Source organism: uncultured Pontibacter sp., from assembly GCF_947495565.1.
GTDB lineage: Bacteria > Bacteroidota > Bacteroidia > Cytophagales > Hymenobacteraceae > Pontibacter.
Window position 1 is genome coordinate 56,414 of sequence record NZ_CANLZM010000007.1, and the last position, 57,671, is coordinate 114,084.

A 57,671-nucleotide genomic window follows, 5' to 3' on the forward strand; every position below is an offset into this window, starting at 1 on the left:
AAAAACCATCTCAGAACATTTTTAAGAGGCAGCCTGTGGGCTGTAGCTTTTGCCGCCGCGATGGCCATTACTTCCTGTAAACCGGGAGGCGCTTCAGCTGGTACGGCAACGCATGAAAACCCCAGCTGGCTCACAAAACTAATTGGGGAGCTAAAGCTAGAGGCACCAGCCAACCCACCTGCTAAAATTTACCGTTATACTTACTTAGGGCAGGAAGTATACTACCTCACCGGCCGCTGTTGCGATGTGCCCAGTCAGCTGTTCGACGCTGACGGAAACTTACTGTGTGAGCCCGACGGAGGCATAACTGGGAAGGGAGACGGCCGATGCACCGACTTTATGGAGCAGCGACAAAACGAAACAATAGTTTGGGAAGATAAAAGAGAAAGTTAATTACCATGACCGGAAACGACGTACTGAAAAACCTATCAGAATATAACATTTGGGCCAACAAAACCATGTTGGATGTATTCAGCAGCCTGCCTGAAGTGCCAGCTAACTCACTGCGCCTGCAGAGCCACGCTCTAAACGCACAGGCTATCTGGGTTGCCAGAATTACCGGCACCGAAAGCCCGGTAAAAGTTTGGCAGGAGCACACGCTGGAGGAGCTGAAAAATTTGCACGACTATGCTTCTTATAAGATAAAGGAGTTGGTAGACAATGCCGACGAAGCCGAATTCAACCGCCTCATCGACTATACCAACAGCCAGGGCCACAAGTATAGCACCCGTGTATTAGACATTCTGACGCATGCGTTTAACCACGCTACCTATCACCGCGCTCAGGTTGCCACCGACCTACGCAAAAATGGCCATACACCACCTAATACCGACTACGTAACTTACGTACGCGAGCTGATGGGGCAGGTGTACTAGAACTTTGACAAAGAATTTTTAGAGAAAAGTATAAACTTGCCACTCTTTTAAGTGGTTGATAGTATAAAAGAAAAGGAGCCTCCCGAATAGAGAAGCTCCTTTTCTTTTACCATTAAATCTTTTGCATCAAGCTTACTCCTGCGGCAGCTCTACCACGCCCAAATCCTTAATCTGGTTCTGAGATATGCTTACATTCTCGATGGTGGCATTGTGCTGACCATACTCCGTAATAAACTCTACCCTGTAAATACCTGACTGAACGCCTTTAATCAAGAAATCGCCGTTATCGTTGGCGTATCCGCCTATCGTATCGTTTGCTGCGGATATTACATAAATGGCCGGCTTATACTCAGCTGGTGTTACCGAACCTTTGATACCGCCGGCAATGGCCTGGGTAATTGTACGGATGACAGGTTTTAGGTTGAAGCCCCCGTTACCTTTGGCTACTACTGATTTGGCGGCATCAAAGTCAAGCAGCACCATGTAAGTCACGTCATCCTGCAGGTCAGCATTTAGCTGTAGTTTTACGCCAGATGTTTGGCCGCTTGGAGTCTTCAAATTAACAACGCTACCGTTTTTCAATTTCACGGTGTTATTATCCCCAAGTATAAGCCTGATCTGAGAGATCCTGCCAACAGGTAACTCTGCGCTAGCTAGAAGCGTGTCGCGGCCGTTTGCAAAATCCAGCAGGTTGTAAACCCCCGGATGAATCTCGTCTAGCGTAACCCAGCCTTCTTCTGCATCACTGTCTTCTCTGTGCACCTGCACCGACTCAATCTCAATATTAACCTCTTCATAATCGCCGGGTGCGTCGGTCATACGTACTTCCATACGGGCAGTGCCCGTGCCGTTATCGTCGTTGCTATCGCATGAGCTGAATCCAATAAGCCCGCTGAGCAGCAAAGGGAGAAATAATTTCTTTTTGATCATTAGAATTGCATTAGCATAGAACACTATGCTTTCAGAAAAGCTCCTTTCACACACCATAACGAATGAAAGTTGCAACCTTATATTCAGCTATAAAAAAATAAAACCAGCAGAAACCTCTTGCTCCGCTGGTTTTATCCTAAATCTCTACTGTTGCAAAGATTTATACTTTGAAGCTGTTATTGTTTTTTTGTAGTGTCGGGCTGTGTAGTCGGTTTAGTTAGTCCCTTCAAAAAGCCGCCCACTTTATCTGTCGCCTGCTTCTTAATCTGCTGCTCTGCTTCGAGGCGTTTTTTCTCTAACTCAGCTTGTGCCTTGCGTTCTACTTCCTGTCTTTTGCGGGCAAGTTCGGCATTTACACTGTCCTGAAGTTGCTGCTTACGCTGTTCTGCCTGCTGCTTGGCGTTATCCAGCTTATCCTGCACCACGCTTTTTACCACATCGGTTGCTTTCTCTTTTACAGAGCCGCCAGCCAGGGCCACACGAGGGTTATTATAAGTGCCGCCTATGTTCAGGTTCAGGGTAACACGCTCTGTATTAACCAGGTTTTGGTTACTGCCCAGCAGGCCGGCCAAGCTAGAGCTAAGTTGCTGCCCCACTTTGCCGGTCGGCACATTAAGAGCGGTTGTGTAATCGATATTGCCGTCTGCTCCTGTGCTGCCGCCTACCGACATATTGATATCGCCCAATTTTAAATCAAATGGCTGAACCACCAGTTTACCATCAACAATTTGAGCATTAATTTTCTTGTTTTCGATAACAAAGCTACGTAGCTCCTCAAAGCGGGTAAGGCTGCTGATTTTCTCCACAATAGGTACGTTACGGACTGCTGCACGAAGTACGTTGATTACGCCTGTGCCATCCAGCGTCTGGAAAATCGGAATCATATCCTGACCAAGCTCGCCGGCAAAGGCAAAGTTGGTAGAGAATTTTCCTTCCAGCAACTTTGCGATAGGAGCAAAGGTTTGCACCGTATTAAAAGCATTGAAAGCCTCTTTAAAACCAAGGTTCTGGATATCCAGTTTCATGTCGAAAAGGGGCTTCTGCAGGTTTTGGGTGTTGTAGCTACCGCTGGTTGCAAAAGTACCGCCCAACGTATTAAAAGTAACTTTATTCAGCCTAGCCACCTGGTCTTTCACCTGCACCTGGCCGCTTACGTTGTTTAACTTCAGGTTAGAGTAGAGCACCTGCTTTGCATCTATATTCAGGGCCAGGTCTAAATTAGCTGGCACTTCCACCACACCTTCTGCTGTTTCTTCGGTAGGGGCTCCGGCTTCGTCTACCATCCACTCGTTTACATCAAACACATTAGAGCTTAGGTTAAAATTGCCACGCAGCGACTGGTTATCGGCCAAAGCATAGCCGATATAGTTTGATACTGTTCCGCTTGCCTGAAAATCACTTTTACCTAACTGCCCGCTCATGTTCTGCAGGTTAACGCGCTCGTTGTTGAAGTTGGCGTTGGCTTTTGAGATTTTTATACCCTGCGGCATATCAGTGCTCACAAAGCTAAGGTTGCTGATAGCCATAGTGCCGTTAGCTGTTACGTTATTATACTTTTCAGCCTCAATATCACTGAGTTTACCTTTAGCCGCCACGTCAGCATTAATACGACCGGATACGGTCATGCCTTCCTGCGGGAAGATCTTGGTAAGCTTCGCCAAGTCAAGTATACCTTTGATGCGGCCGTCAAACGCTGGCTTGTCTATACCTGTAATCAGCATCTGGCCTTCCAGTGGTTCGCCATCTAGGCTCATGTTAAAGCGTTCTATGTTGATACGGGTATCGTCGGTGTTGCCGGTGGTGTTGCGCACATTCGTCACCATGTTCAGGTTCTGGATAGGCGCCGGAAAGTCTGCAGATTTGATATAGCCGTTGGTCAGGTTCAGGTCGGCATCAATCACCGGCATACTTGTTTCGGAGTAGGTGCCTTTTGCGTCGGCATCTACTTTCAGTAAGCCGCGCAGTGTCATACCTTCTACAGGGTATACTTTAGTAAGTTCGGCCAGATCTACGTTGGCCTTTACGTTGCCGTCCACCTTCATCGTCTCCAGGCCGTTTATCACCACACGGGCATCAATTGGGTTTTTACCTAAGTCCATATGGAACTGGCGGATGTTAATGTCAGTGTTCTGGGGCGTTCCGTCTTTGCTGGCCACGCTCATATCAACGTTTATGTTACGGGCGGCTTCCGGCAGGTCAGGGTATTTAAACATACCTTCTATTACTTTCAGATCCACGCCATAACCCGGCATCAGTGTGTCTATCATGCGGCCTTTAAAGTAGCCATCAAAGCTTAGCTTACCTTCTGTTTTGATGTTCTCAAACTGCTCAGAGTACATACCCGGCACCACCGACAGCACATTCCGGAAATCAGTTTCAGTAGCGTTGAAGGTCAGGTCGAAGTCTATGGCTTCCGCTGGCATCAGGATAGTACCATCAAACTTAAACGGCATTTCATTTACCCTGATGTTGTTATCCTTAAAAGTATAAAGCGACTGGTTCAGGTCCATTGCCATGGTTACGTCGGCGTTCAGGCGGGCATTTTCCAGGTAGTTCACGCCATCATAGGTCATCACCACGCGCTCAGCTGTTGTCTGCGACTCCATGTCAAATACATCCTTCTCAAAATCGCCACTGCCGCTGTGCTGCATATTGTAAGCCGCAAAGCCAAACGGAATACTCAGGTCGTCGTAGTAAATGGTGCCGTTGTTAACTTGCCAGCCTTTTATGGCCATATTGAAGTCTGAGGCTACGGTATCGGTTTCTGTGGTGGCTGCGGTATCTTCTATCATGATGTCCCAGTTGGCTTTGCCGCTCTTGAGCACCAGCAGGCGTATAACCGGTTCATCCAGGGTGATAGAGTTTACCTTCAGCTCATCACCAAAAACGCTGAACAGGTTAAGCCCCATCCGGAAGGAAGGAATACGGGCCAGGGTATCAGTAGCGAAAGAGTCTTTGCCTATAACAGAAAGGTTCTCCACGCCAAGCGACAGGTTTGGGAAATCACGCAACAGCGAAAGGCTCACGTCATCTGTTTCATATAGAACCTGTGCATTAATATTCTTGGCAATCTCCTGGTCCAGCGTCAGTTTTATTTTATCCTTGAAGATAACGGGCACTAAAACGGCTGCAACAAGCAGCAGGGCCAGAAAGATAGAAAAGCCAATGGCTACTTTTTTCATGAGTTATAGTAGTTTTGGTGTTTTACGGATGTAATAGCTAAGCTATAGAATTTATAGCTAAAACCGTGCTGTTTTTATACTTCGGTTCTATTTGTAGCTAATTAACAATAACAGTAACAGTTAAATTGCAAGGTATGGGTTCTGGGTTAAAAAAAACATTGCTGATGTGCATATCCATACTTTGGGTAAGCAGTGCCATGGCCCAGGATGTGCAGCACACGCAGCAATACGCAAACCGCCTGTACCTGAACCCCGCTTTTGCTGGCATCAACTATAGCTGGAGCGTAGGGCTTTCGCACCGCAAGCAGTGGCCCGCGCTTAACGGCTCCTTCGTTACCAACTCGTTTGCCGCTGACCTGCGCCTCCCTGATTCGAAAAGTGCAATTAGCCTGCTGCTGCAGCAAGACCGCGCCGGCGTAGGCGGCCTGAAGAAACGGCAAGGAAGTATAGGGTACGCTTACCATACCAACATCAGCAGCAATTGGGCCATGTCTGCCGGCCTGCAGGCAAGTATAGCTTCCCTGCGCCTGGACTTCGACAACCTGGTTTTTGGTGACCAGCTTTCCGACAACGGCATGGTGGCAGTACGATCGGCAGAGGTAAACCAATTTGACCCAAATACTTACATTGACTTTACTGTTGGCGGCCTTCTCTACTCTGATCAGGCTTGGGTTGGGCTTACAGCGGCACATCTTAACCAACCCACTTATGAGCTGGGCCAGGAAACAGAACTCCCGCTTCGGTTTACAGCTATAGCAGGCTATAAATTTTACGCGCGCTCTTACCAGGAGCAGGGGCAGCTATTTGAACTAAGCTTTACACCTACGGTTACTTTTATACATCAGCAAAGTTCTAAAAGACTAGATTTAGGTGTATATACTAAATATACTCCCCTGACGTTAGGATTTATATATAAAGGAGTACCTGTTACCGGTGGAACTAACCATGACCAATCCTTGTCAGTTATAGCAGGGCTGGAGTTAGGTTTGATTAAAGTCGGTTTTAGCCACGATGTTGGCCTAGCTGGGCTGAGCAGGGAAGTAGGTGGCACAAACGAAGTTTCGCTTGTTTTTGAACGTGCTGATATTAACAATTTGTTTAGGAGCCGCTTAAAGAATAAAATTAACAGAAGCATTGTTTGTCCGGCATTCTAATATTATTTATAATTGCACATTAATCTACGTTACAAGAACCTTTTCTTAATTAGGTACTATTTTATGAAGTTAATCAAGTATTTATCGGCTGCGGTTGTGGGAGGCATGTTGCTTACTGCCTGTGGTAAGGGCGGCCAGCCAACCAGCACAAACCCAGGCGGTTACAGCTCTGCTACGGGCGCCGAGTATGGCGAAGAAGAAGATGCTTTTGATGTGGCCGATTATGCGGAGTTCCCACAGGGGCCCGGCCTTATCTTTATTGAAGGCGGCCGTACCGTACTTGGCTCTATGGAAGAGGATATCGCTATGACGCGTGACAACGTGGAGCGCACAGTAACAGTAGCCTCTTTTTATATGGACGAAACGGAGGTAGCTAATATTCACTGGTTAGAGTACCTGCACGACCTGAAACGCGATTCTTTGCCGGAGGTATACCAAGCAGCTCTTCCAGACACAACTGTTTGGTCTCAGCAGCTTTCCTTCAACGACCCATACGTAACTTATTATCTGCGTTACCCAGGTTTCCGCTTCTTCCCGGTTGTGGGTGTAAGCTGGTTACAGGCTAACGACTTCTGCGTATGGCGCACAAATAAAGTTAACAACATTCTTGCCCAGCAGGCCAGTGGCGGCGGCGGCAGAAGAGGCTTGTTTGGCCGTGGTGGTAACGAGGAGGCTGTAGAAGGGGAGAGACCGTCTATTGAATCTGGCTATGTATTGCCAAACTACCGTCTCCCAACAGAGGCAGAGTGGGAATACGCTGCACAAGCTATGATCGGCACGCAGTACACTGAAGACGAAAACCAGAACAACCGCCGCTTGTATCCATGGGACGGCCACCAGGTGCGTAACCCGTATGGCAAAGAGATGGGCAAGTTTATGGCCAACTTCAAGCGTGGCCGCGGTGACTATGCTGGTATTGCTGGCTCACTAAATGATGGCGCCATGATCACTGACTACATCTATGCATATCCGCCAAACGATTTCGGCCTTTACAACATGGCTGGCAACGTAAACGAGTGGGTGCAGGATGTGTACCGTCCACTTTCTTTCCAGGATGTGGAAGACCTGAACCCTTTCCGTCGCGACGGTTTCCTGGATGAGTCTACCAACTATGACTCTAGCGAAGGTTACCACTCTCTTGTAAGCGACGAGGTTCGTGTTTACAAAGGAGGCTCTTGGAAAGACGTAGCTTACTGGCTGTCTCCGGGTACTCGCCGCTTTATGGCTCAGGATTCTTCAACAGCCACTATCGGTTTCCGTTGCGCCATGATTAATGCTGGCTCTAACAAGTAAGACTAATTAATACTTACATACTAAAAAGCCCGGGCTCACGCTTCGGGCTTTTTATTTTTATACTTTATAATGAGCAAGAATAACCAAACCTATAAGATCATTTTCCGCTTTTACAGTGATGTTTTTGAGCAGGAAATGGTAGAGACACTGTGGGCAAAGAAAATAGAAGAAGAACAGGACCTCTACAAAATCGATAGCATCCCTTCATTTGTGCCGCTTATCGCTACGGATGATATAGTGCGCGCCACCTATAATGCGATGGAGGAGGGCCTGGTTTACCAGGAGACAGTAACGCCATCCGGCAATTCTACCATTCAGGTTATACGCCAAAATGAGGAGACGCCACTGCTCACGATACGTAAAAAGTTTGCTGAACTGGGTTGTATATCAGAAGAGGTAAACGAGGATTTTTTTGTACTGGAAGTGCCTCTCACTATAAATTATGCTGTGGTTAAAGAGCTGCTTGATGACCTGGAGGCAGAGGAGGAGATAGAGTACGCAGAGCCTGCTTTATCTGACGTGCACCGGGAGCAGACAAGCAGTTGATTTATACTTAGTAATAAGTTAAAATGTCGGCAGGAAATCTCAAATAGAATTTCCTGCCGACATTTTAACTTATACTTTATACTATAGCTGCTATTTTTTCTCCACTGCGGGTACTAACCCCAGCACTTCACTGGTATAGCTTCTTACACGGTCAAGCAGGGCAGGGTCGTCGGCAAGGGATTGACCGTAAGACGGGATCATCTCTTTAAGCTTTTCCTGCCACTCCTCTGTGTTGATGCGATGCATAAAGCAGCGCTCCAGCAGCCCCAGCATAATAGATACAGCCGTAGAAGCACCTGGCGATGCACCAAGAAGCGCCGCCAAGGTACAGTTTGCCCCGCTCACTACTTCTGTTCCAAACTCCAGCACACCACCTTTATCCGGATCGTTTTTAATGATCTGCACCCGCTGGCCTGCCACCTCCAATTTCCAATCTTCCGGCTTAGCATCCGGAAAATAATCTTTCAGCGCTTCTACCCGCTCCAAAGGAGATTGCCGCACCTGATCGATCAGGTATTTGGTGAGCGCCATGTTTTTCATACCTGCCGATAGCATCGGGCGCAGGTTAGTGGGTTTTATAGACTTCGGCAAATCCATGAAAGAGCCTTTCTTCAGGAATTTTGTGGAGAAGCCTGCGTAGGGCCCAAACAGGAGTTCGCGCTTGCCATTGATGTAACGGGTATCGAGGTGCGGCACAGACATAGGCGGAGAGCCCACTGCAGCTTTACCGTATACTTTTGCCTCGTGCTGCTCTATAACTTCGCGGTTTACACACCTCAACCATTGGCCGCTTACTGGGAAGCCACCGTAGCCTTTCCCTTCCGGTATATCCGATTTCTCCAACAGCGGCAGGGCGCCTCCGCCGGCACCTATAAATACATAGCGGGCATAGATATCACGTTTGTCTCCGGTCTGTAAATCCTTCACTTTAATTCTCCAGCGCCCGTTCTCCATCTGCCGCAGCTTACGCACTTCGTGGCCAAAGTGCATTTTCACACCGCTCTCTTCTTGTAGGTGGCTAAACATGCTTTGTGTAAGGGCTCCAAAGTTAACATCCGTGCCTAAATCCATTCGGGTGGCGGCTACAGGCTCCTTGCTGTCTCTCCCTTTCATCACAAGCGGTATCCAATCCTGCAGCTCGTCATGGTTTTCAGAATATACCATATCATCAAACAGATGGCACTTCACCATAGCTTCATAGCGCTTGCGCAGGAAGTTCACATTATCATTGCCCCATACAAAGCTGATGTGCGGTAAATTTTTGATAAAAGAGGTTGGCAGCTCAATGATATTATTTTTAATAAGATAAGCCCAGAATTGCTTCGAAACCTCAAACGACTCCGCAATTTTGATTGCTTTAGAAATATCGATGGAGCCGTCAGGTTTTTCAGGCGTGTAATTAAGTTCACAGAAAGCCGAATGGCCTGTTCCTGCGTTGTTCCAGGCATCGGAGCTTTCGGCAGCTGCCACATCCAGCCGCTCTAATACTTCAATTTTCAGGTCGGGCTGCAGTTCTTTCAGCATCATACCCAGGGTGGCACTCATGATGCCTGCGCCAATTAATACAATATCCGGCCCTTGTTTATCTGTAGCGTCTTTGTTCATCATCATAGTCAATCATCTTTTCTTTTAGTTTGCTGCAACATTGGCAAAAACTTCAGTTAATCTGACTACGAAAAAAATCAGCAGATGGTAAAATCCCATTTGCCATCCGCTGCAATTGCCGCACTTTATGCGGCCGCAATGGTGGCTATACTTACCTCTGCGGCGCCAGCCGCTAATAAGGCGCGAGCGCAGGCTTCTAAAGTGGCTCCTGTTGTCAGCACATCGTCTACCAGCAGGATATGTTTTTTCTGCACCTGCTCCGGCTTAGCCACCTGAAACACCTCCTCTACGTTTTGCCAGCGGTCGAGACGGCTTTTGCTGGTTTGGGTACTGGTGTCAGTGGTGCGCAGCAGCGCTTTGCCGTGGTAAGGCAGGCTCATACTTTCAGCCAATCCTTTGGCAAAGCACTCGGCTTGGTTATAGCCTCTACGGCGCAATTTATACTTGTGCAGCGGCACAGGCACTATCAAATTAAACTGTTGGCTATACTGATGGTCGGAGAGGAGAGAGCCGTAGCGGTGCCCCAGATGCTCGCCCAGTTCCTGCGCCCCTTTATACTTTAGCCGGTGCAACAGCCGCTGCACCCGTCCCTTTGGCATAAAGTATAAATAGGAAAAAGCGAAGCGCACCGGCACTTTACCCCAAAACCTGCGTTGCAGCGGGTTTAACTCTGTTGCCCCATGTATATGAAAATCGGTGTAGGGTAGTTTTATGCTGCAGCCGGTGCAGATATACTGCTCGCCACGCGCCAAGGCGCCGTTGCAGGCATAACAGCTTTCCGGAAACAGCAGGCTCAGCAGGTCGTCGAACATTTACAGGCAAGTATGGTTTTAAGGTATTCTGATGATTTTGCAGTAACTTTATACTTAGACTAAATGAAAAGTCATCCTTAATTAAGAACACTTAACAATGAGCTTAGTAGAAGAATTCAATGACTACCGCACGCGCATGAATGAGCGCATCATGTCATACGACAACAAAGTGATCAAGCGTTTCTTTAACCTCGACACCAATACTTATATGGATGGTGCCCTGGATGTAAAAACCAAGGAAATGCTGGGGTTAGTGGCCTCTATGGTGCTGCGTTGCGATGATTGCATTAAATACCACGTGGGCAAGTGCTACGAAGAAGGCGTTACCGATGAGCAGTTTATGGAGGTATCCTCTATCGCTAATTTAGTGGGCGGCTCTATCGTTATCCCGCACTTCCGCCGAGCTGTGGAGTATTGGGAGGAACTGAAGGAGCGCGGTTCTGCCGAGTAAATAATTGCTGATTGTTGATTATACATTGTTTGTAAGAGAAGTAATTAGCAATCAGCAACTAACAACCAAACTATGTACGATTCCGAAAACCTAGAGCACAACTGGACGCAACTGCGGGCCGACCTGATGAAGCGTTTCGGTAAAAAGCCGGACATGAACGCTATTCTGTTTCTGATAGGCATTCAGGAACTGGGAATGGGCATTCGGGAGTTTACCAAGGAAGAGAAACAGGACCTGATGCACATCGCTACTTGCCGTGTCTTTGCCGAATCGGGCTACTATGAGTTTGCTGGCCGCGACGAGGAAGGCTGGCCGCATTTTAAGGCAGTAAAGGCCATACCTTTTGCAAACCTTAAAGAGCAGGAGAAAATGCTTAAATGGCATGTGATTGAATATTTCAATCGCGCCGATGATATCCGTAAACCTTAGCGCATAGCACGTACTTCGTACCACGTAGCACAACTTTTGTCATTTACCCGAGTCTTTTGTAAGAAGTAAGAGAGATGAGAGAAGTATAAATTTCAGAGTCTTATTTTTCATGTAGTATAACCGAAGCTCGTGATGCTTGATACGTGCTACATGATGCGGAGTACGTGATACGCTACCATATTCACCCATGAAAATTATTACCTACAACGTTAACGGCATTCGTGCCGCACTTACCAAGGGCTTCGGCGATTGGCTGCAAGCTGCTAACCCGGACGTACTTTGCCTACAGGAAATTAAAGCTGACGAATCTAAATTTGATAAAGCTTTGTTTGAGGATATGGGGTACCACGTGTACCTGCACCCGGCTATTAAAAAAGGCTACAGCGGCGTGGCCATACTTTCTAAAGACAAGCCAAAGTATGTAGAAGTAGGCTGCGGCATAGATTGCTATGATGCTGAAGGGCGCGTGTTGCGAGCTGATTACGGCGATGTATCGGTAATGAGTGTTTACATGCCATCAGGCTCAAGCGGGGAGGAGCGTCAGAAGTTTAAGTTTCAGTGGATGGATGATTTCTACGGTTATGTGGGCGATCTAAGGCAAACGTTGCCGGGGCTAGTGGTAAGTGGCGATTATAATATTTGCCACAAGCCAATTGATATCCACAACCCAAAGTCTAACGCTAAAAGCTCTGGTTTTTTGCCGGAGGAGCGGGAATGGATGAGCAATTTAGTGGAGAGCGGCTTTATTGATACGTTCCGCCACTTCAACCAAGAGCCTCACAACTATACTTGGTGGAGTTATCGTGCCGGCGCACGCAACAAAAATCTGGGCTGGCGTATTGATTATAACATGGCAACCGAAAATTTACGCGACCGTCTGAAGCGCTCTGCTATACTTACTGAGGCCAAGCACTCTGACCATTGCCCGGTCATGCTGGAGCTAGAGTAGGAAATGCATACTAAAACACGCTTTCGCGCTGTTATACTTTAAACATTTATACCCTGAAGTATAGAACGTTAGATTGATTTAGTTAACTTACAACTATAGCCGGCATGCCTTAACTTTGTAACAGCAAGACATGAAAAATACCGATGCACTCGATCAGTTGCTGCATCAATTGCAGGAGTTCAAACACAAATTCTACCTTAACATGCTATTGCGGGGCGGGATTTTTGCGGCTGGGCTCCTGCTTTCTGTTTTTATAGTATATAGCCTGCTGGAGTACATGTTCTATTTCCCGGAGTATGTACGAGCTTTCCTGCTGTTCTCCTTTGTGGCAGTTGTGCTGTATGTTTTTGTCCGATGGATTGTATTGCCTGCATCTGCGCTTGTGCGGCTGCGGCGCGTTCTTTCTGATGAACAGGCGGCACAGCAGGTAGGAGCTTATTTCCCCGAAATTCGTGACAAGCTGCTCAACGCCATTCAGCTGCAGCAGCAGGACCGGACAAACGATTTAATTAGAGCAAGTATAGCGCAGCGCAGCCAGCAGCTTCTTTCCTTTAAGTTTAAGGAGGCTGTCTCTTACCGCGAAAACAAGCCGCTGCTCAAGTATATTGCCCTGCCAGTATTAGTTGTACTGCTTATTATGCTGGTTTACCCCGCCATTCTGGTTCAAGGCACCGAGCGGATCATCAATTATAAAACACACTATACTCCGCAGGCGCCTTTCTCTTTTGTAGTCCAGCACCAGGGGCTGCAGACATACCGTGGAGAGGATTTCCAACTAAATGTAGGTATAGAAGGCAAAACAGTTCCTAGCGAAGTATACATTAACTATAACAGCCGCCGCCAAAAGCTAAGCCAAAACGCTGACGGCAGCTATACTTATACTTTCAAGCAGCTACAGCGGCCCGTGAATTTTCAGCTAGAAGGCTCCGGTTTTTTCTCCGACAACTATACATTAGACTTACTCTCACGGCCTAACCTGAAGGACTTCCGGATGCTGGTGCAGTACCCCGCTTACCTTAACCGCAAGCCTGAGGAGATACAGAATACCGGCAACGCAACCGTTCCTGAGGGCAGCACCATCACCTGGAACTTCTCTACATCTGAAACTGACAGTATAAACCTAATTTTTGAAGAACCTGCTGAAAGCATCAGCGCCAACAAAAACGGTAGCACCTTTGCCGCCAGCAAAGATTTTAACCAGAGCCAGAACTATAGTATAAATCTGCGCAACGAGCATAGTATAAACAAAGAGCAGATCAATTACCAAATCACCACCATCCCTGACCGTAACCCGCAGATTAGTTTGGAGCAATACCAGGATACAGCGCTGTATTCTTACCTGGTGCTTGGCGGCGATGTGTCTGATGATTATGGACTGACGCGACTGGCTCTGATTTACCGTATCAGCAGCAGCAATAGCCCGCAGGCAAAGTATAAAAGCCAGGCTTTGCCATTAAACAAGCAGCAGCTCAGCCAAACATACTTCTACCAATGGAACACTGCTGCTTTAAACCTGCAGCCAGGCGATAAGCTGGAGTACTTTGTGCAGGTTTGGGATAACGATGGCATACATGGGCCTAAAAGCGCCCGCACCCGCAATTTTGAACTGAAACTGCCAGATAAACGCGAACTGCAGAAAGAACTCGATAGTAACTCGCAATCTGTGGCCAGCCAGATGAGCAAAACCTTAGAGCGGGCAAACCAGTTGGAGCGGGAGCTATCTAAATCTGAAGAAAAGATGAAGACTAAGCGCGACCTGAACTGGCAGGATAAAAAGCAGCTTGAAGATTTGGCGGCAAAGAAAAAGCAACTGGAGCAGGACATCAATTCAATGAAAGAGCTTTTCGAAGAACTCAACAAGAAGCAGAACATGCTCCAGGAGCCGAGCGAGCAGCTTGCCGAGAAGGCGCAGGAGCTGCAAAAGCTCATGAACGATTTGCTTGACCCTGCAACAAAGAAGCTTTATGAGGAGCTGGAGAAGCTATTGCAACAGCAGCAGCCTAACGACCAGGAACTGCAGCAGCTCCTGAGCAAACTCGATAACCGCGAGAAGAACCTGGAGCGCGAGCTGGAACGGGCGCTGGAGCTGTTTAAGCAACTGCAGTTTGAGCAGAAACTCGACAACATTGCCAACAAGCTGGAGGAGATGGGAGAGAAGGAGCAGCAGCTTGCCCAGAAAACCGAACAAAAGCAACAGGACAACCAGCAACTGCAGGAGCAGCAAAAAGAGTTGCAGGAGGAGTTTGAGGATGTAAAGGAGCAGATGGAAGAGCTGAAGGAGCTGAATAAAAATCTAAACAACCCAAACCAGCTTAATGAGGAGCAACAGCAGCAGGAGCAGCAAAACATAGAGCAGCAGATGGAGCAGAGCCAGGAGCAGCTCCAGAAAAACCAAAACAAAAAGGCCAGCGAATCGCAGCAGAAAGCAGGGGAGCAAATGAAGAAGATGGCACAGCAGATGGAGGAGATGAAAAGCAGCATGAGTATGGCCGGCATGCAGCAAAACCTGGACAACCTGCGCGACATCCTCGAAAACCTTCTCACGCTTTCTTTCGACCAGGAGGGACTGATGAAGCAGTTCCGCAGCGTCAATCAAAGCGACCCGCGTTTTATTGAACTATCGCAGCAGCAGCTGAACCTGCGCGACAATGCTCAGGTTATAGAAGACAGCCTTTTCGCTTTGGCCAAAAAGGTTTTTCAGCTTGAGTCTTTTGTTACGCGTGAGGTTGCCGCCATGAACCAAAGTATGGATAACAGCATGCAGCAGCTCCGCGACCGTAATTTGGGCAAAGCAACTGGCCAGCAGCAACTCGCTATGACCAGCATGAACAATCTAGCCTTGATGCTGAATGATGCGCTGAAGCAAATGCAGCAGGCCATGCAGCAAATGCAAGGCAGTATGGCCGGAAAACAGAAGGGTAACAAGCCAATGCCCGGTAATATGGGAGAATTGCAGCAGCAATTGAACAAAAAAATCGAAGATCTTAAAAAAGGTGGCAAATCGGGTAAGGCACTTTCTGAAGAATTAGCTAAATTGGCTGCGGAGCAGGAGGCTCTCCGGAACGCGATCAAAGAACTTGAGAAACAGGGTGCAAATCCTAGCAAAAAAGGACTAAATGGCGATCTGGGAAATATTAGCAAGATGATGGAACAAAGCGAAACTGATCTCGTTAATAAACGTTTGACCGAGCAGACCATACAGCGGCAGCGCGAAATCCTTACGCGTTTGCTTGAGGCAGAGAAATCTGCCAAAGAGCGTGAGTTAGACAACAAACGTGAAGCAAAGACAGCTCAGGAAGTAGCGCGGAATATTCCTCCCTCATTCGAGAAATATTTAAAAGCAAAAGAAAAACAAACGGAGCTACTCAAGACTATACCACCCGCTTTGTCTCCGTACTATAAGCAGAAGGTAAACGAGTACTTCCAGAACATAAGCAAATAACAAGCACCCATTTTTATACTTAACGATTAATATGAATCAGGTTAAAATTCAGATTCCTTCCCTAATCGAAAACATCAGAGTAATAGAAAGCTTTATCGACAACTCTAAAGATGAGTTTGAGTTTGAAGATGACATTTATGGCAACATCATGGTAGCCGTAACGGAATCTGTAAACAATGCCATACGCCACGGCAACAAGTTTGATAAAGACAAAAATGTTTTCTTGACGTTGCAGGTAGAGGACAACAAATTACTTTTCGAAGTGGCCGATGAAGGCCCAGGTTTTGATTACGGAAATTTACCAGACCCAACCGCACCTGAAAACCTGGAGAACCCAGGTGGCAGAGGCATTTTCTTAATGCGGAACCTTTGCGACGAGGTGAATTTTTTAGACGAAGGAAAAAAAGTACAGTTAATATTTAATATCCCTATACCTCAGAATGGATCAACCAATTGAGTTCTTTAGCGAAGACATAGATTTCGAGCTAAACAACCCAGAGCAAGTGTCGGAGTGGATTGCCAATGTTATTGAGCACCACGATCAAGAATTAGGAAGTCTCACCTACATCTTCTGCTCCGACAATTACCTTCATCAGATTAATGTTGAGTATCTCGATCACGACACACTCACAGACATCATCACCTTCAATAATGCCGACGAAGAGGGCATCGTTGAAGGTGATATTTTTATAAGCGTAGACCGAGTGCGAGATAATGCGCAAGACCACGGTACTACTTTTGAGGATGAACTACATCGTGTAGTCATACATGGAGTGCTGCACTTGCTTGGCTTTAAAGATAAGTCTGTAGAGGAAGAGACACTTATGCGTAAAGAAGAAGATTCTTCACTATCTTTGAGAAATTTTTAATCTCAAAACGGAATTACCAGCCCTCTGCAGATGTTTCACGTGAAACATCTCTAAAATCAGAATACATGTTTCCAGAATACGATATAATAGTTGTTGGAGCCGGACACGCAGGATGTGAAGCCGCAGCTGCCGGAGCAAAGATGGGATCAAAGGTGCTACTGGCAACCATGAACATGAACACCATTGCACAAATGTCTTGCAACCCGGCTATGGGTGGCGTGGCAAAAGGCCAGATTGTTCGTGAGGTCGATGCCTTAGGTGGAATGAGCGGTATAATTACTGACCAGACTATGATTCAGTTCCGCATGTTGAACAAGTCTAAAGGCCCAGCCATGTGGAGCCCAAGAGCGCAAAGCGACCGTATGCGATTTGCCGAAGCTTGGCGCTTGACATTGGAGCAAACAGACAATGTTGACTTCTGGCAGGAGATGGTTACAGGTATAGAAGTAGAGGCAGGAAAAGCCGTCGGCATCAGAACTAGTCTGGGGATAACTATACGTGGAAAGTCAGTTATACTAACGAACGGCACGTTTTTGAATGGCATTATCCACATAGGAGAGAAGCAAATGGGTGGCGGCCGGTCAGCCGAAAAATCAGCGAAAGGCCTAACTGAACAATTGATAGAATTGGGCTTTGAAGCAGGCCGCATGAAAACCGGAACACCTCCAAGGGTAGATGGCCGCTCCCTGGACTATACTAAAATGGAGGAGCAGTTCGGAGATGAAAATCCAAGTAAATTCTCTTACACCGATACAGAACCTTTAGCAACACAACGCAGCTGCTATATCACCTACACAAATCCTGAAGTGCATGAGATTCTAAAAACGGGATTCGAAAAGTCTCCGATGTTTCAGGGACGCATTCAAGGATTAGGGCCACGTTATTGCCCAAGTATAGAAGACAAAATTAACAGGTTTGCTGACCGTACCCGCCACCAGATATTTGTGGAACCGGAAGGTTGGAACACGGTGGAAGTATACGTGAATGGATTTTCGAGTTCATTGCCAGAGCATGTACAGTTTGAGGCGCTGCGCAAAATTGAAGGTTTTGAAAATGCAAAGATGTTTAGGCCAGGTTATGCCATCGAGTATGACTTCTTCCCGCCAACGCAGCTTAACTTAACTCTTGAAACTAAACTGGTGGAGAACCTATACTTTGCTGGGCAAATAAACGGCACTACTGGTTATGAAGAAGCAGCCTGCCAAGGTTTAATGGCGGCTATAAACGCGCACAATAAGATCAACAGCAAAGAGCCGTTTATACTTAAAAGATCTGAAGCGTACATTGGTGTATTAATTGACGATTTGGTAAACAAAGGTACAGATGAGCCATATCGTATGTTTACATCTCGTGCTGAGCACCGTATTCTGCTGCGCCAGGACAATGCTGATATTCGCTTAACAAAACTCGGTTATGAACTAGGATTGGCTGATGAAAACCGTATGAAAGCTGTGGAAAAGAAGATAGCTGAAACAGCAGAAATCATCGCATACTTAAATAATAAGCCAATAGAGCCTGGAGATATCAACAATATGCTGGTTGAACTTTGCTCTGCGCCAATAGCAGAAAAACAACGAGCTGGGCAGCTTATAAAAAGACCAAACGTAGAAATTGAGGATATAGCGAAGGCAGTCCCGGCTATAGGTGAATACCTCAGCAAGTTTAAAAAAGATAGCGTAGAGCAAGCCGGCATACAGGTGAAGTATGAAACGTATATTGAAAAAGAATATGCTATGGCCGCCAAAATGAGTGAGCTGGAGAACTATACAATCAAAGGCAAAATAAACTACAGCGACATACCTGCGTTATCTAAAGAGGCGAAGGAAAAGCTACTAAAAGTAGAGCCGGAAACAATCGGCCAAGCCTCCAGAATAAGTGGCGTGTCGCCGGCAGACATATCGGTTTTAATGGTATACCTAGGAAAATAAATGAGCTACGAAAGACTGGAACAATGCCCGATCTGCGGCAAAGAAGCCTTCAAAAACTTTTTAGTAGTAAACGACAAAGCTGTATCGAAGGAGAGCTTCGTGATTGTGGAATGTGAGAACTGTTCATTCAAATTTACGAACCCTAGGCCCGATGTCAACAGCATAGGTCAGTATTATGAATCAGAAGATTACATTTCTCATTCAAATACAACATCCGGAATTATCAACAGAGCCTACCATGTGGTAAGATCAATTACCACCAAGCAAAAAGTAGAGCTTATCAACAAGTATGCTCCAATAAAAGGAAGCATACTTGATTACGGATGTGGCACCGGCACCTTTCTGTCTGCTTGTAAAAAAGATGACTGGGAAATAAGGGGGGTTGAGCCAAACACTAAAGCGCGTACTGTAGCTACACAGGAAACAGGCGAAATAATTGCTGAGAGCCTGGAAGACATAGAGGGTGAGAAATACGAGGTAATAACTTTGTGGCATGTGCTGGAGCATATTCATGCGCTGAACGAAACAATAGAGCAGCTGCTGGAGCACCTGCAGGATGACGGAACAATGGTCATCGCAGTTCCGAATGCTGACTCTCATGACGCGCAGGAATACAAAGAAAACTGGGCTGCTTACGATGTGCCACGCCACTTATACCATTTCACGCAACCGACTATGAAGCGCTTCCTGAAGAAGCATAAAATGGTACTGGAAGAGGTGCTGCCGATGAAATTTGATGCCTATTATGTAAGTATGTTAAGTGAAAAGCATAAGCAAGGCAAAACGAAAATGATCAGCAGCGTAATGAATGGATATCGCTCCAACAGCTACGCAGAGAAAAATGGCAATGATTACTCAAGCCTTATTTTTGTAGCTAAAAGAAAATAAAAGCACCAGACAAGCAAGAAGAATGAAATAGGCAGGCGAGAGTTTGCCTATTTTGATTTGAAGACCATAAAACACATGAAGCTATTAAAAGCACTCCTATACGCAGGTATTTTAACAACGCTGGCATCCTGCGCCTCACAAAGTCCGCCAGAAGGAGGACCAAGGGATCAGACGGCACCAAAGCTGCTGAACAGTACTCCAAAAGATCAGCAGTTAAATGTGGATACCCGCACTATCACGTTGGAGTTTGATGAAGAGGTTCAGCAGAATACACTTAATAAAGAACTGCTCATCACACCAAATATCAACAACCCTTACAAGGTCATTTCGAATAGAAACGTGATGACTCTGGAGTTCGAAAAGCCGCTGCAGGACAGCACAACATATACCTTCAACTTCAGGGAGGGAATTACAGATATCACTGAGAAGAACAAGGCCCAAGGGGTGAAACTGTCTTTCAGCACTGGCTCATTCATAGACTCAAGCCGAGTAAGTGGGCAGGTAGTAAACCTGATGAAACAGACTCCAGAGAAAGAGGCATTGGTGGTATTATATCAAGCAGATGATACATTGAGCGTCCGGAAAAACAGGCCTTACTATCTGACAGCTGCTGATGAACAAGGGAACTTCAGCTTGCAAAACGTGAAAGAAGGAAGCTACCGGATGTATGCGCTGGTAGATAAGAATAACAATAGTTACTACGACTCAGAAGAAGAAAGAATAGCTTATCTAGCAAATCCAATAAACATCACCCCTACCACAGATAGTGTAACGTTGCAGACTGTTCGGCTGGATACAAAGAAGCCGATCCTGATGAGCCGCACAAAAAACAACGATAGATTTGTAGCAACTTACAACGAAGGAATTGAGAAATATACAATAAAACCAGTTGCGGGTAAAGATAGCTTGATAAGCAAGATAACTACAGATGGGAAAGCAATTGAGCTATTTAAGACAGAGCAATTCGGTGGTGGAAAAGCCATACTAGCAGCAGTAGATTCATCAGGCAATATAGCCACTGACACGCTTGAAATAGCGTTTGATGGTAAACCATCCACACGTATACAAGGCGCAGGATTAAAAGTTATCAACAAAGGCCAAGCAGGAAGTTACAGGGTAGGCCAGGAAATTATGGTAGAGTTACAGACACCTGTAAGGATAGTAGGAAAATCGCCAATCCGGTTAATGTCAGACACTGTGGTGGTGCAAGAAATACAATATCCGGAACAGGTTAGCCTGGACAGAACGAATACAGAACTGCGCTTCAATCTCCCAAGCATCAGTAATAATATAAAGCAGCTTCTACTGGTACTAGACAGCACAGCAATACAGCCATTGCAAGGTCAGCCGCTATCTTTCCCGCAACTACAGTTGGCGGTAGCAGAAGGCAGAGGCACAGGAAGTATAAGCGGCAGCATTAAAACTGATTTTGAAGCTTATACTTTACAACTGCTGAACAGCGACTACTTAGTAATAGAAGAACGCAGCGCAGGCAAAAATTTCCGATTCAAAAATATTGCGCCTGGTAATTATTATTTAAGAGTACTGGTTGATGAAAACAAGAACGGCAAATGGGATCGGGCAGATCCGGAATTCAAGCGACCGCCAGAGCCAGTGATCCTGCACCCGAACATGATCGAAGTAAGGGCAAACTGGGAAGTTGAAAATTTGAATCTTGAATTCTAGTATCGTTTAGAAGAATTGAAAGGAGAAGCTTTGCTTCTCCTTTTTTTATGCCTGACAAAACCTAACAAGTAAATCAAAAGCTAACAGCCCTCAAGTCGGCCAGAAGGTAAATCTGAATCTTTGAGTCAAACTCAGAATGAAGATTGCGAATAGTAGCTCTAGCAGGAAAGTTGCAAAGCGGCATTCCAATGATTTCTTCATGCTGCTATAAAGTACACCTCCATCAATAAGCTTGGCGTACTTCGTTTGATCCCTCCTACTGCCAAAGAATCTCCTGATAAAATTTGCTTCTGAATTTCTCTTAAACTAAAGTGAATGAGAAACTGACGATTATTCATTACACTAAACACAAACATTGAATTCAATCTCAAAAGAGCTAAATGCGTAAAAGCAAAACTCATTGCGCATGTGTAAATGATGTCTTGATGAGTGACAAATAGAAAGCGAAATCTAGAGCAGCAGGCAAAAGGTTTGCAAAAAGCAAAAGCCAAAAAAGAGAGGTTGGGGGAAAAAGTTTACTAATCCACAAAGTTGTGGTAAACCTTGTGGAAAAGGATGGGTAAGCATCGGGATAACTTACATGGACATAAATTACACAGGTGTGAAACCGTTACACAGAGGGTAAAAAGTGGATAGCGGTGTATAAATATCCCCGCAAAAAGCCCTTTTCCACGTTTATGTTTCCAGTTGAAAAAGAAATACACATAAAAGGGCAAAAAGTGGAAAACCAACTTAACCGTCTGATCTAAAAGAAAATGATATTAACAAGAACCTAAGGAAAATGTGAAAAACTGAAGAGCTGTAGACAAATTATAAGCAATACACAATTTTGGGTAAAGTTGTCCACTTATGAACACCCCTAACAATGAAAGAAGATTCTTTTTAAAAAATCATTTTATAAAAATTATTAAGGATCGTAAAGTGTGGAAAGCTCAGGAAAAAGCCTGTGTAAGGCCCCCTAAAGCTTACACAAGAGAAGTACACATGCAGAAAATCTGTATATTTAAATCGCGGAAAGCAAAAAGCTACACACAACAAGAGAAAGTATGCTATTAAATATAGACCTCGCACTCCCCTTCCATGAGCCAGTACTGATATTTACGCTGGTGCTTCTGGTTATATTGGTAGTGCCATTTATACTGAGCAAGTTCAGAATACCAGGAATAGTAGGGCTGATATTAGCAGGTGTAGTACTGGGACCAAACGGAGTTCATATACTGGAGAGAGATGCAAGTATAGTATTGTTCGGGACGGTGGGTTTGCTATACATCATGTTCCAGGCCGGGCTTGAAATCGATATGATAGATTTTAAGCGGTACAAAGTACGCAGCTTGATATTCGGAACACTGACATTCATCATACCTATATCAGTGGGTACGTTTGTGTTTCTGTACCTGCACGACTACGAACTAAAGCCAGCTATACTTCTGGCAAGCATGTTTGCCCCTCATACATTGTTGGCTTATCCCATCATCAGTAGATTGGGCTTGAGTAAAAATGAGGCAGTAACCTTAACCATTGGTGGTACGCTGATCACGGATACAGCTGTACTTTTTGTATTAGCCATCATCATTAACTCAACGCAGGGAGAAACAGATGCCACCTTCTGGATATTCATGATCACGGGGATGATTCTTTTTGTAGGGCTGGTGCTATGGGTGTTTCCAAAGATAGCGTCTTACATGTTTAAGCAGTTAGAGGGCGAGAAGGGAGCACAGTACATTTTTGTGCTGACCATGGTCTTTGCGGCAGCCTTTCTTTCAGAGGTAGCAGGTATGGAGGCAATCATTGGAGCTTTCCTGGCAGGACTGGCACTCAACCCACTCATTCCGCATACATCAGCCCTGATGAACAGGATAGAATTTGTAGGCAACAACATCTTTATTCCCTTCTTCCTTATAAGCACAGGTATGCTGGTAGACCTGAAGGTACTGTTTACCGATACCAACGCCATGCTGATAGCGGGCACCATTATCATACTTGCGCCATTAACAAAGTATGCAGCGGCATACTTAACGCAAAAGATATTTAAGTTCAGTGTACTGCAACGGAACCTGATATTCGGGTTAAGCAGCGCGCATGCAGCGGCAACATTAGCAGTAGTATTAGCAGGCTTCGAGATTGGGCTAATAGGGGAGAGTGCACTGAACGGCGCAGTAGTACTCATATTGGTGTCCAGTATGGTAAGTTCATTCTCCACTGAAAAGGTAGGCAGAGCACTGGCAATATTAGAAAGCAGAAGAAAGCCGGATGTAAGCCAGAAGCCAGACAGAATTCTGGTGCCAATCGGTAACCCGAAGACAATAGAGAGGCTGATAGATCTATCGGTGATGCTGAAGAATCCAACGCACAATGAGCCTATTTATCCATTGGCTGTGGTGATAGACAACGAGCACGCGGAAGAAGAAATCTATAAGAAAAATAAAATGCTGCAGGAGGCAATCACACATGCCTCAGCCACAGACAACGATGTGCAGCTGGTTTCAAAAATAGATGTGAATGTGGCCAGTGGAATTCTGCGGGCGATAAAAGAATTGATGATAACCGAGGTGGTGCTAGGCTGGAATGCAAAGATAACCACCCGCGACAGGATCTTCGGGAGTGTATTGGATAGCCTGCTGGATAATACCGATGAGATGATTCTGGTGTGCAAGATCATTCAGCCGCTGAACACCACCGGCCGCATAGTAGTGATAGCCCCTACAAACGCAGAACTGGAAAGAGGCTTTATAAGATGGATCAGGAGCGTGAAACTGCTTTCGCAGCAACTGGGAGCACCGGTGGTATTCAGAGGCCGTAAGCGCACGCTAAATAAGGTTAGAGCAGCAGTAAAAGAAACAAAGCCAACCATAGAAGCAGAGTACAGCTCATACAAGAGCCTGAACGAGTTTGCCTCCATGAAATCAGAGCTGCAGAAAGATGATATGGTAATTGTGATTTCGGCGAGAAGAGGAACAGTGTCGTATAACAGCAACCTGGATTATGTGCCGCGCGTGCTTTCCAGGGACTATAAAGAAAACAGCTTTATCGTACTGTACCCGGAGCAATATCCGCTGCACCACACAGTGCCACTGAAAGGAGTACCCATAACGTATGGACAAGAAGGGGAAAACAACGAAATTTAATTACGATCTCGATTTTAAAAGTATAAATTTCAGAGAGCAACCTGAGCTATACCGCGTAGGCAAAGGGGAACAGGGCGTGCTGCTAGTGGAGCCGTACAAATCAGAAATACTGCCTCACTGGAGATTTAAGACACCGGAAATAGCCAAAGAGTCGTCGGAGAAGATACATGAACTGTTCCTAAATTACCTGGAGAAGGATGATTTTGTAGGGGCGGACATGGCGCGTAAATTTCTGCAGATGGGCTACACACGCAGCAGGCGTTACGCCAACCACCGTACCGGCCAAAAGTATAAAGGTCCTGTTCCGGATGATAAAAAAGGGCAGAGCGGCGCGCACGGCAGACCAGAGCTCCCTCGCGACCCTGATCCGGTAAAAGCAGAATCCGCAGCGATTTTTAAAGAAAAGTGGGATCAGGCAAAGCAAAACGAAAAGTATAAAAGTATGATGGCTGATTTCAAGGCTCAGTATGAAAAATGAAGAAGCCATACATAATAGCTACAGCATTGCTGGCACTCAGTACATTAGTGGTATGGAACCAAAACGTAAAGCGAAGGGGACAGCAAGAGTCAGAAAAATTTTATTCAGCTACGATAAATAGCAGGATCACATATTGATCAGCAAACGTAGGCGCGGTATACTTTAAAGTGGCAGACAGCGAAGTAAAGTATGGATTGATACCTACAGCTACTTCAGGAAAAGCAGAGGAAAGATTTTCGGCTTTCGCTGCAGTAGGAGATAGCATTAGTAAACCTGCAAATACGGCTATACTAAAGCTTTATAAGAATAAACGAGAGTACAAGTACAGGGCTAAAATTTTACACGAGCAGCCACAACAAAGTGAAAAGTAAAACCTAAGAAAAGGTAAAAAACGTATCTTTGCACATATAAAACCACTAAAAAACATGATCAATAAAGACATCAGGTTAGGCAAGGGGCTTGGCAAGATCAAGTTTGGCCTGTCAATGGAAGAAGTAGAGGAGTTGTTAGGTGAGCCTGAAGAAGTAGAGGAATCTGATGAAGAGGATGAGTTTGAGCATCAGGCCTGGAATTACTGGGAAGATGGCTACTCGTTGTACTTCGACAAAGAGGACGACTACCGCCTGAGCTGCATCGAAACGGCAAACCGTGAAGTACTGATATTCGGGGAGAGGGTGTTTGAAATGAGCAGAGAGCAGATCATGCAGCTGTTCACTGACAATGATATTACAAACCCGGAAGAGGAAGAAGCCGAAACCGGAGAAACACGCATCTCCTTCGAGAAAGAAATGATTGATTTATACTTTGATGAAGACCAGCTGATAGCTGTTAACTTCGGCGTATTTATCAACGATGATCTGGAAGTAGTTTGGCCAGAGAAATAAGCCACAAATAACCATAGGTTATGTAAACGCAGCCCCGACTAAAGTATAGCCGGGGCTGTGTTTTTATAGTTAAACCAAAGTATAAACTAGCAGCTGAGCTTGTGGATAAATATTAAGAAAAGCTTTGCCTCTTACTGTAAAGGCACATTTAGTAAGTTATCAAAAGGTCAGAATAGAAAACTGCAGTAATCAAAAAAGCCTGGCAATAATGCCAGGCTTTTTTGATCTGGAACTAATAACTTTTAGTTAAAGAAGAAGTTCATCAGCTCTTCCTGGATAACCGGATTGATGGCTACAGCAAGTATGACAGAAATAATCAAACCAATGGTAACAGAAACAATATCTTTACCGATCAAATTGAAAGTCTTGGCGAACTTAACCGGCGAGTCGTGGGCACGCAGGCGCATACCTAATTCACGACCGGCAAGCAAACCAACAAACACCCAAGTGGTACTCATCGGGATGTTGTTCACCTCCTTAAAGAAGTAAAGGATAATAGCATAAACAAGGTCAATGATCGTGGCGCTGCGCACATCGCGTACATCAGATTTCTCATTAATGATACCCTGAATCTTATCACCTTTATTATAAAATAGAAAACCGAGACCCAGGAAGATAAAACCGGCAAAGGCTGCAAACTCCCAAACACCTAGTGAGCGTGGCAGGTAAACCGCTACGTTAGCTAAATCCTGAGCCAACCAAGTATGCCATAAAAAGCCGCTGATCACCCACTGTGCTATAATCCAGGATCCATGCGCTTCGCCTTTAACCATTTTTTTGATCACCTTGCTAAGTATGAGGTAGATGACAAAGGCAGCCACAAAGGCAGCAGCATAACCCATCAAGCTTTTGCTAACCATGCTGATAATGGCCCCGGAGCTAACCGTGAACACGCTCAGAAGCATGAATGTAGTAGACACCGGAATACGGAGGCGTGTTAAAAGCAACAGGATAATTGGGGCAGCCAGCTGCAGGTACACAAAGTTATCGATGGTCTGGTCGAAGCCTTTAGACGAGAGGCGCTGATAAGTTACGTCGCCGTCAAAAACATACCAGCTGTAGAATACCGTTCCCAGGAAAATAGAACCCATGAACAGCCACTGCCAGTACCACTTCTTGTCCTCATTAGACACAATGAACGTACCGATGGTCTGAATGCTATCGTTAGCGATAGCGGAATAGCCGGCGAAGGCAAAGCCCACCCACATCGCTATAGAAGCGTAAGGGTAAACAACTCCGGCCAGAATAAGTGCGAAGGCAATAAAATAAAGGAATTTCTTCTCTTTACGGATTACAATGTCGAGGGTGCTGTAGCGTTTCCTGAACTTATAAGGGGCTACAGGAGCCACTACATGCTTTTTCCCTTTTTTGACTTTAGCCATTAGTTAAAATTGTAGAGAAAGTATAAAATCGGCGCAAAGTTACTTTAAATTAAAGTTAAGCTGGTGGGCCTAATGTTAAGAAATTGTTAACACACGGAGTGGGCAGCCGGCTATACCTTTGGGCTTAAATACATTGTAGGTTAGGCTAAGAGTTAAAATCAACCTAATGATGGTAAAACTATGCATTATGACATAGCAGAATCAAACACGAAAAACTTATCTTTGCGACATGGCGACACAAGAAAAAACACCTGTAGAAAACGCTCAGCTGAAAGATATCATCTCGCATGCGAAGGAGTATGGCTTCATATTCCCGTCCAGCGAGATTTACGACGGCCTGCAAGCCGTATACGATTACGGCCAGATGGGCGTGGAGCTGAAGAACAACATCAAAAACCTGTGGTGGAAAAGCATGACCCAGCTAAACCAAAATGTGGTTGGCCTGGATGCAGCTATCTTTATGCACCCGCAGGTTTGGAAGGCATCCGGACACGTGGATAGCTTTAACGATCCGATGATCGATAACAAAGACTCCAAAAAACGTTACCGTGCCGATGTACTGATAGAAGACAAAGCCGCGCAATACGAAAAGGATGGCCACTACGAGAAAGCCAGCGAGCTGCTCGTGGAAATGGGCAAGCTGCTCGGCGCCGAGGATCTGGACGGCGTGCGAGAGCTGATCATCCGTGAAGAGATTAAATGTCCTGTATCCGGCACCGCTAACTGGACAGAGGTTCGTCAGTTTAACCTGATGTTCTCGACGCAAGTGGGTTCAGTGGCTGAAGATTCGCAGACAATTTACCTGCGCCCGGAAACGGCCCAGGGTATATTCGTGAACTTCCTGAACGTGCAGAAAACCGGCCGCATGAAGATACCTTTCGGTATTGCACAGATTGGTAAGGCCTTCCGTAACGAGATTGTGGCGCGCCAGTTCATCTTCCGTATGCGTGAGTTCGAGCAGATGGAGATGCAGTTCTTCGTGCGCCCTGGCACCGAGATGGAGTGGTACGAGCAGTGGAGGGACAACCGCCGCAAGTGGCACGAGGCTATTGGCGTTCCTGCAGATAAGCTGCGCTTCCACAACCATGAGAAGCTGGCCCACTACGCAAACGCTGCCCTGGATATTGAGTTCGAGTTCCCGTTCGGCTTTAAGGAGGTAGAAGGTATCCACTCCCGCACCGACTTTGACCTGACGCAGCACCAGGAGCTGAGCCGCAAGAAAATGCAGTATTTTGACAATGATCTGAACGAGGAGGGCAAGCCATACGGAAACTACGTGCCATACGTGGTGGAGACATCCGTAGGTGCCGACCGCCTGTTCCTGATGGTGCTTTGTAGCGCCTTTACCGAAGAGGAAATCACCGAAGGAGACAGCACCAAGAGCCGCACCTTCCTGAAGCTGCACCCGGCACTGGCCCCGGTGAAAGCCGCCATACTTCCGCTGACCAAAAAAGATGGCCTGCCGGAGAAAGCGAACGAGATCTTCGAAGAGCTGAAGTATGACTTCAACATGATCTACGAAGAGCGTGACAGCATCGGCAAGCGCTACACCCGCCAGGACCTGATCGGAACGCCGTTCTGTATTGCTGTAGACCACCAGACGCTGGAGGACAACACCGTGACCGTTCGTGACCGCGACACGCGTGAGCAGGTGCGTATGCCGATCAGCGAGCTACACGGTTACATTAACAAAGCCGTTAGCTACAAGAGCATATTCGAGAAACTGGCTTAAGTATAAATTCATACTTATCAGGCAAAAGGCAGTGTGGTTAAACCGCGCTGCCTTTTGCTTTTTATGCCCTGTGGAAAGAGCAGCTGCCTGAGTGGTATGAGAGAACCATAACAGCTTCACCATCTATATTTTATACTTCCGGTTGCATCATAGAACAGGCTACTTTTAAACATCAGGCTTTATACCTGGTTAAGCTAAGCATAGCAGCTGTCCTAGCTGTTTTATGCTATTTTTTTAGTAGTTTAAGAGGATAATCCACATTTCAAGCGATGAATTTCTTAAAGTTGATGCTGTGCCTGATGTCATTTTTCACCATCGGTAGCACGGTGGCGCAGGAACAGCCGGTTGTGCAGCAGGAACTGGAGCAACCAGTAGGGGCGCCTGTGGTGCTGCACCGCGACACGCTGTTTTACATGTATAACCCCGTTGGCTCGTTCAGCAAGCAGGAGCGCGCGGCGGCTATTAGTAAACGGGTAAAAAAGCTGTCGGAAGAGCGTTTCCTGCAGGCCGATTCGGTAAAGGTGGTGGAGAATGTCATGACTACGGACATCCTATACCTCGACCGCGTGCTGATGAGCGTGACGGAGGCAGACGCTGAAGTGGCAGAAAAGCCGCGCCAGGAGCTCGCCACCTTATATGCCGCCAAGATAAAGGAGAGTGCCGTGAAGTCGGCGGAGCAGTACAGCCTGCGCAGCATCATGATAGAGATAGGGCTGGCCCTGCTCGTGCTGCTGGTTTTCTTTTTACTGGTAAAGTACGTCAACAAGTTCTTCCATTTCATATTCCGGAAAATAGAGGAGCAGAAGGATAAGCGGCTGAAGGGGCTGAAGGTAAAAGACTACGAAATGCTGACGCCGGACCGGGAGGTGGCTGTGGTACTGACGGTGGCTAAGTTCATTCGCCTCATCACGCTTTTTGTGATGGTGTACATCCTGCTTCCCGTCCTGTTTAGTATCTTCCCCTGGACGGAAGGCTACGCCGATACGCTGCTGCAGTACATCCTAAACCCGCTCCGCAACATAGGCCTGGGCCTGATCAACTATATCCCTAACCTACTCACCATACTGGTAATAGTAGTGGTGACACATTACGTGGTGCGCTTCCTGCACTTTTTGGCTTCTGAGATTGAAAGCGGCAAGCTGGAGGTATCGGGATTTTATAAAGACTGGGCGAAACCGACCTATAACATTGTGCGCTTCCTGCTCTATGCGTTTATGTTTGTGGTGATCTGGCCATACTTGCCAGGCTCCGATTCAGCGGTGTTTCAGGGTGTGTCGGTGTTCTTAGGTATACTTTTCTCGCTGGGTTCGTCATCGGCTATCGCAAACATGGTGGCAGGCTTGGTGCTTACGTACATGCGCTCCTTTAAACTCGGCGATAGGATTAAGATAGGGGAGATTTCGGGCGATGTGATTGAGAAAACGCTGCTGGTAACGCGGGTGCGAACCACCAAAAACGAGGACATCACTATCCCGAACGCCATGATTTTAAATAACCACACGACAAACTTTACCACCTGCAGCGAGCAGAGCGAGAAAGGGCTAGTGTTGCATACCACCGTTACCATCGGCTACGACGTGCCTTGGCCTAAGGTGCACCAGGCTCTGATAGATGCCGCGCTAGCCTCGGGCAACGTAGAGAAAACGCCACAGCCATTCGTACTGCAAACCAGCCTCGATGATTTTTATGTAAGCTATCAGCTTAACGCCTATACTTTTGCCGCTGGTAAAATGGCCGCCACTTACTCAAACATCCATCAAAACATACAAGATAAATTTAACGAAGCGGGCATTGAGATTCTGTCGCCACATTACCGTGCCCAGCGCGATGGCAACATGGTAACCATACCGGCACATTATTTACCCGAAGATTATCAGGTGCCAAGCTTCAGAGTGGAAACAACTAAGGAAGTGCCAACTATCAAGAATATGTCGAATCAGAATTAATCCAATTTTCAATCATAAATAAATAATTTTATACTTAAAGTGCGTAAGTTATGTTAAGTATAGAATATGCCTGTTGCTGAAAAATTGTATCGTGATCAGTAATAAGTGAAGGTAAAACAGTAGAGGTTCACAAATGAAAATCTTAACAATCAGTGCAATTTAGCTTGTGCCGCTACTGGTTTTAAAAAGAGGTTGGCATGTCTTTAAAGCGCGCTTACGGAAGTATAAAGCCTTTACACCAAAGTATAAATTACTGTTTTGGAATCATCCGTATACGTAACAGAACCAAGCGAAAACAGATATGTCCAAATCAGATAACAGCAGCAAGCATAGTTTGAAAGATGAGAACCCGTGCTGGAAAGGTTATGAACCAGTAGGGACAAAAGAAAAAGACGGTAAAACAGTGCCCAACTGTGTTCCGAAAAACAAATCCTCAAGTAGCTCCTCATCAAAAAAGAAAAGCTAAAGGTGTGTAAAGTAAAATGCACTGAACCCCGGCCAAGGTCGGGGTTATTTTTTTGCTTGGCAGATCGGATAGCAGGATTAGCGGCTGATGCTCTGCAGCGTGCGCAAAAAATCCGTACCTTTGCTGAATTGTAGCCGGACCATGTGGAATAAGATTGCCATTTTTATTATCAAATACAGGCTGAGGCTGATTATAGTCTTAGCTGCGCTTACTGCTTTTATGGCCTACCACGCCAGAAACGCAGAAATGTCTTATGATTTTGCCAACGTCGTGTCTCAGGATGACGTGGATATGCAGTATTTCCAGCGCTTTAAACAAACCTTTGGCGAAGACGGAAACATACTGGTAGTCGGCATGCAGGACAACAAAGCCTACAAACTGCAGAACTTCCTGGAGCTGAAAACCCTTTCGGAGGAGCTGAGTGAGGTAGAGGGCGTAAAAGCTGTAATTTCCTTGCCAAACCTGGTGCAGGTAGTAAAAGATACCGCTGAGCGGAAGTTTACCACAGCTGCCATCTTTCCTGAAGCGCCACAAACACAGCCCGAGCTCGATAGTCTGCTTCAGGTGGTGCGCAACCAAGGCTTTTACGACGGACAGATCATCAATAACAAGACAGGCGCTACCCTGTTGGCTGTTACTTTAGAACCGGCTTACCTAAACTCCGCACGCCGCATGGAGGTAATGGACAACGTGATGCGCCATACGGAGGCCTTCTCCAAAACTACAGGTATAAAGTTGCACTATGCCGGGCTTCCCTTTGTGCGTGCCGTCATGACCACCAAGGTGGCCGACGAGATGAAAATGTTTCTGCTGCTGGCCTTGCTGGTAACAGGCGTCACACTTTTCATCTTCTTCCGCTCCTTCTACGCTGTTATTTTCCCGCTGCTCGTGATCAGTGTGGTGGTGGTGTGGGTGATGGGCACTATTGCGCTGCTGGACTTTAAGATCTCGCTGCTCACAGGCCTGATTCCGGCTATACTTGTGGTCATCGGGATCCCGAACTCTACTTACCTGCTCACGCGCTACCACTACGACTACCGCAAGCACGGCAATAAAATTATGGCCCTTGCCCGAGTGATCAGCAAGATTGGCGTAGTAAACCTCGTAACAAACACCACCACCGCTATTGGCTTTATCGTGTTCACGTTTACGCACGTGGCCATACTATATGAGTTTGGTGTAGTGGCCGGCATCAATATCTTCGTAACATTTATTGTGAGCCTGGTGCTGATACCGGTTGTGTTCTCATACCTGCCGCCTCCAAGCCGCCGCCAGCTGCGCCACCTTGATGCGCGCCCGCTGAACAAGCTGCTGGAGTTCTTCGATTATATCGTGCACCGCAAGCGCCACCTGGTATACTTTTTTACTATTCTGGCTGTGGGCGTATCGCTGCTGGGTATCTATAAGATAAAGACGGTATCCTACATGGTAGATGACCTGCCGGAGGAGAGCAGCGTGAATGCCGACTTGGCTTTCTTCGAGAACCACTTTAATGGGGTAATGCCACTGGAGATTATTGTGGACACCGGTATAAAACAAGGTGTTATGCGCCTGCCGAACCTGAAAAAGCTGGATCAACTGGAAGATTTTCTGCGCACGCAGCCTATACTTTCAGCGCCTATCTCTGTGGTAGGTTTAGTAAAGACAGCGACACAGGCATTTTACGAGGGAGACCCGAATTCGTACCGCTTGCCAGATAACACGGAGCGCAACTTTATCTTTAGCTACCTGGCCAAGCAGAATGATGGTGCCAACCAGCGCCTGCTCCGGTCATTTGTAGACAGTACTGGCCAAAGCGCCCGCATCTCCCTGAAAGTAGCGGATGCTGGATCAAGAGAGCTTGATACGCTGATCATTAATAAAATTAAGCCGGAGCTGCGCGAAATTTATGGAGGCGAAGGCGTAGCTGTAACCGAGCAAGGCAATACCATGACCTTCACCCGCGACGATTCCAGGGCGCAGACAACGGTGAGTTTAACAGGAACCACGCTGCTGTTCATCAAAGGTAACGAGTATCTTATCAACAACCTGCGCTCCAGCCTTATATTGGCTTTTGTGTTGGTAACTTTAGTGATAGCCTTGTTGTTTAAGTCGGCGAGGGTGGTGGTTATATCGCTGATACCAAATATGATACCGTTGCTAATTGCTGGCGGGCTGATGGGTTTTTTCAACATTCCGCTGAAGCCAAGCACAGCTCTTATTTTTAGCATCGCACTCGGAATCGCCATTGATGACTCTATTCACTTTCTGGCCAAGTATAGAAGTGAGTTACTTTCGAATGGTTTTAATGTGAGCCGGGCGATCACGACCAGTTTAACAGAAGCAGGTACAAGTATGATTTATACCTCTATCATCTTGTTCTTCGGGTTCGTGATTTTCGCCTTCTCGGAGTTCGGTGGTACCAAGGCTTTGGGCGTGCTGATGTCGGTGAGTTTGCTGATTGCATTATTCACAAACCTGATTATATTGCCAACTTTGCTGATGAGCTTCGACAGCGGTAAGTTTGAGCGCGACCCTTATGCCCTGATAGAGCACTATGATGAGTTTTACCTGGAGCACGAGGACGAGGAGCTAGACCTGAGCCAGCTAAAGTTGAAATTAGAAGAAGAAGTAAATCTTGAGGAAGACAATAAACCAGAAAATGGTAAAGTACAACGAGTATAAAAACCTGAACTACGCCAAAGTAGGCGAGGATGTACTGGAGTTCTGGAAGCAGAACAACATCTTCGAAAGATCGGTGGCTACCCGCGAGGGCAACACGCCATTTGTGTTTTACGAGGGCCCGCCTTCAGCCAACGGCACACCGGGCATTCACCACGTGATGGCCCGTGCCGTGAAAGATATTTTCTGCCGCTACAAAACCCTGAAAGGCTTTCAGGTAAACCGCAAAGGCGGCTGGGATACGCACGGCCTTCCCGTGGAGCTGCAGGTAGAAAAAGAACTGGGCATCACAAAAGAGGATATTGGCAAGAAGATTACGGTTGAAGAGTATAACCAGCGCTGTCGCGAAACGGTAATGCGTTTCAAGTCGCAGTGGGATACCCTGACCGAGCAGATGGGCTACTGGGTAGATCTGAACAACCCATACATAACCTTCGAGAACGAGTATATCGAATCGTGCTGGGCGCTGCTGCGCAAGCTGTACGATAAGGGCTACCTATACAAGGGCTATACCATCCAACCGTTCTCGCCGGCTGCCGGTACTGGCCTTAGCTCGCATGAGCTGAACCAGCCAGGCTGCTACAAAATGGTGAAGGATACCACTATCGTGGCGCAGTTTGAGGTGAGGAAGATCACCCGCAACATGTTCCTGTTCGAGCATGAGGAGGAGAAAGTATACTTCCTGGCCTGGACGACAACCCCATGGACGTTGCCTGCCAATACAGGCCTGGCCGTGGGCAAGAACATCAAGTATGTTAAAGTACAAAGCTATAACCCGTATACTTTCGAGCCGATATCGGTTATACTTGCCAAGGACCTGGTAGGCCGCTACTTCAACCAGAAAGCTGCAGACCTGGCCCTAACCGACTATAGCTCCGGTGATAAACTGATTCCTTTTAAAGTTGTAGAGGAATTTGTAGGCAGCGATCTGGCAGGCGTGGAGTATCACCAGCTGATGCCGTACGTGCAGCCTGAGAAGCCGGCCTTCCGTGTGATTATCGGGGATTATGTAACTACAGAGGATGGTACCGGCATCGTGCACATCTCGCCAACATTTGGTGCCGATGACGCCCGCGTAGCTGCCCAAAACGACATTCCGGCGCTGCTGGTAATGGACGAAAACGGCAAGCCAGGCCCAATCGTGGACCGCCAGGGCCGCTTTGTACCGGAGATCACAGACTTTGCCGGCATGTATGTGAAGAACTACGACGGCCAGGACGAATCTGCTGCGGATTACAAGCCAACCGACGTGTTAATCGCTATCAAACTGAAAGAAGAGGGCAAAGCCTTTAAAGTAGAGAAATACGAGCACACCTACCCGCACTGCTGGCGTACTGATAAACCGGTTCTATACTATCCACTGGATAGCTGGTTCATCAAAACCACAGCTGTAAAAGATAGGCTGATCGAACTGAATAAAACCATCAACTGGAAACCGGAGTCTACGGGTACAGGCCGTTTTGGTAACTGGCTCGAGAACCTGGTGGACTGGAACCTGTCGCGCTCGCGCTACTGGGGCACACCGCTGCCTATCTGGCGTACCGAAGACGGCGAAGAGGAAATCTGCATCGGCTCTATAGCGGAGCTGACAGAAGAGATTGGCAGAGCCGTAGATGCTGGCGTAATGGACGAAGCCGTAGAGGTGAAAGACCTACACCGCCCATATGTGGACAACATCATCTTGCTAAGCAAGTCTGGCAAGCCAATGTACAGAGAGCCAGACCTTATCGACGTGTGGTTCGACTCTGGCGCCATGCCTTATGCACAGTGGCACTACCCGCTGGAGAACGAGGAGCAGTTCCAGAAAAACTTCCCGGCAGACTTTATCGCTGAAGGCGTTGACCAGACGCGTGGCTGGTTCTTTACCCTACATGCCCTGGCCGTAATGCTGGAAGACAGCGTGGCCTACAAAAACGTAATCGCTAACGGCCTGGTGCTCGACAAGAATGGAAACAAGATGAGCAAGCGCCTCGGCAATGCCATCGACCCGTTCGAGATGATCGGCCAGTACGGTCCGGATGCCGTGCGCTGGTACATGATCGCGAATGCACCGCCTTGGGATAACCTGAAGTTTAACCCGGATGGCGTGGTAGAAACGCAGCGGCGCTTCTTCGGCACCTTGCAGAACACCTACTCATTCTTCGCGCTGTACGCCAACCTGGATAACTTTACCTATTCAGAAGCTGATGTGCCGATGGCGCAGCGCACCGAGTCAGACCGCTGGATCATCTCTAAACTGAACACCCTGATTCAGGATGTGGATGCGAACTACGCGGATTACGACCCAACGCGTGCCGCGCGCGCCATTCAGGATTTTGTGGTTGACGACCTGAGCAACTGGTACGTGCGCCTGAACCGCAAGCGTTTCTGGAAAGGCGAGTACAACACTGATAAAATTGCCGCTTACCAGACGCTTTATACTTGCCTAGAGGTGATCGCGAAACTGGCCGCGCCAATCGCGCCATTCTACACCGAGCAGCTTTACCGCGACCTGAACGCCGTGAGCAACAAACATACGGAAGAATCGGTGCACCTGGCATACTACCCCGAGGTAAACCACGAAGACATCAACAAAGACCTGGAAGAGCGCATGCAGCTGGCCCAAACTATTTCCTCTCTGGTGCACTCGCTGCGCAAGAAGGAGATGATTAAGGTGCGCCAGCCACTGCAACGCATACTTATACCTGTGCTAAACGATAGAATGCGTGCGCAGATAGATGCCGTAGCCGACCTGATTCTGAGCGAGGTAAACGTGAAGACGATCGAGTATATCGACGATACTTCCGGCATTCTGGTGAAGAAGATCAAGCCGAACTTTAAAAAGCTAGGCCAGGTTTTCGGGCCGAAGATGAAGCTAGTGGCCGCCGCCGTGCAGCGCATGGACCAGAACGATATTGCCCACCTGGAGCGCGAAGGAGGTTTCGAGATCATGTTGAATGAAGAAGAGACCGCCGTGCTAACGCCTGAAGATGTAGAGATCTCGTCGGAGGACATACCGGGTTGGCTAGTAGCCAACGAAGGCAAGCTGACCGTGGCCCTGGATATTACGCTAACCGAGGAGCTGAAGCAGGAGGGTATCGCCCGCGACCTGGTAAACCGCATCCAGAACCTGCGTAAAGACAGCAACCTGGAGGTGCAGGACAAGATCCATATCCTGCTGCAGCGCACAGAGCCTGCGGTAATGCAAGCCGTAGAAAACTACAGCAGCTACATTTGTGCCGAAACGCAGGCCCTTAGTCTGGATACAGTAGACGAGCTGGAAAATGCCACGTTGCTCGATATTGATGATTACAAAGTGTACATCCATATCCAGACGGAACGGAGCACGATCATCTAAACCAAAAGCACCAGGAAACTAAAAGTGTTCCTGGTGCTTTTATGCTTTTAAAAAGTATATTGCGGCGGTTAAAGTATAAAGCGCCTGCTGCTTAATATTCAAATATGAAATACGGAAAATATTACCTGGCTGCTCTTGCCGTGATTATTCTAGATCAGGTAGTGAAGCTGATCGTACATTATAATATGGAGATGGGCCTGCCAGGTGAGATCCATTTAATTGGAGATTGGCTGAAGCTACACTATACCTTAAATCCGGGTATGGCCTTTGGCGTGGAGCTGGGTTCAGATTACGGTAAGCTTATCCTGACACTCTTCCGCCTAGTCGCCATGTTTGGTATCGGCTACTATCTATATTACTTGGTTAAGCATAAAGCTCCCAAAGGGCTAATCTGGTGTATATCGCTTATACTTGGCGGAGCCATCGGAAACCTGATTGATAGTACCTTTTACGGCGTATGGTTCGATAATGCACCTTATGGCGCAGTTACACCTTGGTTTCATGGGCAGGTAATCGATATGTTTTATGTGGATATCTGGGAAGGCATCGTACCGAACTGGATTCCGATCTTTGGAGGCAAACCAATGTCTTTGTGGCCAATCTTTAACGTAGCGGATTCAGCCATTTTTGTTGGTGTGCTGCTGATCCTTTTTAACCAGAAACGTTTCTTCGGTGAGCACCACGAAGAGCATCAGCACAAAATTGTAGAGCAGCAGGGGCTGTAATCCAAAGTATAAAGTATAAAAGAGAAGGCTGTTCCATGTGGGGCAGCCTTTTTGTTTTGCCCCGCTCTGATTATCTTTAGCAGGATGATAAAAGACTTGAACAAGCTCAACCTGATGATAGCCGCGCTATACTTGTTCTACAGGAGAAGCAATGACCATTTCCTAAGCGCATTCTGGACGAAGTGCTTCTTTGGTTTATTAGGTCTGCTTTTGCTCTGGATAATTTCTGAGTGGGCAAGTTTTATACTTGGTGTCACCATTCCGAAAATAGAAAACCCGCTATACTTTTTAGGAATTTTTTTTATAGTTTGGGCTTCATGTGGATTTGTCATTCACAAATTCACCTTGTCTTTTGAAGAGTTAACAACTATAGATCTTTTTCCTGAAGAATATATCAGAGGCTATAAAATGGCTTTTTACTTCACAATCCTTACTATCTGCTTTTTATTTTCTCTTTTGTTGATAGATAAACAGTAAGGAATCTAAATTTTGTCATTCTAAAAGAATCTTGGTAGAAGGGAGGTTAAGCCATTGCTACTAGCCCACAAGATCCTTTCAGGATGACAAAGAATATAGCAGCCCTGTTTCAGATGCAGAGAATTTATATACTTTTCTTGAATGGCACTACACCTCCTTCTCTCATTAAACTTAGTTTTACCTAAAGTAAATTAATCTCACCCTTGCCAACCGCCACTCCCATACTTCAGGTTAGAAAACTGCAAACCATATTTGCAACGCAGCGCGGCACAACCAAGGCAGTGGACGGTGTGTCTTTTGAGGTGTATGCAGGCGAGATAGTGGCCATCGTGGGCGAGTCTGGGTCAGGTAAATCGGTAACGGCACTCTCGCTGATGCAGCTGATTGATGTTGCAGGCGCAGCAACTGGTGGAGAGGCTTGCTTTAAGTCAGGGAAGTATGGCGAGGTAGACCTGCTGAACCTGCCGGAGAAGCAGATGCAGCGCATCAGAGGCAATGAGATTAGTATGATTTTTCAGGAGCCTATGTCGTCTTTAAACCCGGTTTATACTTGTGGAAAACAAGTGGCTGAGGCTTTGCTTTTACATACTGGCATTTCTAAAAAAGACGCTAAAAAACGCACTATACAGCTTTTTGAGCAGGCAAAGCTACCCCGGCCGGAAAATATTTTCGATGCTTATCCACATGAAATTTCTGGTGGGCAGAAGCAGCGGGTGATGATTGCCATGGCTATGGCTTGCAAACCAAGTCTACTTATTGCCGATGAGCCAACCACCGCCTTGGATGTAACCGTGCAGGCCCGGATGCTGCAGTTGATAGACGAGCTGCGGGTAAAGGAAAATACCGCCGTACTTTTCATCACGCACGATTTAGGAGTAGTAGCCGAGATAGCAGATCGGATTTTGGTAATGTATAAAGGCAAGGTAGTGGAACAGGGCAAGGTGTTAGATATCTTCACTAATCCGCAGCACCCTTACACCAAAGGCCTGCTTGCCTGCCGCCCAAAGCTATCTGCCAAACCGCAAGTCATACTTCCCACCGTGTGGGATTTTATGCAGGAGGATGAGTTCGGAAACATCATTGAAAAGAAAAAACAAGTACATGAGCCCTCCTTAGCCGATGTGGTTGCCTATAGCTTTGAAACTAACATAAAACAGCATGTTAACCAAAAGACCCCGTTGCTGCAGGTGGAAAACCTGAAAGTATACTTCCCGGTTAGCACAGGAATTTTTAGCCGAACCACTGATTACATAAAGGCGGTGGATGGGGTGAGCTTTGAGGCAAAACCTGCCGAAACCGTAGGCTTGGTAGGAGAGTCGGGGTGTGGTAAAACCACCTTAGGCAGAGCACTGCTAAGGCTGGTAAAACCCACTGAAGGCAGAGTGTTTTTAAATGGTATTGATATGGGCGAACTTAACCAAGAGGATCTCCGCAAAAGCCGCCGTGACATCCAAATGGTATTTCAGGACCCGTACGCTTCATTAAACCCGATGCACACAGTAGGGAATGCTATTATGGAGCCGATGCAGGTGCATAACCTGTATGGCAGCAACAAAGAACAGCAAACGAAAACTCTTGAACTTCTTGATATGGTGGGTCTTACGTCTGATCATTTCCAGCGTTATCCACATGAGTTTTCAGGAGGTCAGCGGCAGCGTATAAGTATAGCCCGAGCATTGGCGCTGCAGCCAAAGTGCATTATCTGCGATGAGTCCGTGTCGTCGTTGGATGTGTCGGTGCAGGCCCAGGTGCTTAATCTGCTTAACAAACTCAAGCAGGAGCTTCACATAACCTTCATCTTTATTACCCACGATTTATCAGTAGCAAAATATATGTCTGACCGTATACTAGTGATGAGCAAGGGACAGATAGTAGAAAGTGGTACACCGGAGCAACTCTACCGTCAACCGCAGCAGGAGTATACCCGTACTCTAATCAACGCAATTCCAAAGGGCGAGCCGGAAGATATCATAGCCGCACAACAGAAACGAGAAGCTTTCAGGACAGGGTAGAAAAGGCCGCTTCCTCAGCTGTAGCCCAGGCAGCGAATACATTAATTCAGTACAGCATGGAACAAACATATTATGAACCGGATTGGGAGTTTCATTTCAGGAGCGTGGACTATAAGCCTGGCTCCATAGCGGTAGACTTGGGTTTGGCGAAGATTGCCCCGGTGGCCGATCTGCCTAATCTGCTGGAAGTGTCTGTCAAAATTGTGGACCCGCGGCCTGACGGCCTTTCATCTTTACAGGAAACCATTGTGCTGCAGAGCCTGGAGGACGACCTGGAAGAAGCGCTGCGTACATCCTGCAAAGCCACCTATGCCGGGCGCCTTACCTCCAACGGGCATCGCAAAGTATACTTCTATGTGGGCGAGGCAAACGGTTACGCCGACCACATACAGCACGTGATGAAAAACTACAGCGGCCACAACTATAGTTTTAAAATGGTAAAGGATGCCGACTGGAGCCGGTATTTTAATTTTCTGTACCCTGAGCCGGATCAGCTGCAAAGCATCCAAAACCGGAAGGTGCTGGAGGAAATGGAGGAAAACGGCGACGACCTGAGCAAAGAGAGGCCGGTAGACCATTGGATATACTTTAAAACAGAGGCAGACAGAACCGCTTTCCTGGAAAGTATAGCCAAAGAGAATTATGATGTGGTAACATGCGATTACCTGGCCTCATCAGAGGATTTTCCGCACCGCCTGCACATTAGCCGAACTGATAAGGTAGATCAGTTAAACATAGACAAAGTTGTGCTCCGCCTGCGCCGCCTCGCTCTAAAGCACAATGGCGATTATGATGGTTGGGAAACTTCCATTGAAGTATAAATTGTGCATTTCATCTTAAGTGCACTTTCTAAATCCCCTCGTCACACTTCTTATATAGAAAATTCTCTATAAATTGAACTCGAATTGCATTGCGCTTTAGCCAAAGAGCCTTAACAGGCGTATAGTAAAAAATTAATAGAGCTAAAGTATGTACATGGGTACGTAGCCATACAGGCAGCAGCCCATAGACACCAAATTTTATACATGAGAAGTAAAAAAGACAACAAAGGCGGCAAAAGCAACGAAGGCCGCACCGACAGCCGCCGTTCCGGTAAAGGAAGAGGCGAGTCAGCATCTAACCATAAAGCATCAGCGCGCGAGGCATACGCCCGCAAAGAGCCCTCCAACCGCAAAGGTGCTCCAAAATCAGCCAAAGCTGTAGTACTGGAAGTATTCTCGAATAGCCCGGATGCCGTGTTTACCATGCGCCAGGTTACCCGCCGCCTCGGCGCAACTGATAAAAGTGGCCGTGAGCAGATACAGAACCTGGTAAAAGCTCTTGTGCGCGAAAATAAACTGCTTGCCGTAGACGACGACAAGTACATGATGAATCTCAAAGTGGACATCATTACAGGCCGCGTAGACCTGGCAAACAGTAAGTATGCCTATATCGTTTCTGAGGATCGCGAGGAAGATGTACGGGTTCACACAGAGCACCTGCAGTACGCCATGGACGGCGACCTGGTAAAGGTAGAGGTGCTACCATCGGTAAGAGGCGGCCGCAAGGAAGGCGTAGTGGTAGAAGTGCTGCAACGCTCCCGCACCGAGATGGTGGGCCTGATGGAACTCTCCAAAAATTTCGGCTTTGTAGTGCCGGACTTTAAGCGCACATACTTTGATATTTTTGTAGGCGAGCGCCACCTTAACGAGGCGCAGTCCGGCGACAAGGTGCTGGTGCGCATTATTGAGTGGCCTGATAAGCCGGGCAAGAACCCAACCGGCGAGGTGATTCGGGTGTTTGGCCCTGCCGGCGAGCACGAGGCCGAGATACACTCCATTATGGCCGAGTTTGGCTTGCCATTCGAATTCCCGGAAGCCGTGGAGGAAGAGGCAGAAAGAATCTCCGAGAAGATACCAGCCGGAGAAATTGCCAAGCGCCGCGACTTCCGTGAGGTAACCACCTTCACCATAGACCCTGCTGATGCCAAAGACTTCGATGACGCACTATCTATTCAGAAACTGGAGAACGGCAACTGGGAGATAGGCGTGCACATTGCCGATGTAACGCATTACGTGCACCCAAGAAGCATACTCGAGAAAGAGGCTTTCCACCGGGCCACCTCTGTATACTTGGTAGATAGAACCATACCGATGCTGCCAGAGCGCCTGTCCAACGGCCTTTGCTCGCTCAGGCCAAACGAGGAAAAGCTAACTTTCTCGGTGGTATTTGAGCTGGATGAGAACGGAAAACTATACGATACATGGTATGGCCGCACGATCATTTACTCTGATCGCCGCTTCAGCTATGAGGAAGCCCAGGAGCGCATCGAAACCGGCGAGGGCGACTTTGCCGAAGAAGTGAACATCCTAAACGGCATCGCTAAAAAACTGCAGGCCAAACGCTTTAAGAACGGCGCTATTTCTTTTGAAACGGTAGAAGTTAAGTTTAACCTGGATGAGAACGGCAAGCCACTTTCAGTATATGTAAAAGAGCGCAAGGACGCGCATAAGCTGATTGAGGAGTTTATGCTGCTGGCCAACAAGAAGGTGGCTGAGTTTGTGTATGGCCTAGGCAAGGGCAAAAAGCGCCCAACTATGGTATACCGCACGCACGGCAACCCCGACCCCGACAGGCTGACCACCTTTGCGCTGTTTGCCCGCAAGTTTGGCTACAAAGTAGATCCGGAAGGCGATATATCGGAAGAGCTGAACCACCTGACAGCCGAGATAGAAGGAAAGCCGGAGCAGAGCGTGCTTCAGAACCTGGCTATCCGCACCATGGCCAAAGCAAAGTATAGCACCGAGCCGGAAGGCCACTTCGGACTTGCCTTTGCGCATTACTCGCACTTTACATCGCCTATTCGCCGCTACCCCGATATGATGGCGCATCGCCTGCTGCAGCATTATCTGGACGAAGGGAAATCCGAGGATAAAGAAGAATACGAAGAACGTTGCCGCCACTCTTCCGAAATGGAAAAACGCGCCGCCGATGCCGAGCGTGCCTCTATCAAGTATAAGCAGGTTGAGTTTATGAAAGACACAATCGGCAATCAGTACAAGGGTATTGTTTCCGGTGTCACAGAATGGGGTATCTTTGTAGAGATCGAGGAGAACAAGTGCGAAGGCATGGTACGTCTGGCCGACATTAACGACGATTATTACGAACTGGATGCCGATAATTACCGCATCATCGGGCGGCAGACCAAGCGTATTATTTCGTTCGGAGATGAAGTGCTGGTAGAGGTGAAAAGCGCTAACATGGCCGACCGCACCATCGACCTCGACTTAATCGAAACACTAAAACAACATTAAGCACCCTGTGGATAGCAGCATCCTTTCTGAAAAGATAAACCATACGTTATCAACGCTCCGTTACGGTGAAAACCCGGCGGAGCTTTACGAGCCGATCCGCTACATTATGGCGCTGGGCGGCAAAAGAATACGCCCTTTGCTGGTGTTGCTAAGTGCTAAAATGTTTAATGAGGATGTGGAGAAGGCTCTTTTGCCCGCAGCGGCAGTAGAGGTTTTCCACAACTTCACGCTCATGCACGACGATATCATGGACCGCGCGCCACTGCGCCGCGGGCAGCAAACCGTGCACGAAAAGTGGGATGCCAACACGGCCATACTTTCGGGGGATGTAATGCTAGTGCGTGCTTACGAACTGCTGTTGGGTGTAGAGCCCGACAAGCTGGCGCTGGTGCTGCGCCTGTTTAGCCGCACTGCCGCCGAAGTTTGCGAGGGCCAGCAATTGGACATGAACTTCGAACGCCGCGAGCAGGTAAGCATACAGGAGTACATCCATATGATTACCCTGAAAACTGCCGTGCTGCTAGGCTTTAGCCTGGAGCTGGGCGCCATACTTCAGGGAGCGCCCGAGGCAGACGCAGAGCACTTGAAAGCCTTTGGCGTTAACGTAGGCATTGCCTTTCAGCTACGCGATGATTTGCTGGATGTGTATGGCGACAAAGCTAAGTTCGGTAAGCAGGTGGGCGGCGATATTCTGTCGGATAAAAAAACGTTCCTGATGCTGACGGCGCTGGATCAGGCCAACGAGCAGCAGCGGCAAACCATCATCAGCTGGCGCGATAAGACCGATGAAAGTATAGCTGAAGCCAAGGTACAAGCCGTAACCGCCGTGTATGACCAACTCAACATCCGCCACCAAACCGAGCAGCATATAGACTTATACTTCCAGAAAGCCCTGCACCACCTAGATGCCATTCAGCTACCAGAAGCACACAAAAGCAGCATACGTGGGCTGGCCATGCAACTCATGGAAAGGGATAGCTAATTGTTAAATTGCTGGATTGTTAAATTGTTGGCTCGCACGTGTAAGGTAGAATTCAGCATCGTTAACAACCACAAAGTATAAGCTGCATAAAAACTAAGAAGGCTAGAACAGTAACTCTTTAACTCTCTAACCTTCTAACTTCAAAACTTTCTAATTTAAAACATGAGCGTTACCATCATCCTTATCATCATCACTGTAGGTATATCCTTATACGCATGGCAAAACCACGACCTGACGCACAAGTGGATCTTCCAGCCTTATGCCATACTGCGTGATAACTCCTGGTACCGCTTCCTGACTTCCGGCTTTCTGCACGCGGATTTCACGCACTTGCTGTTTAACATGTTTACGCTGTTTTTCTTCGGCGATGTGGTAGAGTATGTATTCAAAACGGCTTACGGGCCTACCACTGGTATACTTTTATACTTACTGGTATACTTGGGCGGCATTATTGTATCAGATATTCCTACCTTCTTTAAGCACCGCAACGACCCGCCTTATCGTGCACTGGGCGCTTCGGGTGGTGTGGCAAGTATCGTGTTTGCTAGCATCCTTTTCTACCCGACCTTGGATATCTGCCTGTTTGCCTTCCTATGCTTGCCAGGTTTTATCTTCGGTATACTTTACATGATGTACTCATACTTTTCGGGTAAGCGCATGGGCGACAACATTAACCACGATGCACACTTTTATGGTGCCTTGTTTGGTTTTGCGCTGAGCCTAGCATTGGTGCCGAGTTCACTTCCAAACTTTTTCCAGCAGATAGCTAATTGGCGGTTATTTTAAAACTTAACCTGTAAAATTGCACTTTTAAAGGGATGAAAGTTTGAGTTAAGTATGGCTGTTGTGGAGTGTTCTGCGTATATTAAAACGTAGTGCAATCCCTAACCCATGAAAACATCGCATAAAAAATTATACTTTAGACTGCTGCTGATTGTACTGTTTGTGGTATTCAGCCAGGCGGGGCAGGCGCAGAGCAATCGCTCTATCATGGAGTATGTTATACAGGAGCGCCCTGTGTTAGCCGGCCTTCTGACTAAAGCCGGTTTCACGCCGCTTTTATCCGGCAATACGCCTATAACTCTTTTTGCACCGCCAGAAAGCTCTCTCCAAAGTATAAGCAAAGAATCGCCGGAGCGACTGCGGGCTATACTTTCAAGCCATATTCTAAAAGGGGTTTACCTGGAGAAAGACCTGAAAGACGGCAAGACACTACAATCAGCCTGCGACACAAGTATAACCATTTACCGCAAAAGCGGAAAAACGCTTGTGAATGGCATAAGTATAGAACGGGCTGACATACAGCTTAAAAATAGTGTGATACATGAGCTGAGCAGCACGATCCGTATTTAAAAGATAAGGCATTTATTGACGTTTAGTTAATCAGTACCAAGGGTATCCTCTTATTTAACCTAACTACAATCATTTGCTTTGAATAAGTCCAATTTAACTCCTTAATAATCTAAAGCGTTAGGTGCTGCCTTACGTAAGTTGTTAGAATGACTATGTACAGCACCAACAATCCTAAGCCAGAGTTAAACTCTACCATACCAGTAGCAAAGAACAAGTGCTACGAATTGCTGTATATGCCTGCCAAAAACAGGGTTTACCTAAGTATTTATGGCTTCTGGAAGAGCAAATCTATAGTATCTGAGTACCTACCTGACCTGCAAAAGGTGCTGCACTTGGTTAAACCCGGCTTCACGCTGCTCGTAGATACGCGTACCATGATCACGCACCCGCAGCCTGTCATGAAACTGCATATAGAAGCCCAGATGCTGCTACAGGATGCCGGAATGGCAAAAGGAGCCTGTGTAGACCCCACTGATCGCATTGCCACCCTGCAGGTAGAAGACACGCTTGGAGCAAGCCACCTTTCTCTCACCCGCTTTAACTCTTTCGCTGAAGCAGAAAGCTGGTTAGAGCAATAACAACGCATAACTTTCACATTGCCAAACCGATAAACAGTTACTGTGCTGTAACCGTACGCCCTCAAATCAAGTTATAGTATCCAAAAAATGTGCATGTATGTGGCATGCGCACACTCCTATTGAGTTAACTCAACCTGCAGCACTATAACTTATGACCGTTGAGATCGGAATTGTGCTAGGGATCATCCTGCTAGCGGTTATACTTTTTGTAACCGAACGGCTTTCTATTGACACAGTTGCCATCCTGACTATGGTGCTTTTTATGGTGACCGGCACACTTACCCCTGCAGAGGGCTTTGCCGGTTTCAGCAACCCGGCTACTATCACGGTAGCCTCAATGTTTATCATAAGTTCGGCCATCTTTAAATCCGGTGCTCTTAACAGCGTAGGTACGGGGCTCACCCGGATCGGCAGAAACAGTTACCTGCTGTGCCTGCTGGCACTCATGCTAATTGCCGGAGCGCTCTCTGCCTTCATCAACGATACAGCCGTGGTGGCCCTGCTGATGCCTGTGGTGATACAGGTGAGCAAGGATATTCGCGTTAGCCCTGCTAAGCTGCTTATTCCGCTGAGTTTCGGGGCTTTGCTTGGCGGAGTCTGTACCTTGATCGGCACTTCAACAAATATTCTGGTTAGCGGCATAGCGCAGGCGCAGGGCGTGGAGCCGCTCAGGATGTTCGAGTTTTTACCGGCCGGTATTGTATTTCTGGTGACGGGTATACTTTACATGTTCTTTATTGGCCGCCATCTGCTTCCAGACCGGAAAATGGCTAAAAATTTTTCAGAGGAGTTTGACTTAGGCGACTACCTGACAGAGATCGTGCTGCTGCCGGAATCCCCGATGGTGGGGGTGTCGCTGCAGCATTCCAGCCTTGTGCGCGACTTAGAGATTGAGGTGATGCAGGTGATGCGCGAAAAAGAGAAACTGCAAATATTCCCATCGCTTATTCTGAGAGCGAATGATGTTTTGAAAGTACGCATAGGCGTGGAGAAGCTGAAAAAGCTAAAGCAGGAGCAGGGGGTAAAGCTGAAATCTGAGCGCAAGTTTCGGGATGAGGATGTAAGTATGTATGATAGCATGCTGTACGAGGCTATTGTTACTCCAAATTCTTATATAGAAGGGAAATCACTGAAAGAACTCAATTTCAGGGCCTACAACTATGGAGCATCTGTACTGGCTATTCGCCACCGCGACGAAATTGTGCATGATAAGCTGGCGCACGTACAGCTTTCCGCTGGCGATGTGCTGCTAATTGCCGCTAACAGCGAACAGGCCGAAAAGCTGCGGCAAAACGATGACATCCTGATCATTTCTCAAACTGTTCGGAGCAATTTCAACTATGGCAAAATCGTGCCTGTGCTGCTTATAACTATGGCTGTTGTGCTGGCGGCGGCCACAGGGGTAGTGCCTATTGTGCTGAGTGCGATAGTGGGTGTGGTGGTGCTGGTTCTGTTTGGATGTATAAAGCTTGATGAAGCCTACAATGCTATAGACTGGAAAGTGATTTTCATGCTTGGCGGGGTGCTCTCGATGGGGGCTGCGCTGGAGAAAACCGGGGCCGCCAAGCTACTTGCCGATTACCTGATAATTGGCGTTGGGGAGTATGGGCCACGTGCGCTCCTATCCATATTTTTCTTCATCACGTTTATGGCTACCAACTTTATGTCGAATAATGCTACGGCAGCGCTGTTGGCGCCTATTGCCATTGTTACGGCGCAGGAGCTGGGTGTAAGTGAGCGCCCTTTTATTATGGCAGTGGCTTATGCCGCATCCCTCAGTTTTATGACGCCTATGGGCTACCAGACCAACACCATGATCTACAGCCCCGGCAATTACCGCTTTTCAGATTACCTGAAGGTTGGCACCCCACTCAACCTGCTGTTCTGGATTCTGGCTTCTATTATTATTCCGATTTTCTTTCCGATGTAGAAAGGCATGTTCCACGTGAATATATAGGATTGGCTGATTATTTAAACTGCAATGGGAAGTATGAAATACAATCATTCACTCACTCAATACTACAAATAGCCTCTTGCCTGAAGCTGAAACAGCTCTGCATAGTTACCGTTTTGGGCCAGCAGTTCTTCGTGCGAGCCAAGTTCCTTTAGCTGCCCCTGCTCCAGAAACAGGATTCTATCAGCCATGCGCACAGTGGAGAAGCGGTGCGAGATAAGTACGGCCGTACGCCCCTCTATCAACTCTGAAAAACGCAGAAACACCTCATGCTCGGCGCGGGCATCAAGGGCGGAGGTAGGCTCATCCAGTATCAGCAGCTGTGCATCGCGCATGTAGGCACGAGCCAGCGCCACCTTCTGCCACTCCCCACCTGAAAGCTCCACACCTTTGTTAAAGCGCTTGCCGAGCACTTGCTCATACTTATCCGGGAGGCGCTGGATTACCAAGTCAGCCAGGCTTTTCTGTGCTGAGCCCTGAATCCGTTCTTTATCCCGGATGTTGCTGATCTGGCCAATGGCGATATTGTCAGAAGCTGTCATCTGGAAACGCACGTAATCCTGAAAAATAATGCCTACCTGGTGGCGCAGATCAGTCAGGTCATACTCGCGCAGGTCCACGCCATCTAAAAGTATACGCCCTTCTGTCGGCTCGTAAAGCCTGGCCAGCAGCTTGACGAGTGTGGTTTTACCAGCACCGTTCTCACCAACCAAAGCCAGTTTCTCGCCTGCCCGTAAATGGAAAGACAGATACCGCACCGCCCACTTATCGGAGTTATGGTATTTAAAGCCCACATTCTCGAAAGTGAAGCCCTGTTGGATAGGCTGTGGCAAAGGCAGCGGATTATCGGGCGGTGTAATCTGCGGCTGCAGCTCCAGAAAGTCGAATAAGTCCTGCAGGTATAAAGCGCTCTCCGCAATCTGCGAGAAACGTGTCATGATGCCCTGCAAAAGGCTGCGCATGTTGCTGAAGGATCCGGCTAAAAACGTAAGGCTACCTACCGTAATGATTCCGGCCACTGTCTCGAAAAGTATAAAAACATAGGCGCCGTAGTAGGCCAGCGTGCCGAGGGCGGAGAGGGCGCTGCCCCAAAAAGCGCGCTTCATGGTGATGCCTTTGTTAAGCAGGTAATACTTGTCAGACAGCTCTTTAAAGCGCCCAGCCAGAAAACCGGCCAGATTAAAAGTCTTGATTTCCTTGGCTGTTTCGTCGGATGCGCCAATGTAGCGGAGGTAGTCCAGCTCGCGGCGCTCGGGCGTCCAGGAGCGGGAGAGGGAGTAGCTGCGCTCGTTAAAATGCGTTTCGCCAAGAAAAGAAGGAATTACCGCCACCAAAAGTATAAGTATAAGCCACGGGTTAAAGGTAATCAAACCAACGGCCAGAAAAGCAATCGTGACGATATCCTGCAACTGCGAGAGCACCTGCGACATGAGCACAACCCTGGTTACAGTTTGCCGCCGTGCCCGCTCCAGCTTATCGTAAAAGGTAGCATCCTCGAACTGCGCCAGGTCCAGCTTGGCGGCGTGCTCTATCAGCGCAACAGAAGTTCGGTTAGAGAACAAGTCGCCCAGCAGGCTATCCACTAGCGTAATGCCACGGTTAATCAAATCAGACAGCACGGCTAACGCCAGTTCCGTGGCTACGAGTGTCCAGAGGTAAGTCAGGTTTTGCTCGCCTGTCACGTCTATCAGCCTGATCACCTCATCAATAATCAGCTTGCCCACATACAGCATGGCCAGCGGCAGCGAAGCTTTGATCAGGCGAAGAAGCAGGTTAATAATGGTTAGGCGCGGACTAGTGTCCCAGATCAGGCGGAAAAACTTGGGAAGGTTCTTTAGCGCGCCCATCTGCTCGCGTAGGCTTTTTTTCTCCTGTTGGTTAGGTGTTTCTCTTGTTCCTTTTCTCGCTTTACTCATACTTTAACTTATACTTTTCGGCAAAGGCCTTATAGCTATACAATTGGCTACGCGTTTTGTTTGAGCCTGGCTGCTTTGCTAGTGGCAAATTTAACCGGGTGCGTTTATCTGTATAACATAATTTGTACTATATTTAATAGTTTAAATTATTAATGCTTAGAATGATGCACGTTTACACACAAAACAAACTTAAAACGCTTTCGCTTCTTCTCCTTTTGGTAGGCTGTATATGGCACGGTGTTGCTGAGGCCGCCTCTAAAAGCGTAACTGTAACACCTGAGCCTGCATGGGTTAAAAAACTGCCGCTGCGCACCTCCACCAATATTGACCCTAATACCGTAAACGGCGGTTTCCATTACCTGCTCCAGAACATGCAGCACGAAGTGGCCCGCCAGGAATACTACCGCCAGTTCACATACAAGCTCCTGACAGAGGAGGGGGTGCAGAACTCATCCGAAATAAGGTTGAGCTACGACCCGAGCTTTGAGCAGCTGCAGCTGCATAAGGTACAAGTATGGCGCAACGGCAAACCAATTGATAAACTAAACCTGAGCAAGGTAAAGGTTATTCAGCGCGAGGAAAGTATGGACCAGGGTATTTACGACGAAAGCCTGACAGCTGTGCTGGTGCTGGACGATATACGGGTAGGCGATGTGGTAGATTACGCCTTCACCATAAAAGGCCGAAACCCAATTTTCGGAGGAAAATTCTTCACTTCCTTTAACCTGCAGCAGTACGACCCGGTGGATGAACTGCTGGTGAACATTGTGGCTCCTCAGGATAAAAAACTGAATTTTAAATACCACCTCAACGCAAGCAAGCCTCAGGTAGTTTCTTCCAACGGGGCGAAAAGCTATACCTGGCACCTAAAAGATGTGCTAGGTACTGATGTAGATAATAATACCCCTGCCTGGTTCGACCCATACCCTGGCGTATATATTTCTGAGTACAATAGCTGGCAGGAGGTGGCAAAATGGTCGCTGCCACTCTATGATGTGAAGGAAAAGCCGAGTCAGGGGCTTCAGGTTAAGATAGACAGCATTAAAAAAGTAGTGGGCAGCGACGAAGGCCGTGTGGTAGCGTCGCTTCGCTTTGTGCAGGATGAGGTGCGTTACCTGGGTTTTGAGGCGGGTATAGGTGGTTTTAAACCGCACACCCCAAACCAGGTTTTTCAGAATCGCTTCGGAGACTGCAAAGATAAAGCGCTGCTGCTGACCTACATGCTGCGGCAAATGAACATCAAGGCAAGTCCTGCGCTCGTCAACACCACACTTCAGGGGCACATTCAGGATTTGCCGCCTTCGCCGTTTGCCTTTAACCATTGCATTGTGCGTGTAGAGCTTTTAGGCGGAAACGCCTTTTGGTATGACCCCACTATCAGCAAACAGCGCGGTGATTTTGGCAATACCTACGTGCCGGCTTACGGGCAGGCGCTTGTGCTGGAGCCAAGCACCGCTGCGCTTGCTGCTGTTAAACAGCCAGTGGCCAGAGAGGCAGCCGTTAAAGTGCGCGAGATCTATTACATCGATAATGTGGAGGACGATGTGGTGCTGGAGGTGCGCACAGAGTATACGGGTGCCGAGGCTGACCGCCAGCGAAGCAGTTTTGCTACTACCAGCATGCAGGACATCAGGAAAAACTACCTGAACTTTTACGCCAACGATTATCCGGAAATTGAGCTGAAGGAGGATCCTTCTTTTGAAGACAATGAGTACAGCAACAAGTTTACAGTTACCGAAAAGTATACTATACCGGGTTTCTGGCTGCCGCAGCACAACAACGATCAAGTGCTCGAGGGCTGGTTCTCGTCGCTGGCAATCGGGAGCTACATCAGTCAGTTGCAAACCAGCAAGCGCACCATGCCAATGGCCCTTAGCCACCCCGTGCATGTAGAGCAAAGTATAAAAGTGCTGCTGCCGAGAGCCTGGCCCGTAGATAATACCACGCAGGAGGTAGATGATGATGCTTTCAGGTACACCAGAAAAGTTATCTACAGCCCGAGCGGCACCGAGCTGAACATAGACCTGAGTTATCAGTCAAAAAAAGACCATGTGGCTTCCGAGGCTACCTCTGCTTACCTGCGCAACCAAAAGGCCATGCTTGATAACATTACCTACGGACTAACCTATAACAAAGGCTTAATTACCAGTTTAAATGATTTTCAGTTCAGTTGGAGTGTGTTTGCGATTTTACTGTTGCTGCTGGCCGGCTTTAGCTTTGGAGCCTACAAACTATACTTCTGGAACCCACTGCCGATAGCCGGTGAGTCGATGTACGCAGGCGAGAGCATTGGCGGTTGGGCTGTTTTGCCGCTGCTGGGACTTATTTTCACACCGTTTTCAGTTGTTTTCACTTTCATTTCGGGAGGCTACTTTAACGCCAATTTGTGGCAGGGAATTTCCGATAACGGGCTAAGTCAGTTAATTATCGGCTCGGAAATAACCTTTAACCTGGCCTTGTTGGTGTTTAGCGGGCTTTTGATCGTGCTGTACCTGAAGCGGCGCTCCAGTGTGCCAAAGCTCATGATTGCCTTTTACGTGAGCAGGCTGGTTTTCATGGTTTTCGAACTCGCACTCACATCCGCCTGGGGTGTCGGTGTAACCAATGAAAAGTTCGGCTCCAACCTGCTGAGCACCTTTGCCGGCGTCGCGATTTGGGTGCCATACTTCCTGCTATCATCCAGGGTGAAATCAACATTTGTGGAGCGCTTGCATCCGCAAGAAGAGCTAATTTATACCCAGGAAGAGGATCAGGCAGCAGTCCATTAAGCCATTTTACACATATCAAATTATCTCATACAAGTATGAATCTCATCCATAAACAGCACAGCAAACTCGCGCTGCTGTTGCTTGTATGCTTTATCTTTTGCCTGTTACTACCTGCCCATGCCCAAGAGCGGCAGGTAAGATACCTCAGCGAAACCCAACGGGAAGTACCGGCTTCAGAAGCCTATTTTATAGATGTAAAGGAAAATAACGAAGCAGGAGGCGGCACCTGGATGCGCTTTCTGGCCAAGGACAGTACAAAGGTGCGGCAGCTCACCTACAGCGACTTTGAGGGTGATAAAGAGAAACCCGGCATGCTAAACGGACCTTACTCGGAGTGGCATGAAAGTGGGCATTACAAGATTAAAGCCAGTTACGTAAATAACAAACTCAACGGCGAGTATAGCGCGTGGTATGACAGCGGCCAGTTGCAGTATACATGTAAGTATAAAGACAACATGGTTCAGGATACGCTGATAGGCTATTTTGAATCAGGGAAAGTGCGCCGCGTGGAGGTTTATGATCAAGGCAAGGTAGTGTCCGGTAAAGTATACAACGAGGCTGGTACCGAGCTAAGTTATTTCCCGATGCGGGAAATGCCGGTGTTCCCAGGCGGTGAGCAAGTGATGCTGCGTTGGCTGGCCACCAATATCAAGTATCCCAAAAGTACCCGCAAGGCAAAAGTGCAGGGTTTGGTTTTGGCAAGCTACGTGGTAAATGTAGATGGGCAGCTAGAGAATATCGAGCTTGTCAGAGGCATACACCCGGATGCTGACGCCGAGGCTTTACGTGTAATTCGTGCCATGCCGGTATGGGTAGCCGGAACATATGAGGGCGAGGCAGTTCCGGTACACTATACCTTGCCCATTCGGTTTAGCCTTTAGCCTCCGTTTTATACTTTAAAAGTATCCGAAACCACCTGTATTCAGTATGATACCCTAATATGACACGGTATCTGTTGTTTTTCCTGACGGGAGTTGCTACGGCAACAGTAATATTATTCTTTAGAGGCTATGTATCGGTGCCGCACAATGTGTACTCGGATGTGGCGCTTCGTTCTGGCATGGTTCTTTTTAGCTTAACCTCCTGGCTTACGCTGTTCCGGATAAAGACTGGCGCGCTGCTGGCGCTGTTATGTTCGCTGGCTATAGCGCCCTGGCTGGTGCGTGTGGGGCTGCGGGTTTGGGATGCAAGTATAAATGCGCCGCAGGTAGTGCAGTTTGTGCACTTGGGTGTGTCGGTGCTGGTGTTTTTCTCGCTGGTGGTTAGTGTGCGGTATGTTTTTAGCCGCGGCTCCTGGCGCTCGGGCACAAGTGCGCCGGGCTTTGTGCTAAAACTTTTACTTGCCGCTATACCGCTGGCCATACTTATAACCTGGTTTTTAGTGATGGACAAAGTATAAGCTACTAAATGAGAAAAGCCCCGCCATTTAATGACGGGGCTTTCTCTCACCTTAAAACAAACTAAACTAATCTAAACTTTATCTAACCTTATCTTTAGTAATAATACTTCGCGTTTGGGGCGGCAGTTCAGCTTTTAAGCCTTATCTGCCTTTGAATTGATGGTGCACTACTGAAAAAATACTTAAACTTTTCTCGCTTCGGCTTGCGTGTTAATTTAGTGTTAACTATATTAGCCTTCCGATATAGTGTCTCCCTTAATTCGGGTGCAAAATTACCCGAATGATTTGATTTCCAAAAGAAAAATCTCAAAAGATTTTTCTCCTTTCCCCATTTCTTGTATCTTAAGTTTTGTAACTATTTAAAATACAATTACTTAACCTATATTTTCTGCTAAAAATATTTTTAAAAAATATATAAATAAGGGCGTTCAGGGGCTTTTGTCAGCGCCTAAAAGGCTGTTTAGGTCAGCTTTGAGGTTGAGCACTTGCAGAGGGAAAGAAAAAAGCAGGGTGGAGGCCCTGCTTTTAAAGTATAAAAACTGCTGCGGCACTAAATCATAGCTACAGTCTTGTTATTAATCTGGGCATCATAGGTTTTTTTATAATGCACTTTTCGCTCCAGGGCGGCGATAATAGGCTCAGAAAAATCAACTCCTTCCAGTGTGCTGGCATCAGACAGTCCGCCGGGGCTAAATACGTTAATCTCCATCAGTTTATCGCCCACAATATCGAGGCCTACCAGAAACATGCCGTCTTGTATCAGTTTAGGCCTTACAAGCTCTACCAGATCCAGCATGGTTTGGGTGATTTTGGCTGCCTGCGAGGAGCCGCCGGCATGCAGGTTACTACGGATATCATCTTTGCCGGTAACCCGGTGAATAGCGCAGTACTTGCCCTTGTGCTGCAAGGCCTCGCCGTTCATCACAATCAGGCGGACATCGCCTTCAGTGGCCTGCGGCAGGTACTCCTGTGCAATAACATAACCATCGCGGCTGATGGCCTCCACAATCTGGTTCAGGTTGGTGGTATCATTCTTCTTCACCATAAATACACCCGAGCCTCCCGAGCCCTGCAGTGGTTTTAAAATGATGTTGTTCTTCTGCTGATTGAAGAAGTCCTTTATCTCATCCTTATCACGGGTAATGAGCGTGCGCGGGCGAACAGCCTCCGGGAAGTGCTGGAAGTACATCTTGTTCACCGCATCCGAAAGCTTAGTCGGGTCGTTGAGTACGATCACGCCGTGGCGAATGGCCAGCTGCCCAAAGATAATGCCTGCGTTTTGCGCCCACCCGCGCCCTTCACCTTCCGACGAAGGATCATTGCGGAGCATCAGCACGTCCAGTTCAGGAGCCGTAACGCGCACTTTATTGGCTTTCTCGCCCTGAATAGCCTCCAGGTAAGTAGCCGGCGATTTATACTTGTGTTTCGGGTCTGCTTGCACAGCTTCGGCGCCCATGTAGCCATCAGGGTAATAAGCCAGGTCGCCAACTCCCATCAGGTATACTTGGTGTCCTTTGTTGTGCATGCGCTGCGCCAGGAAAATGGTGGTGTATCCGGGTTTTTCTGTTTCTATGTTGTTTACTACAAATCCTATCGTCATGGGTGTTTTTTTATACTTAGGTTGATATTGCGGTTGGAAGATTATAGTAAGTTAAATACTGAAATGCCTGCTTTTAGTTGTTCCAGCTTTGGTTTGATGCTGCTGTCGAGGAGATAGCGCGGTTTAATGGGCATTGGGCGCAGCACGTTCCGGTAAATCAGCTCCTGCACAATGGGTATGTAGTCCTGCCGGATCTTGCCAATCAGCAGCGGCTCCAGCTCGTTTCCCTCTTTCAGGTAATTAAGCAGGTGCACCAGGCCCCGCAAGTATACGGCATCTTTGGTGAGGCCACCGCCCCGGTGCACGCGCATGGTTACATCCCAGGCTGTCTCGGCCTCAAAGTGGTACTCGTCCTTCAGTCGCCGGAAGTTATCTATAAAGCTGCAGCCTTTGGTAAGGTGGTAAACAGCCACTACACGAGCAGCCAGAATGCGCATGCGTGCGTGGTCCAGGCCGCCCACCAGCCACTCGCTCAGCACGGCTAAGCCTTCCTGAAGCTCCTCATAGCCGGGGCTGCCCACATACAGCTGGTGCAGCGGCTGCGCCTTGCCGTTATAGTATGTTAGAATGTGGGTACCAACTTCATGTTGAATCAAAGCCTCGGCACGGTGGCGCGGTATTCTGGCATCAGACCCTACGTTTAAGCGGCCTTTCGATACAATCAGCCCCACCACGTCATCCCGAACATCCACGCCTGAGTCTAAGCCCGGGTACTGCTCCTTCAGGAAAGCAATCTCCTGCTCGGCCTGCGCCACGAATTCAGGTACAGGTATAATGTCTATCTCCTTTCGATGAACTGGCTCCGGAATGGCGGCCAATATGCCTTCAGCCACTTTCAGCAGCTGGTCGTCTACGGTGCCATAGAGCTGCATGCTGCTGTACAGGAAATCCGGTGTGTTGCGGTCTGCAAGCATGGTTAGCATCTTGTCCAGTTCGTGGCGCTTATCCCGGAAAAGGTAGCCGAGCGTGGGGTCGTCTACTTTCTCTATCGAGATGTTGTACAGTTTGCGCTTAAGCTGGTCGGCATCCACGGGCATGAGGCGGTAATGAAACGTAGGCGTCTTTTCATACTTGGCTTTCTTAAATTCTGCCCAGGCCTCGTTATTATTGACAGGCGTTACCAGCAGCAAAAACCGAAACTGGTCGCTTATACTTGTCAGTTGCTTGTCAATGCGCCAAACAATACGGTTTACTGCCTGCCGCCCCAATGCCTGAAAGTGTACCGGGTGGTGTGTTGTTTGCACACTCACAAAGTCGAAAACAGTTTTTTTGATGGCGTTGGCTACTTTCCCGCGAAGGGTGCGCAGCAGCAAAGGATAAATTTTACCGGTAGATCTATTTCTGTAGATGGGGTTCAGTTGCAGCCCCAGCATCAGTATACTATGTTTTTTCAGGTCTTGCTCCGATAGCAGGGAAAGCGGCTCCTGCAGCAGCGGGTGGTTGCTCTCCACCTCTACGGAAGTATGGATGCGAGGCAGTTTTATACTTTGCAGCTCCTTTACAATGGTTTGAGTAGTGGTAGGCAACTGCTCCTCCGGCCCCAGTACCTTAAACAGCGGCAAGT

Annotated in this window: 42 protein-coding genes (2 of these 42 running past the window's edge); 33 read left to right on the plus strand and 9 right to left on the minus strand. The window is 47.5% G+C overall.

Annotated elements, in window-relative coordinates; genetic code table 11:
- Positions 1 to 393: the 3' portion of a hypothetical protein gene (locus Q1B04_RS10420; protein ID WP_299758751.1), read on the plus strand. It extends 6 nt beyond the left edge of the window; only the last 393 of its 399 coding nucleotides appear in the window; the start codon falls outside the window, past its left edge; the stop codon is at positions 391 to 393.
- A gap of 5 nt (positions 394 to 398) precedes the next feature.
- The gene (locus tag Q1B04_RS10425; protein WP_299758752.1) at positions 399 to 875 is read left to right on the plus strand and encodes a DinB family protein; all 477 of its coding nucleotides are present in this window, start codon (positions 399 to 401) and stop codon (positions 873 to 875) included.
- Between the two features lie 132 nt (positions 876 to 1,007).
- Here the strand turns inward: Q1B04_RS10425 and Q1B04_RS10430 are convergent, their stop codons facing one another.
- Together Q1B04_RS10430 and Q1B04_RS10435 are read right to left on the minus strand one after the other, a co-directional pair.
- Complete coding sequence (locus tag Q1B04_RS10430; protein ID WP_299758753.1) at positions 1,008 to 1,805, minus strand: DUF4382 domain-containing protein; 798 nt, start codon at positions 1,803 to 1,805, stop codon at positions 1,008 to 1,010.
- A 176-nt stretch (positions 1,806 to 1,981) separates the two neighbouring features.
- On the minus strand, positions 1,982 to 4,987 hold the full coding sequence (locus tag Q1B04_RS10435) for an AsmA-like C-terminal region-containing protein (RefSeq protein ID WP_299758754.1): 3,006 nt from the start codon (positions 4,985 to 4,987) through the stop codon (positions 1,982 to 1,984).
- Between the two features lie 134 nt (positions 4,988 to 5,121).
- Between Q1B04_RS10435 and Q1B04_RS10440 the strand changes: the two genes are divergently transcribed.
- The 3 genes from Q1B04_RS10440 (at position 5,122) to Q1B04_RS10450 (ending at position 7,980) form a co-directional block, all read left to right on the plus strand.
- Positions 5,122 to 6,141 (plus strand): PorP/SprF family type IX secretion system membrane protein, encoded by a 1,020-nt coding sequence (locus tag Q1B04_RS10440; RefSeq protein ID WP_299758755.1) that lies wholly within the window; start codon positions 5,122 to 5,124, stop codon positions 6,139 to 6,141.
- A gap of 63 nt (positions 6,142 to 6,204) precedes the next feature.
- Complete coding sequence (gene gldJ, locus Q1B04_RS10445) at positions 6,205 to 7,434, plus strand: gliding motility lipoprotein GldJ (protein WP_299758756.1); 1,230 nt, start codon at positions 6,205 to 6,207, stop codon at positions 7,432 to 7,434.
- A gap of 69 nt (positions 7,435 to 7,503) precedes the next feature.
- Positions 7,504 to 7,980, plus strand: a complete 477-nt coding sequence (locus tag Q1B04_RS10450) for a DUF4265 domain-containing protein (RefSeq protein WP_299758757.1) — start codon at positions 7,504 to 7,506, stop codon at positions 7,978 to 7,980.
- Positions 7,981 to 8,070: 90 nt separating this feature from the next.
- Here the strand turns inward: Q1B04_RS10450 and Q1B04_RS10455 are convergent, their stop codons facing one another.
- Both Q1B04_RS10455 and Q1B04_RS10460 read right to left on the minus strand, forming a co-directional pair.
- A complete protein-coding gene (locus Q1B04_RS10455; protein WP_299758903.1) occupies positions 8,071 to 9,588 on the minus strand; it encodes a malate:quinone oxidoreductase in 1,518 nt (505 codons plus the stop codon).
- A gap of 122 nt (positions 9,589 to 9,710) precedes the next feature.
- Positions 9,711 to 10,397 (minus strand): phosphoribosyltransferase family protein, encoded by a 687-nt coding sequence (locus Q1B04_RS10460; protein ID WP_299758758.1) that lies wholly within the window; start codon positions 10,395 to 10,397, stop codon positions 9,711 to 9,713.
- 97 nt (positions 10,398 to 10,494) lie between these two features.
- Between Q1B04_RS10460 and Q1B04_RS10465 the strand changes: the two genes are divergently transcribed.
- The 11 genes from Q1B04_RS10465 to Q1B04_RS10515 all read left to right on the plus strand — a co-directional run bounded on the left by Q1B04_RS10465 (position 10,495) and on the right by Q1B04_RS10515 (position 24,642).
- Positions 10,495 to 10,848 carry a carboxymuconolactone decarboxylase family protein gene (locus Q1B04_RS10465; RefSeq protein WP_299758759.1) on the plus strand — a complete coding sequence of 118 codons (354 nt, stop codon included), beginning with the start codon at positions 10,495 to 10,497 and terminating at the stop codon, positions 10,846 to 10,848.
- 72 nt (positions 10,849 to 10,920) lie between these two features.
- Positions 10,921 to 11,277, plus strand: coding sequence for a hypothetical protein (locus Q1B04_RS10470; protein ID WP_299758760.1), 357 nt, complete (start codon positions 10,921 to 10,923; stop codon positions 11,275 to 11,277).
- Between the two features lie 187 nt (positions 11,278 to 11,464).
- The gene (locus tag Q1B04_RS10475) at positions 11,465 to 12,226 is read left to right on the plus strand and encodes an exodeoxyribonuclease III (RefSeq protein WP_299758761.1); all 762 of its coding nucleotides are present in this window, start codon (positions 11,465 to 11,467) and stop codon (positions 12,224 to 12,226) included.
- A 130-nt stretch (positions 12,227 to 12,356) separates the two neighbouring features.
- Positions 12,357 to 15,668: a DUF4175 family protein gene (locus tag Q1B04_RS10480; RefSeq protein ID WP_299758762.1), complete on the plus strand. Its 3,312-nt coding sequence runs from the start codon at positions 12,357 to 12,359 to the stop codon at positions 15,666 to 15,668.
- A 31-nt stretch (positions 15,669 to 15,699) separates the two neighbouring features.
- On the plus strand, positions 15,700 to 16,125 hold the full coding sequence (locus tag Q1B04_RS10485; protein ID WP_299758763.1) for an ATP-binding protein: 426 nt from the start codon (positions 15,700 to 15,702) through the stop codon (positions 16,123 to 16,125).
- A complete protein-coding gene (gene ybeY / locus Q1B04_RS10490; protein WP_299758764.1) occupies positions 16,109 to 16,537 on the plus strand; it encodes an rRNA maturation RNase YbeY in 429 nt (142 codons plus the stop codon). Before Q1B04_RS10485 ends, ybeY begins: the two co-directional genes overlap by 17 nt.
- A gap of 65 nt (positions 16,538 to 16,602) precedes the next feature.
- Positions 16,603 to 18,465, plus strand: coding sequence for a tRNA uridine-5-carboxymethylaminomethyl(34) synthesis enzyme MnmG (gene mnmG / locus Q1B04_RS10495; protein WP_299758765.1), 1,863 nt, complete (start codon positions 16,603 to 16,605; stop codon positions 18,463 to 18,465).
- Complete coding sequence (locus tag Q1B04_RS10500; protein ID WP_299758766.1) at positions 18,466 to 19,353, plus strand: class I SAM-dependent methyltransferase; 888 nt, start codon at positions 18,466 to 18,468, stop codon at positions 19,351 to 19,353. It begins immediately after the preceding gene.
- A gap of 75 nt (positions 19,354 to 19,428) precedes the next feature.
- Positions 19,429 to 21,039: an Ig-like domain-containing protein gene (locus tag Q1B04_RS10505; protein WP_299758767.1), complete on the plus strand. Its 1,611-nt coding sequence runs from the start codon at positions 19,429 to 19,431 to the stop codon at positions 21,037 to 21,039.
- A 1,046-nt stretch (positions 21,040 to 22,085) separates the two neighbouring features.
- Positions 22,086 to 24,164, plus strand: a complete 2,079-nt coding sequence (locus tag Q1B04_RS10510; RefSeq protein WP_299758768.1) for a cation:proton antiporter — start codon at positions 22,086 to 22,088, stop codon at positions 24,162 to 24,164.
- Positions 24,133 to 24,642: a DUF4385 domain-containing protein gene (locus Q1B04_RS10515; protein ID WP_299758769.1), complete on the plus strand. Its 510-nt coding sequence runs from the start codon at positions 24,133 to 24,135 to the stop codon at positions 24,640 to 24,642. The genes Q1B04_RS10510 and Q1B04_RS10515 overlap by 32 nt, the downstream gene beginning before the upstream one ends.
- A gap of 100 nt (positions 24,643 to 24,742) precedes the next feature.
- Here Q1B04_RS10515 and Q1B04_RS10520 read toward each other — a convergent pair whose 3' ends face one another.
- On the minus strand, positions 24,743 to 24,907 hold the full coding sequence (locus tag Q1B04_RS10520; RefSeq protein ID WP_299758770.1) for a hypothetical protein: 165 nt from the start codon (positions 24,905 to 24,907) through the stop codon (positions 24,743 to 24,745).
- 160 nt (positions 24,908 to 25,067) lie between these two features.
- On the opposite strand from Q1B04_RS10520, the gene Q1B04_RS10525 reads away from it, so the two are divergent.
- Positions 25,068 to 25,526 carry a hypothetical protein gene (locus tag Q1B04_RS10525; RefSeq protein ID WP_299758771.1) on the plus strand — a complete coding sequence of 153 codons (459 nt, stop codon included), beginning with the start codon at positions 25,068 to 25,070 and terminating at the stop codon, positions 25,524 to 25,526.
- Between the two features lie 242 nt (positions 25,527 to 25,768).
- Here Q1B04_RS10525 and Q1B04_RS10530 read toward each other — a convergent pair whose 3' ends face one another.
- Positions 25,769 to 26,908 carry a hypothetical protein gene (locus tag Q1B04_RS10530; protein ID WP_299758772.1) on the minus strand — a complete coding sequence of 380 codons (1,140 nt, stop codon included), beginning with the start codon at positions 26,906 to 26,908 and terminating at the stop codon, positions 25,769 to 25,771.
- Positions 26,909 to 27,137: 229 nt separating this feature from the next.
- Between Q1B04_RS10530 and Q1B04_RS10535 the strand changes: the two genes are divergently transcribed.
- The 13 genes from Q1B04_RS10535 (at position 27,138) to Q1B04_RS10595 (ending at position 48,400) form a co-directional block, all read left to right on the plus strand.
- Positions 27,138 to 28,640, plus strand: a complete 1,503-nt coding sequence (locus Q1B04_RS10535; protein WP_299758773.1) for a glycine--tRNA ligase — start codon at positions 27,138 to 27,140, stop codon at positions 28,638 to 28,640.
- A 269-nt stretch (positions 28,641 to 28,909) separates the two neighbouring features.
- Positions 28,910 to 30,586, plus strand: a complete 1,677-nt coding sequence (locus tag Q1B04_RS10540; protein WP_299758774.1) for a mechanosensitive ion channel family protein — start codon at positions 28,910 to 28,912, stop codon at positions 30,584 to 30,586.
- Between the two features lie 685 nt (positions 30,587 to 31,271).
- Entirely contained in the window at positions 31,272 to 33,716 is a 2,445-nt protein-coding gene (locus Q1B04_RS10545; RefSeq protein WP_299758775.1) for an MMPL family transporter, read from the plus strand.
- Positions 33,694 to 37,050 carry an isoleucine--tRNA ligase gene (ileS, locus tag Q1B04_RS10550; protein ID WP_299758904.1) on the plus strand — a complete coding sequence of 1,119 codons (3,357 nt, stop codon included), beginning with the start codon at positions 33,694 to 33,696 and terminating at the stop codon, positions 37,048 to 37,050. The genes Q1B04_RS10545 and ileS overlap by 23 nt, the downstream gene beginning before the upstream one ends.
- Before the next feature lie 104 nt (positions 37,051 to 37,154).
- Entirely contained in the window at positions 37,155 to 37,775 is a 621-nt protein-coding gene (locus Q1B04_RS10555) for a lipoprotein signal peptidase (RefSeq protein WP_299758776.1), read from the plus strand.
- 680 nt (positions 37,776 to 38,455) lie between these two features.
- Positions 38,456 to 40,264, plus strand: a complete 1,809-nt coding sequence (locus Q1B04_RS10560; RefSeq protein ID WP_299758777.1) for an ABC transporter ATP-binding protein — start codon at positions 38,456 to 38,458, stop codon at positions 40,262 to 40,264.
- Positions 40,265 to 40,320: 56 nt separating this feature from the next.
- The gene (locus tag Q1B04_RS10565; protein WP_299758778.1) at positions 40,321 to 41,085 is read left to right on the plus strand and encodes a DUF695 domain-containing protein; all 765 of its coding nucleotides are present in this window, start codon (positions 40,321 to 40,323) and stop codon (positions 41,083 to 41,085) included.
- Positions 41,086 to 41,289: 204 nt separating this feature from the next.
- Positions 41,290 to 43,557: a ribonuclease R gene (rnr, locus tag Q1B04_RS10570; RefSeq protein ID WP_299758779.1), complete on the plus strand. Its 2,268-nt coding sequence runs from the start codon at positions 41,290 to 41,292 to the stop codon at positions 43,555 to 43,557.
- 7 nt (positions 43,558 to 43,564) lie between these two features.
- Positions 43,565 to 44,539, plus strand: coding sequence for a polyprenyl synthetase family protein (locus tag Q1B04_RS10575; RefSeq protein ID WP_299758780.1), 975 nt, complete (start codon positions 43,565 to 43,567; stop codon positions 44,537 to 44,539).
- A 162-nt stretch (positions 44,540 to 44,701) separates the two neighbouring features.
- Positions 44,702 to 45,325, plus strand: a complete 624-nt coding sequence (locus tag Q1B04_RS10580; RefSeq protein ID WP_299758781.1) for a rhomboid family intramembrane serine protease — start codon at positions 44,702 to 44,704, stop codon at positions 45,323 to 45,325.
- Between the two features lie 105 nt (positions 45,326 to 45,430).
- On the plus strand, positions 45,431 to 45,892 hold the full coding sequence (locus Q1B04_RS10585; RefSeq protein ID WP_299758782.1) for a fasciclin domain-containing protein: 462 nt from the start codon (positions 45,431 to 45,433) through the stop codon (positions 45,890 to 45,892).
- 152 nt (positions 45,893 to 46,044) lie between these two features.
- Positions 46,045 to 46,470, plus strand: coding sequence for a hypothetical protein (locus tag Q1B04_RS10590; RefSeq protein ID WP_299758783.1), 426 nt, complete (start codon positions 46,045 to 46,047; stop codon positions 46,468 to 46,470).
- Between the two features lie 151 nt (positions 46,471 to 46,621).
- On the plus strand, positions 46,622 to 48,400 hold the full coding sequence (locus Q1B04_RS10595) for an SLC13 family permease (protein WP_299758784.1): 1,779 nt from the start codon (positions 46,622 to 46,624) through the stop codon (positions 48,398 to 48,400).
- Between the two features lie 89 nt (positions 48,401 to 48,489).
- Here Q1B04_RS10595 and Q1B04_RS10600 read toward each other — a convergent pair whose 3' ends face one another.
- On the minus strand, positions 48,490 to 50,340 hold the full coding sequence (locus tag Q1B04_RS10600) for an ABC transporter ATP-binding protein (protein ID WP_299758785.1): 1,851 nt from the start codon (positions 50,338 to 50,340) through the stop codon (positions 48,490 to 48,492).
- Positions 50,341 to 50,501: 161 nt separating this feature from the next.
- Here Q1B04_RS10600 and Q1B04_RS10605 point away from each other — a divergent pair, with 161 nt between their 5' ends.
- The 3 genes from Q1B04_RS10605 to Q1B04_RS10615 are packed head-to-tail and all read left to right on the plus strand — an operon-like array spanning position 50,502 to position 54,507.
- Positions 50,502 to 53,108: a DUF3857 domain-containing protein gene (locus Q1B04_RS10605; RefSeq protein WP_299758786.1), complete on the plus strand. Its 2,607-nt coding sequence runs from the start codon at positions 50,502 to 50,504 to the stop codon at positions 53,106 to 53,108.
- 35 nt (positions 53,109 to 53,143) lie between these two features.
- A complete protein-coding gene (locus tag Q1B04_RS10610) occupies positions 53,144 to 53,989 on the plus strand; it encodes an energy transducer TonB (RefSeq protein ID WP_299758787.1) in 846 nt (281 codons plus the stop codon).
- A 59-nt stretch (positions 53,990 to 54,048) separates the two neighbouring features.
- Positions 54,049 to 54,507: a hypothetical protein gene (locus Q1B04_RS10615; RefSeq protein ID WP_299758788.1), complete on the plus strand. Its 459-nt coding sequence runs from the start codon at positions 54,049 to 54,051 to the stop codon at positions 54,505 to 54,507.
- Positions 54,508 to 55,057: 550 nt separating this feature from the next.
- Here Q1B04_RS10615 and Q1B04_RS10620 read toward each other — a convergent pair.
- Together Q1B04_RS10620 and Q1B04_RS10625 are read right to left on the minus strand one after the other, a co-directional pair.
- The gene (locus Q1B04_RS10620) at positions 55,058 to 56,107 is read right to left on the minus strand and encodes a glutathione synthetase (protein ID WP_299758789.1); all 1,050 of its coding nucleotides are present in this window, start codon (positions 56,105 to 56,107) and stop codon (positions 55,058 to 55,060) included.
- A 41-nt stretch (positions 56,108 to 56,148) separates the two neighbouring features.
- On the minus strand, positions 56,149 to 57,671 hold the 3' portion of the coding sequence (locus Q1B04_RS10625) for a tyrosine/phenylalanine carboxypeptidase domain-containing protein (RefSeq protein WP_299758790.1). The gene runs 325 nt beyond the window's last position; the window shows 1,523 of its 1,848 coding nt (coding positions 326-1,848); its start codon lies beyond the right edge, outside the window — the gene reads right to left on this strand; its stop codon occupies positions 56,149 to 56,151.

What these genes read in the sequence shown, in the direction of transcription:
- Q1B04_RS10425 (WP_299758752.1), top strand. Translation starts at nt 399, where the DNA reads ATGACCGGAAACGACGTACTGAAAAACCTATCAGAATATAACATTTGG.
- Q1B04_RS10430 (WP_299758753.1), bottom strand. Translation starts at nt 1,805, where the DNA reads ATGATCAAAAAGAAATTATTTCTCCCTTTGCTGCTCAGCGGGCTTATT.
- Q1B04_RS10435 (WP_299758754.1), bottom strand. Translation starts at nt 4,987, where the DNA reads ATGAAAAAAGTAGCCATTGGCTTTTCTATCTTTCTGGCCCTGCTGCTT.
- Q1B04_RS10440 (WP_299758755.1), top strand. Translation starts at nt 5,122, where the DNA reads ATGGGTTCTGGGTTAAAAAAAACATTGCTGATGTGCATATCCATACTT.
- gldJ (WP_299758756.1), top strand. Translation starts at nt 6,205, where the DNA reads ATGAAGTTAATCAAGTATTTATCGGCTGCGGTTGTGGGAGGCATGTTG.
- Q1B04_RS10450 (WP_299758757.1), top strand. Translation starts at nt 7,504, where the DNA reads ATGAGCAAGAATAACCAAACCTATAAGATCATTTTCCGCTTTTACAGT.
- Q1B04_RS10455 (WP_299758903.1), bottom strand. Translation starts at nt 9,588, where the DNA reads ATGATGAACAAAGACGCTACAGATAAACAAGGGCCGGATATTGTATTA.
- Q1B04_RS10460 (WP_299758758.1), bottom strand. Translation starts at nt 10,397, where the DNA reads ATGTTCGACGACCTGCTGAGCCTGCTGTTTCCGGAAAGCTGTTATGCC.
- Q1B04_RS10465 (WP_299758759.1), top strand. Translation starts at nt 10,495, where the DNA reads ATGAGCTTAGTAGAAGAATTCAATGACTACCGCACGCGCATGAATGAG.
- Q1B04_RS10470 (WP_299758760.1), top strand. Translation starts at nt 10,921, where the DNA reads ATGTACGATTCCGAAAACCTAGAGCACAACTGGACGCAACTGCGGGCC.
- Q1B04_RS10475 (WP_299758761.1), top strand. Translation starts at nt 11,465, where the DNA reads ATGAAAATTATTACCTACAACGTTAACGGCATTCGTGCCGCACTTACC.
- Q1B04_RS10480 (WP_299758762.1), top strand. Translation starts at nt 12,357, where the DNA reads ATGAAAAATACCGATGCACTCGATCAGTTGCTGCATCAATTGCAGGAG.
- Q1B04_RS10485 (WP_299758763.1), top strand. Translation starts at nt 15,700, where the DNA reads ATGAATCAGGTTAAAATTCAGATTCCTTCCCTAATCGAAAACATCAGA.
- ybeY (WP_299758764.1), top strand. Translation starts at nt 16,109, where the DNA reads ATGGATCAACCAATTGAGTTCTTTAGCGAAGACATAGATTTCGAGCTA.
- mnmG (WP_299758765.1), top strand. Translation starts at nt 16,603, where the DNA reads ATGTTTCCAGAATACGATATAATAGTTGTTGGAGCCGGACACGCAGGA.
- Q1B04_RS10500 (WP_299758766.1), top strand. Translation starts at nt 18,466, where the DNA reads ATGAGCTACGAAAGACTGGAACAATGCCCGATCTGCGGCAAAGAAGCC.
- Q1B04_RS10505 (WP_299758767.1), top strand. Translation starts at nt 19,429, where the DNA reads ATGAAGCTATTAAAAGCACTCCTATACGCAGGTATTTTAACAACGCTG.
- Q1B04_RS10510 (WP_299758768.1), top strand. Translation starts at nt 22,086, where the DNA reads ATGCTATTAAATATAGACCTCGCACTCCCCTTCCATGAGCCAGTACTG.
- Q1B04_RS10515 (WP_299758769.1), top strand. Translation starts at nt 24,133, where the DNA reads ATGGACAAGAAGGGGAAAACAACGAAATTTAATTACGATCTCGATTTT.
- Q1B04_RS10520 (WP_299758770.1), bottom strand. Translation starts at nt 24,907, where the DNA reads ATGCTATCTCCTACTGCAGCGAAAGCCGAAAATCTTTCCTCTGCTTTT.
- Q1B04_RS10525 (WP_299758771.1), top strand. Translation starts at nt 25,068, where the DNA reads ATGATCAATAAAGACATCAGGTTAGGCAAGGGGCTTGGCAAGATCAAG.
- Q1B04_RS10530 (WP_299758772.1), bottom strand. Translation starts at nt 26,908, where the DNA reads ATGGCTAAAGTCAAAAAAGGGAAAAAGCATGTAGTGGCTCCTGTAGCC.
- Q1B04_RS10535 (WP_299758773.1), top strand. Translation starts at nt 27,138, where the DNA reads ATGGCGACACAAGAAAAAACACCTGTAGAAAACGCTCAGCTGAAAGAT.
- Q1B04_RS10540 (WP_299758774.1), top strand. Translation starts at nt 28,910, where the DNA reads ATGAATTTCTTAAAGTTGATGCTGTGCCTGATGTCATTTTTCACCATC.
- Q1B04_RS10545 (WP_299758775.1), top strand. Translation starts at nt 31,272, where the DNA reads ATGGCCTACCACGCCAGAAACGCAGAAATGTCTTATGATTTTGCCAAC.
- ileS (WP_299758904.1), top strand. Translation starts at nt 33,694, where the DNA reads ATGGTAAAGTACAACGAGTATAAAAACCTGAACTACGCCAAAGTAGGC.
- Q1B04_RS10555 (WP_299758776.1), top strand. Translation starts at nt 37,155, where the DNA reads ATGAAATACGGAAAATATTACCTGGCTGCTCTTGCCGTGATTATTCTA.
- Q1B04_RS10565 (WP_299758778.1), top strand. Translation starts at nt 40,321, where the DNA reads ATGGAACAAACATATTATGAACCGGATTGGGAGTTTCATTTCAGGAGC.
- rnr (WP_299758779.1), top strand. Translation starts at nt 41,290, where the DNA reads ATGAGAAGTAAAAAAGACAACAAAGGCGGCAAAAGCAACGAAGGCCGC.
- Q1B04_RS10580 (WP_299758781.1), top strand. Translation starts at nt 44,702, where the DNA reads ATGAGCGTTACCATCATCCTTATCATCATCACTGTAGGTATATCCTTA.
- Q1B04_RS10585 (WP_299758782.1), top strand. Translation starts at nt 45,431, where the DNA reads ATGAAAACATCGCATAAAAAATTATACTTTAGACTGCTGCTGATTGTA.
- Q1B04_RS10590 (WP_299758783.1), top strand. Translation starts at nt 46,045, where the DNA reads ATGTACAGCACCAACAATCCTAAGCCAGAGTTAAACTCTACCATACCA.
- Q1B04_RS10595 (WP_299758784.1), top strand. Translation starts at nt 46,622, where the DNA reads ATGACCGTTGAGATCGGAATTGTGCTAGGGATCATCCTGCTAGCGGTT.
- Q1B04_RS10600 (WP_299758785.1), bottom strand. Translation starts at nt 50,340, where the DNA reads ATGAGTAAAGCGAGAAAAGGAACAAGAGAAACACCTAACCAACAGGAG.
- Q1B04_RS10605 (WP_299758786.1), top strand. Translation starts at nt 50,502, where the DNA reads ATGATGCACGTTTACACACAAAACAAACTTAAAACGCTTTCGCTTCTT.
- Q1B04_RS10610 (WP_299758787.1), top strand. Translation starts at nt 53,144, where the DNA reads ATGAATCTCATCCATAAACAGCACAGCAAACTCGCGCTGCTGTTGCTT.
- Q1B04_RS10615 (WP_299758788.1), top strand. Translation starts at nt 54,049, where the DNA reads ATGACACGGTATCTGTTGTTTTTCCTGACGGGAGTTGCTACGGCAACA.
- Q1B04_RS10620 (WP_299758789.1), bottom strand. Translation starts at nt 56,107, where the DNA reads ATGACGATAGGATTTGTAGTAAACAACATAGAAACAGAAAAACCCGGA.